The 57671-nt window shown below is 53.9% G+C and carries 39 protein-coding genes (2 of these 39 running past the window's edge); 27 read left to right on the top strand and 12 right to left on the bottom strand.

Going from position 1 to position 57671, the window contains the following annotated elements; all coding sequences use genetic code 11:
• Positions 1 to 1265 carry the 3' portion of a Gfo/Idh/MocA family protein gene (locus FH871_RS22730; RefSeq protein WP_114406913.1) on the top strand. 79 nt of this gene lie to the left of the window's left edge, so the window shows 1265 of its 1344 coding nt (coding positions 80–1344); its start codon lies off the left edge, out of view; its stop codon occupies positions 1263 to 1265.
• 8 nt (positions 1266 to 1273) lie between these two features.
• Here the strand turns inward: FH871_RS22730 and FH871_RS22725 are convergent, their stop codons facing one another.
• Both FH871_RS22725 and FH871_RS33490 read right to left on the bottom strand, forming a co-directional pair.
• The gene (locus tag FH871_RS22725; protein WP_138993725.1) at positions 1274 to 1864 is read right to left on the bottom strand and encodes a YdeI family protein; all 591 of its coding nucleotides are present in this window, start codon (positions 1862 to 1864) and stop codon (positions 1274 to 1276) included.
• 3 nt (positions 1865 to 1867) lie between these two features.
• Entirely contained in the window at positions 1868 to 1972 is a 105-nt protein-coding gene (locus FH871_RS33490; RefSeq protein WP_229317497.1) for a hypothetical protein, read from the bottom strand.
• Positions 1973 to 2239: 267 nt separating this feature from the next.
• Between FH871_RS33490 and FH871_RS22715 the strand changes: the two genes are divergently transcribed.
• The 4 genes from FH871_RS22715 (at position 2240) to FH871_RS22700 (ending at position 14043) form a co-directional block, all read left to right on the top strand.
• Complete coding sequence (locus tag FH871_RS22715; protein ID WP_138993724.1) at positions 2240 to 6268, top strand: hybrid sensor histidine kinase/response regulator transcription factor; 4029 nt, start codon at positions 2240 to 2242, stop codon at positions 6266 to 6268.
• A gap of 179 nt (positions 6269 to 6447) precedes the next feature.
• Positions 6448 to 12996 carry a putative Ig domain-containing protein gene (locus tag FH871_RS22710; protein ID WP_171062919.1) on the top strand — a complete coding sequence of 2183 codons (6549 nt, stop codon included), beginning with the start codon at positions 6448 to 6450 and terminating at the stop codon, positions 12994 to 12996.
• A gap of 252 nt (positions 12997 to 13248) precedes the next feature.
• Positions 13249 to 13488 (top strand): hypothetical protein, encoded by a 240-nt coding sequence (locus FH871_RS22705; protein ID WP_138993722.1) that lies wholly within the window; start codon positions 13249 to 13251, stop codon positions 13486 to 13488.
• Between the two features lie 138 nt (positions 13489 to 13626).
• Positions 13627 to 14043 carry a LytTR family DNA-binding domain-containing protein gene (locus tag FH871_RS22700; protein WP_229317495.1) on the top strand — a complete coding sequence of 139 codons (417 nt, stop codon included), beginning with the start codon at positions 13627 to 13629 and terminating at the stop codon, positions 14041 to 14043.
• 23 nt (positions 14044 to 14066) lie between these two features.
• Here the strand turns inward: FH871_RS22700 and FH871_RS22695 are convergent, their stop codons facing one another.
• Positions 14067 to 16790: a substrate-binding domain-containing protein gene (locus FH871_RS22695; protein WP_138993721.1), complete on the bottom strand. Its 2724-nt coding sequence runs from the start codon at positions 16788 to 16790 to the stop codon at positions 14067 to 14069.
• Between the two features lie 359 nt (positions 16791 to 17149).
• On the opposite strand from FH871_RS22695, the gene FH871_RS22690 reads away from it, so the two are divergent.
• Positions 17150 to 17605 carry a cold-shock protein gene (locus tag FH871_RS22690; RefSeq protein WP_114406920.1) on the top strand — a complete coding sequence of 152 codons (456 nt, stop codon included), beginning with the start codon at positions 17150 to 17152 and terminating at the stop codon, positions 17603 to 17605.
• Between the two features lie 473 nt (positions 17606 to 18078).
• Entirely contained in the window at positions 18079 to 18531 is a 453-nt protein-coding gene (tnpA, locus tag FH871_RS22685) for an IS200/IS605 family transposase (RefSeq protein ID WP_138993720.1), read from the top strand.
• Here tnpA and FH871_RS22680 read toward each other — a convergent pair whose 3' ends face one another.
• Positions 18532 to 18975 carry an SRPBCC domain-containing protein gene (locus FH871_RS22680; RefSeq protein ID WP_138993719.1) on the bottom strand — a complete coding sequence of 148 codons (444 nt, stop codon included), beginning with the start codon at positions 18973 to 18975 and terminating at the stop codon, positions 18532 to 18534.
• A 351-nt stretch (positions 18976 to 19326) separates the two neighbouring features.
• Between FH871_RS22680 and FH871_RS22675 the strand changes: the two genes are divergently transcribed.
• Both FH871_RS22675 and FH871_RS22670 read left to right on the top strand, forming a co-directional pair.
• Positions 19327 to 20244: a DUF5655 domain-containing protein gene (locus FH871_RS22675; RefSeq protein ID WP_138993718.1), complete on the top strand. Its 918-nt coding sequence runs from the start codon at positions 19327 to 19329 to the stop codon at positions 20242 to 20244.
• A gap of 15 nt (positions 20245 to 20259) precedes the next feature.
• Complete coding sequence (locus FH871_RS22670; protein ID WP_138993717.1) at positions 20260 to 20790, top strand: hypothetical protein; 531 nt, start codon at positions 20260 to 20262, stop codon at positions 20788 to 20790.
• A 29-nt stretch (positions 20791 to 20819) separates the two neighbouring features.
• Here FH871_RS22670 and FH871_RS22665 read toward each other — a convergent pair whose 3' ends face one another.
• The 6 genes from FH871_RS22665 to cobA all read right to left on the bottom strand — a co-directional run bounded on the left by FH871_RS22665 (position 20820) and on the right by cobA (position 30546).
• A complete protein-coding gene (locus FH871_RS22665) occupies positions 20820 to 21296 on the bottom strand; it encodes a nitrate reductase associated protein (RefSeq protein WP_138993716.1) in 477 nt (158 codons plus the stop codon).
• Positions 21293 to 22774: a rubredoxin gene (locus FH871_RS22660; RefSeq protein WP_138993715.1), complete on the bottom strand. Its 1482-nt coding sequence runs from the start codon at positions 22772 to 22774 to the stop codon at positions 21293 to 21295. The genes FH871_RS22665 and FH871_RS22660 overlap by 4 nt, the downstream gene beginning before the upstream one ends.
• 57 nt (positions 22775 to 22831) lie before the next feature.
• On the bottom strand, positions 22832 to 26449 hold the full coding sequence (locus tag FH871_RS22655) for a nitrate reductase (RefSeq protein WP_138993714.1): 3618 nt from the start codon (positions 26447 to 26449) through the stop codon (positions 22832 to 22834).
• 104 nt (positions 26450 to 26553) lie between these two features.
• The gene (locus FH871_RS22650) at positions 26554 to 27870 is read right to left on the bottom strand and encodes a NarK family nitrate/nitrite MFS transporter (protein WP_138993713.1); all 1317 of its coding nucleotides are present in this window, start codon (positions 27868 to 27870) and stop codon (positions 26554 to 26556) included.
• An 18-nt stretch (positions 27871 to 27888) separates the two neighbouring features.
• Positions 27889 to 29412 carry an alginate export family protein gene (locus FH871_RS22645; RefSeq protein WP_138993712.1) on the bottom strand — a complete coding sequence of 508 codons (1524 nt, stop codon included), beginning with the start codon at positions 29410 to 29412 and terminating at the stop codon, positions 27889 to 27891.
• A 351-nt stretch (positions 29413 to 29763) separates the two neighbouring features.
• Positions 29764 to 30546: a uroporphyrinogen-III C-methyltransferase gene (cobA, locus tag FH871_RS22640; RefSeq protein WP_138993711.1), complete on the bottom strand. Its 783-nt coding sequence runs from the start codon at positions 30544 to 30546 to the stop codon at positions 29764 to 29766.
• 278 nt (positions 30547 to 30824) lie between these two features.
• Between cobA and nirB the strand changes: the two genes are divergently transcribed.
• From nirB to FH871_RS22620, 4 genes are all read left to right on the top strand, one after another.
• Entirely contained in the window at positions 30825 to 33344 is a 2520-nt protein-coding gene (gene nirB / locus FH871_RS22635) for a nitrite reductase large subunit NirB (RefSeq protein ID WP_138993710.1), read from the top strand.
• A 192-nt stretch (positions 33345 to 33536) separates the two neighbouring features.
• Positions 33537 to 33893 (top strand): nitrite reductase small subunit NirD, encoded by a 357-nt coding sequence (gene nirD, locus FH871_RS22630; protein WP_138993709.1) that lies wholly within the window; start codon positions 33537 to 33539, stop codon positions 33891 to 33893.
• A 7-nt stretch (positions 33894 to 33900) separates the two neighbouring features.
• Positions 33901 to 35358, top strand: a complete 1458-nt coding sequence (locus tag FH871_RS22625; protein WP_138993708.1) for an ATP-binding protein — start codon at positions 33901 to 33903, stop codon at positions 35356 to 35358.
• Positions 35358 to 36044: a response regulator transcription factor gene (locus FH871_RS22620; RefSeq protein ID WP_138993767.1), complete on the top strand. Its 687-nt coding sequence runs from the start codon at positions 35358 to 35360 to the stop codon at positions 36042 to 36044. The genes FH871_RS22625 and FH871_RS22620 overlap by 1 nt, the downstream gene beginning before the upstream one ends.
• 22 nt (positions 36045 to 36066) lie before the next feature.
• Here FH871_RS22620 and FH871_RS22615 read toward each other — a convergent pair whose 3' ends face one another.
• Positions 36067 to 37824: an alpha-L-fucosidase gene (locus FH871_RS22615; protein ID WP_138993707.1), complete on the bottom strand. Its 1758-nt coding sequence runs from the start codon at positions 37822 to 37824 to the stop codon at positions 36067 to 36069.
• A gap of 229 nt (positions 37825 to 38053) precedes the next feature.
• Here FH871_RS22615 and FH871_RS22610 point away from each other — a divergent pair, with 229 nt between their 5' ends.
• Positions 38054 to 38395, top strand: coding sequence for a hypothetical protein (locus tag FH871_RS22610; RefSeq protein WP_138993706.1), 342 nt, complete (start codon positions 38054 to 38056; stop codon positions 38393 to 38395).
• A 100-nt stretch (positions 38396 to 38495) separates the two neighbouring features.
• On the opposite strand, the gene FH871_RS22605 is transcribed toward FH871_RS22610, so the two are convergent.
• Positions 38496 to 38843, bottom strand: a complete 348-nt coding sequence (locus FH871_RS22605; protein WP_138993705.1) for a hypothetical protein — start codon at positions 38841 to 38843, stop codon at positions 38496 to 38498.
• A gap of 572 nt (positions 38844 to 39415) precedes the next feature.
• Here FH871_RS22605 and FH871_RS22600 point away from each other — a divergent pair.
• From FH871_RS22600 to FH871_RS22540, 13 genes are all read left to right on the top strand, one after another.
• Positions 39416 to 40042: an RNA polymerase sigma factor gene (locus FH871_RS22600; protein WP_138993704.1), complete on the top strand. Its 627-nt coding sequence runs from the start codon at positions 39416 to 39418 to the stop codon at positions 40040 to 40042.
• 80 nt (positions 40043 to 40122) lie between these two features.
• Entirely contained in the window at positions 40123 to 41226 is a 1104-nt protein-coding gene (locus FH871_RS22595; RefSeq protein WP_138993703.1) for a FecR family protein, read from the top strand.
• A gap of 125 nt (positions 41227 to 41351) precedes the next feature.
• Entirely contained in the window at positions 41352 to 44849 is a 3498-nt protein-coding gene (locus FH871_RS22590; RefSeq protein WP_138993702.1) for a SusC/RagA family TonB-linked outer membrane protein, read from the top strand.
• Between the two features lie 124 nt (positions 44850 to 44973).
• The gene (locus tag FH871_RS22585; RefSeq protein WP_138993701.1) at positions 44974 to 46491 is read left to right on the top strand and encodes a SusD/RagB family nutrient-binding outer membrane lipoprotein; all 1518 of its coding nucleotides are present in this window, start codon (positions 44974 to 44976) and stop codon (positions 46489 to 46491) included.
• A gap of 28 nt (positions 46492 to 46519) precedes the next feature.
• Positions 46520 to 47284: an HpcH/HpaI aldolase/citrate lyase family protein gene (locus FH871_RS22580; protein WP_138993700.1), complete on the top strand. Its 765-nt coding sequence runs from the start codon at positions 46520 to 46522 to the stop codon at positions 47282 to 47284.
• 110 nt (positions 47285 to 47394) lie between these two features.
• Positions 47395 to 48828, top strand: coding sequence for a GntP family permease (locus FH871_RS22575; RefSeq protein ID WP_138993699.1), 1434 nt, complete (start codon positions 47395 to 47397; stop codon positions 48826 to 48828).
• A 118-nt stretch (positions 48829 to 48946) separates the two neighbouring features.
• Positions 48947 to 49807, top strand: a complete 861-nt coding sequence (locus FH871_RS22570; protein WP_138993698.1) for a 2-hydroxy-3-oxopropionate reductase — start codon at positions 48947 to 48949, stop codon at positions 49805 to 49807.
• Positions 49808 to 49837: 30 nt separating this feature from the next.
• Positions 49838 to 50956: a mannonate dehydratase gene (locus FH871_RS22565; protein ID WP_138993697.1), complete on the top strand. Its 1119-nt coding sequence runs from the start codon at positions 49838 to 49840 to the stop codon at positions 50954 to 50956.
• A 30-nt stretch (positions 50957 to 50986) separates the two neighbouring features.
• A complete protein-coding gene (locus FH871_RS22560) occupies positions 50987 to 52309 on the top strand; it encodes an enolase C-terminal domain-like protein (protein ID WP_138993696.1) in 1323 nt (440 codons plus the stop codon).
• A gap of 119 nt (positions 52310 to 52428) precedes the next feature.
• On the top strand, positions 52429 to 56580 hold the full coding sequence (locus tag FH871_RS22555) for a hybrid sensor histidine kinase/response regulator transcription factor (protein ID WP_138993695.1): 4152 nt from the start codon (positions 52429 to 52431) through the stop codon (positions 56578 to 56580).
• Positions 56581 to 56666: 86 nt separating this feature from the next.
• Positions 56667 to 56960, top strand: coding sequence for a type II toxin-antitoxin system HigB family toxin (locus FH871_RS22550; RefSeq protein WP_138993694.1), 294 nt, complete (start codon positions 56667 to 56669; stop codon positions 56958 to 56960).
• A gap of 11 nt (positions 56961 to 56971) precedes the next feature.
• The gene (locus FH871_RS22545) at positions 56972 to 57358 is read left to right on the top strand and encodes a helix-turn-helix domain-containing protein (protein WP_138993693.1); all 387 of its coding nucleotides are present in this window, start codon (positions 56972 to 56974) and stop codon (positions 57356 to 57358) included.
• A gap of 176 nt (positions 57359 to 57534) precedes the next feature.
• Positions 57535 to 57671 carry the beginning of a sodium:alanine symporter family protein gene (locus FH871_RS22540; RefSeq protein ID WP_138993692.1) on the top strand. It continues 1291 nt past the right edge of the window, so the window shows 137 of its 1428 coding nt (coding positions 1–137); the start codon lies at positions 57535 to 57537; its stop codon lies off the right edge, out of view.

The following is a 57671-nucleotide window of genomic DNA, read 5'->3' as shown; positions in this document are numbered from 1 at the left end:
GTCTGTCGGCCAAAAGTTACGCCAAAGTGATCGGGGCCAATGAGCGGCTGAACGTCGCCATTGCCGGGCTGGGTCGGCGGCTGGGGGCCTATTACGAGCCTATTTCGAAAAAAGACAGCAATGTCGAACTGGTGTATTTGTGTGACGTCATGCAAAAACAGCGGGAAGCGGGGCTTCAGAAATTTTCGAAGTTTATCGACTACAAACCGAAGCTGGAAAACGACATCCGGAAGGTGATTGCCGACAAAAATGTGGACGTGCTCATCAACGCGACGCCCGACCACTGGCACGCACCGGGTACCTGGCTGGCTGTTCTGGCGGGCAAACACGTGTACGTCGAAAAACCGTGTAGCCAAAACCCCCGGGAAGGTGAAATTCTGGTCGAAATCCAGAAAAAATACGGCAAGATCATTCAAATGGGCAACCAGCAACGCTCGGCGCTGGAGTCGATCGACGTGATCAGCCAGATTCACAACGGCGCCATCGGTACCCCTTTCAAAGCCGTTGCGTTTTATACCGCCAACCGGGGCGAAGTACCGCTGCCGAAGGCGGCCCCCGTTCCGACCGGGCTGGACTGGGATCTGTTTCAGGGCCCGGCCCCGCGCCGGCCGTATACGCACGACACCTGGGATTACAACTGGCACTGGTATGGCTGGCACTACGGAACCGCCGAAAGCGGCAACAACGCGACGCACGAACTGGACGTAGCCCGCTGGGCGTTGCAGGTAGAATTTCCGGAACACGTAGCGGTTGAAGCCGCCAAACGGCATTTTCTGGACGACGGCTGGACGATGTACGACACGATGGATGCCACCTTCCGGTTTCCAGGCAATAAGATCATCAAGTGGGACGGCAAAAGCCGGAATGGGTATAAAACCTACGGCAGCGACCGGGGCACCGTCATTTACGGCAGCAACGGCAGTGTGTACGTCGACCGCGACGGCTACCGGCTTTACAACCGCGAGGGCAAGATGGTGAAAGACAGCAAATCGAAGGGTTCGGAAGCCGGAACAGCACTGGGCGGTGGCGGTGACATGTCGACCCGGCACGTCGTGAACTTTTTCAACGCCATTCGCGGGAAAGAAAAACAGAATTCGACCATCGACGATGGTGCCAAGAGCACGCTGCTTTGCCATTTGGCCAACATTTCCTTCCGGACCAACAAGGCGTTGGAGATCGACTCGAAAAACGGCCACATCCGCGACAAGGAAGCCATGAAACTCTGGAGCCGGGAGTACGAAAAAGGCTGGGAACCACCGATCTAAGCAATTTGCTATTTTGGTTTCGGAAAATTGGCTTTGAGGTTGTCAGCGGCCAGTCGAACGGTTTCGTCGATTCTTTTTTGCCGGGTTTCCATTTTTTTTGCGTTTAGAATCCATTCTAAAATCCCGCGTTTGGCAGAACGGGCAAACTTGTTCCAGTTCTCGAACGCGGGATTGTTTTTTTCAAAGGCGGCTTGCAGGTCTTCGGGAATGGTGAGGTTCTCAACGTCGTCCAGGGCGGTCCAGGTACCGTTTTGTTTGGCGAGTTCGATGGCCTTCAAACCCGCTTCGGCGATCCGGTTTTGCGCGTTCAGCCGTTCGACTTTTTCTTTGTTTACCCGGCTCCAGTTGCTTTTCGGGCTGCGTCGGGCAAAAAACTGGTAGTAACTCTCGGCGTCCCGCGTATTGGCTTTGCTGTCGATCCAGCCAAAACACAGGGCTTCGTCCACGGCTTCCGAATAATACACGCTCGGCTTACCGGTTTCCTTTTTGAAGATGATGAGCCAAACCGATTTTTCGGTGGCGTGGTTTTGTTCCAGCCAGGTTCGCCAGTCGCGCTGGCTGGGGGCATAGAATGTTGGGATACCGTCTTTTAGCTCCATGATCTATCTCAACTGTAATTTCATACCTTCGTGGGAGTCGACAAAACCGAGTGATTCGTAAAACCGGATCGCATCCGGGCGTTTTTTGTCGGTGGTTAATTGAACCACGTGCGCCCCTTTGGAGCGGGCGCGTTCAATGGCGTAGTCGAGGTGCCCAGCTTGTCATCGGAGAGCATTTTTACAATCTCAATCAGGTCAGATTCGGTGGCCAAACGGTAGGTAATTTCCATATATTTGTAGAGACTTCGTTTGACACAAAAATCGACGATTGCCTGGATTTTTACTCATAAAATAGCGTTGTTTCGACATAACTTTGCATTTTGGAAGTCTTTTTGGCATGGTTTTGCGTATTACTAGTGACAAAATCAGTTTCGAATGCGTTTCCTGATCTTTTTCATTCTTTTCCCGATGGCCCTTTTTGCCCAGCCGAAAGGCTGGCAGGAGATTACGATTTCCGACGGCCTGTCGCAGAGCATGATTTTCGACATCGAGCAGGACCGGAAAGGATTCATCTGGGTGGCTACCAAAGACGGTCTGAATCGCTACGACGGCCACAACTTCAAGGTTTTTACGCACGATCCTTACAACGATTTCAGTCTTTCGGGTGATAATTGCTCAGCCTTGCTGATCGACAGCCGCCAGCGGCTTTGGGTGGGCACCTTTAACGAGGGTCTGAATTTGTTCGACGACCGGACGCAGCGGTTTTACCACATCAACATCAGTGACCAGACGAGTTCGAATGCGGGAAATTACGAGGTTCGCACCCTGGCCGAAGACCCCGAAGGCAACATTTGGGTGGGGACATATACCAATAAGATCTTCAAAATCAGTTTGCCGGCGTCGCTCCGGGATCAATTACCGGATCAGGCTGATCTGACACAATACGTCCGGATTCAGCCCATTGCAATAAAGGAGAAAAAGATCAATGCGTCATCCCTCTATTTCAATTTTCGACCGGACGGACAGGGGTTGCTGGGCGCAGCTTATGGCGTTTTTTCTTTTAACTGGCGAAATCCTTCGCAGGCCACCAAACTGAGTCTGTTTGGTGGAGACGTACTGGATTTGCATTCGGTGTATGAAGACACCCGCCAGGGCTTTCGGTTTGCTTCGACCAGTGATCACATCAAAGGCTGGTTCAAAGGGCAATTGAAAACCATTGCGTTGCCCAAAAAAAAATATTTCGGGGTGCAGCTATACGCGATGGATGCGCAGACCATCGCCATCGCCACCGCCGACCATATGTGGCTGATGTCGCCCGCTGAGCTTTTCCGGCAGGACAGTTTGACCGTCCAAAAGGCCTTCGTGACTTTTCCGCCCAACGTCTACAGCATTACGAGTGTTTTAAAAGACCGAACCGGAACGTTCTGGTTCGGAACCAGCGGCTACGGTTTGCGAAAATTCAACCCCAAAATCAAACAATTTCATTCGTATTTACCCAATACCACCCTCTCCAATCTGTATGTCGACCGGCAGGGTCGTACCTACGTGCGGTTTGAGTTTTCCTATTGGGAACTCGACCGGACCCACAACCGGCTCCTGCCGTTTCTGGATCAAAACCTGCCCGAAGCCGACCGGCGGCAACGGTATCTGATGCAGGACCGGGCGGGTACCTACTGGATTTCCAATGTCCATTTCGAAACCCACGAAAAACACTTGTTCAAGTTCTCATCGGACTGGCAACTCCTCAAAAAATACCCGTTGCCGGCCAATACCGCCTTCGGTTTTTTTGGTAACCACACCATTGAAGACCAGGCCGGTCATCTCTGGATTGGTGCGACCAATGGGAATTTGCTCCGGTTTAACCCGAAATCCGAGCGGTTCGAGGTGTTTAGCTACCAGTCCCTGATGCCTCAAAGCGGTTCCGACATCGAGACGTATGCCTTGTATATTGATGGGAGTGGCACGTTGTGGATCGGTACGCAGAAAGGACTCATCAAAGTGATGAACGCCCAAACGAAACCGGTTTTTTCGATCTATAAGAACAGCAAAACCGAACGGCAGAGCCTGAGTAACGATTTCGTATCGAGTGTGATCGACGATCCCAATGAACCGGAACGGTACCTCTGGGTTGGCACCAAGGGCGGGGGGCTGGAGCGGCTGGACAAACAGACCGGGTTGTTCGTGCATTTTACCGAAGCCCGGGGCTTGCCCAACAAAGTAGTGTACGGTATTCTGACCGATAGCTCTAAAAACCTCTGGCTGAGTACCAACCGGGGCCTGTCCCAGTTCAATCCGAAAACCTACCAGTTTCGCAACTATACCAAAGCCGACGGCTTGCAGGACGATGAATTCAATACCAGTTCCTATTTTAAAACCGCATCCGGCGAACTCCTCTTCGGGGGCATCAATGGGCTGACAACCTTTCGGACGGAAGAAGTTGGTACGACGAGTTCGGACAAACCGCTGGTGAACATCATCGGACTGAAAATCAACAACGAAACCGTTGAGGTAGGAAGCCCCGGCGGTATGCTGTCGCAGGCCATCGAACAGACACCAACGCTCGAACTGGCGCATGATCAGAACCTGGTTACGCTCGAATTCGGGGTGATGGATTACATCAATCCGGGCAAAAACCGCTACCGGTATCGCCTGCACGGCATTGACCGGGACTGGGTGGAGGCCGGTACCAATCGCTTTGCCAATTACGCCCATCTGCCCGACGGCAGCTACCGGTTTGAGATGATGGGGTCGGCCGACGGCGAGGTTTGGAGCAAACCCGTCGAACTCCAGATTCGGATTCATCCGCCGTTCTATCGCACCTGGTGGGCCTATTCCCTTTATCTGTTGGTGCTGGCCCTGATTGGGTGGCAGTTGTACCGGTTTCAGATTCAGCGATTGGTCCTTCGGCAACAGGTTATTTTTGAACAGAAAGAAGCCAGTCGACTGGCCGAACTGGACGCGCTTAAAACCCGGCTTTTTACGAATATTTCCCACGAATTCCGGACGCCCCTGACGCTGATTCTGGGACCCATCGAACAACTGGTTCAGGAATACGCCCATGACATCCGGTTTCCGCTCATTCAACGAAACGCCACCCGGCTGCTCAGCCTGATCAACCAGTTGCTGGACCTGAGCAAAATCGAAGCGGGACAACTCAGCCCCGAACTGCGCACCGGCGACATGGCCGCTTTTTTTCGGATGCTGGCCAGTTCGTTCAGGTCACTGGCGGAGAGTCAGAAGCTGGCGTTTAGTTTTGTCCAAAACGAGTCGACTTTTTGGGCGGATTTTGACCAGGACAAACTCGAAAAAATTGTTGCCAACCTGCTGTCGAATGCCTTTAAATTTACGCCGTCCGGGAAGGCGGTGCGCATGGCGGTGAATTATTCGGGTCTGTCCGGAAAAGAGGAAGTGACGGTCACGGTCGAAGACACCGGTATCGGGATTGCTCCGGTGCATCTGGGGCGCATCTTCGAACGGTTTTATCAGGTCGATCACCCATCCATCCGGACCTACGAAGGCACCGGCATCGGGCTGGCACTGGTCAGCGAACTGATCCGCGTCCTGAACGGAACCATCACCGCCACCAGTACGGAAGGCATCGGGACAACGTTTATCGTGACCTTGCCCCTGGTCAGGAAAGCGCTGGAAGCCGATGTCGCTTTGCCCCGGCTTCAGGGGGCGGCCCATCCGGTTTTGCAATCGGCCCGTCCGGAGAATATTTTGCTCATCGTCGATGATAACGTCGACATCCGGTTGTATGTACGGAGCATTTTTGAAACCGACTACCAGATTGTCGAAGCCACCGACGGGCAGGAAGGGCTGGAAAAAGCCACAGCCCTGCTGCCGAATCTCGTCATTTGCGACCTGATGATGCCCCGGCTCGATGGGTTCGGGTTTTGCCGGGCGTTGAAAACCCAGGAAGCCACCAGCCACATTCCGGTGGTAATGCTGACGGCCCGCGCCACCGTCGAAGACCGCATCGAAGGCTTTGAAATCGGGGCCGATGCCTATCTGACCAAGCCCTTCAATCAGGCTGAAATAGTGGTTCGGGTGCGGAATTTATTGGAGAAACAAACCCGGTTACGAACCTATTTCAGGGGCGGAATTCAGGTGGCTCTGCCAGTCGATGAACCGGGAAAAACGAAGGAAGAAGCTTTTTTGCTAAAAGCGAAAGCAATTATCGGGCAACACCTGGCCGAAAGTGATTTCAGTGTGGAGCAACTCAGCGAAGAACTAAACCTGAGCCAGCGGCAACTGGTGCGCAAACTGAAAGCCCTGACCGACCAAACCGCCGTGGAGTTTATTCGCAATCAGCGACTGGATCACGCGGCTGAACTACTGCGACTGGGCAATGCCACGGTGTCGGAAGTGGCCTATCGGGTAGGCTTCGAAAGTCTGTCGTATTTTACGAAAGTGTTTCAGGACAAATACGGCGTGTTGCCTTCCGCGTATACCCAAATCTGATTGGATCTGCTTCGTTAGAACTTCTCCCGCCCCGCCAGGGGCTTTTTTTATGCCTTACCGGATGATTTGGTAAAAATGAGCTAAGAATTGTCGGATTTGGGTTAACGGGAATGGGTCATATGATGTCAGCTTTGCATGTTGAAACGAAGCACATCCCTGCCCTCTTTTACAATACGACTATGAGAACTAAATCTTTACGCTTTCTATGGTTGCTTACTACGGCAATTGGACTGCTTGGCCAAACATCGGTTCAGGCCGGAACTTTTATCTTCTCCAACAAAAGCGATAACCTGACTCCTACTGTCGCTCTTCCGGGCATTACTACCCAGCCGGTTTCGCAGACGGTTTGCAGCACCAGTCCGGCCAGTTTCTCGGTAGCTGCCACCAATGCGACGAGTTATCGATGGCAAGTGTCCTACGACAATACCTTCAACTTCCCTTCGAATCTGGGCAATACCGGTGTTTACAGTGGTGCTGACACCCCGGTGCTGACGATCTCCTCGGTTTCGAATTTAAATGGGGCCTACTTCCGCTGTGTGGTGACCAACGGCGGTGAATCCACCAATTCGGAAGGGGTGTTGCTGACCGTGACGACCTTACCTACGGCTACGATTTCCTATACCAATTCGTTGTTATGTACCAACGGTAGTCAGCAGGGTGTGTCGCGTTCGGGCAATAACAGTAACGGAGGAGTCTACAGCAGCAGTCCCTCCAGTCTCTCGCTCACCAGCGATTTCGGCGCAGTAATGCCCGGGAGCAGTACGCCGGGTAGTTACACGGTTACCTACACTGTACCGGCGCGGGGAGGCTGTCCGGTGGTGACCGCCACGACTACGCTGACAATAACGGCCCCGCCCACCGTTACGGGCAATGCGGTTACCCAGCCTACCTGTTCTACCCCGACGGGTACGATTAGTGTAACGGCGACGGGCAGCGGCACCATCGAGTATTCGCGCAACGGGACCGACTGGCAATCCAGCGGAACCTTCAGTGGATTGAATCCGGGTAGTTACACGATTCGCGCGCGCTCGTCGGACAACCTCACCTGTACCCGAAACATCACGTTCATGGTGAATGCGGCTGCTGTCGTTACGGTGAGCAATCCGACCGTAACGACAGCGACAACGGGCTCGGGTTTGAGCCGGAACTTCACGGCTTCGGGCGGTACCGGACTCTATAGTTATTCGGTGGCCAGCGGCACTTTGCCCAACGGACTCAGTTTGGCTACAACGGGCGTTTTATCAGGAACGCCCACGGAGGGGGGCAGCTTCACGATCACGGTTCGGGCCACGGGCAACGATGGCTGCTCAGGCGTCGGCGCACCGTATATTCTGGATGTAACGGACATTCCGGTTGCCGTGATCACTACCGGGCCGGTTTCGCAGACGGTTTGCAGCACCAGTCCGGCTAGTTTCTCGGTAGCTGCCACCAATGCGACCAGCTATCTGTGGCAGCGCTCTGCCGACAATACCTTCAACTTTCCTTCCAACCTCTCCAATTCGGGTGTCTACAGTGGTACCGACACGCCGGTGCTGACCATCTCGTCGGTTTCGGGACTGACGGGCTACTTCTTCCGCTGCGTGGTGAGCAACGCCGGAGGTCCGGTGAACTCAAATGGCGCTTCCATCACGGTAACGACGCTTCCGACGGTCACTATTTCCTACATCAATCCGCTCTTGTGTACCACCGGTGGCACGCAGGGGTTGGTGACGCGCTCGGGGTTCAACAACAACGGTGGAACCTACAGCAGCAGTCCCTCGAGTTTGTCGCTCAGCAGCAGTTCAGGCAGCGTAACGACCGCAAGCAGTACACCGGGAAGTTACACGGTGACCTACACTGTACCGGCCAACGGGGGATGTCCGGTGGTGACGGCCACGACCACTTTGACAATAACGGCCCCGCCTACGACGACGGGTAACACGATTACCCAGCCCACCTGTGCCATCCCGACGGGAACAATCAGTGTAACGGCCACGGGCAGCGGCACCATTGAGTATTCGCGAAACGGTACCGACTGGCAGACAACGGGCTTGTTCAGCGGGCTTGAGCCCAATTCGTACGTCATTCGGGTGCGATCGTCGGACAACCCCACGTGTACACGGAACCTGGGCTTCACGATCAATACGGTTCCTTCAGGACCCACGGTGAGTAATCCCGACGTGACAACGGCGACAGTGGGTACGGCTTTCAGCCGGAACTTTACGGCCTCGGGCGGCACATCACCCTACAGTTACTCGGTGGCGAGTGGCACCTTGCCCAACGGACTCAGTTTGGCAACCACCGGGGTTTTATCGGGAACACCCACCGAGAGCGGCAGCTTTACCATCACGGTTCGGGCCACGGGCAACAATGGGTGTTCGGGCCTGGGTTCGGCGTATGTACTGATCGTAGGAGACGCCCCCTCCGCCGATTTATACATTACCAAAACCGACGGCGTCTCAAGTCTGGCTCCCGGCACCCCGACCACCTACACCATTACCGTCAGCAATGCCGGGCCGCTGGCGGTAACCGGGGCAACCGTGACCGATAATTTCCCGGCCTCCATCACCTCGGTAGCCTGGACCGCAACCTTTACCGGCGGAGCATCGGGGACGGGATCCGGAACCGGAAACATCAGCCAGCAGGTGAATTTGCCCGTGGGCGGTTCCGTGACCTATGTGGCGGTTTGTGAAACCAGTTCGACTTCAACCGGCAGTTTGTCCAATACCGCATCGGTCAGTACGCCCGGCGGTATAACGGACCCCAATACCGATAACAACAGTGCCACGGATGTGAATATCCTGACGCCTTCGGCCGATCTGGTGGTTGCTTTTTCCGACAGCCCCGATCCGGTTGGTGCGGGCAACAACCTTACCTATACCGGACAGGTCAGCAACCTGGGACCCAGCACCGCCAGCACGGTGCAGTTGTCGATTCCGCTTTCGGCCAGCACCACGTTCTTTTCGCTTATTGCACCGGGTGGCTGGAGTTGTACGACGCCCCCGGTGGGGACAACCGGGACGGTTTCCTGCAGTCGGGCCAGTTTTCCAACCGCAGGTACCGCCAGTTTTACGCTGGTTGTGGCAACAGTGCCGGGAGCGGAAGGTAACATCCTGACGACCACCGCAACGGTATCGTCTGGTATAACGGACCCCAATTCGGATAACAACACGGCTTCGGTCAATACGTCTGTGGTATCGGGTAGTGCTGACCTGTCGAGCCTCACCCTGAGCGTCGGGAGCTTTTCGACGGCGTTTTTTCCAAGTGTTACCAGTTACTCGGCTACCGTCGGCAATGCCACCAGTAGCCTGACGGTGACGCCTACTTCAGCAAGCAGCAACGCGAGCATTCAGGTCCGGGTCAACGGCGGGAGTTACGGTTCTGTAGCCAGTGGCGCGGCTTCCGATCCGCTGGCGCTCACGGTGGGGGCCAATTCCATCGAGGTGCGGGTGACGGCGGAGGACGGCCTAACAACTAAAACGTACCGGGTGACGGTCACCAGGGGCGTGGAGACGCCCACCATTGGCACCCAGCCGGTTTCGCAGACCGTGTGCTCCAGCAGTCCGGTGAGTTTCTCGGTCAGCGCCGGCAATGCTACCAGCTACCAGTGGCAGATTGCCTTCGATAACACGTTCAACTTCCCCACCAACCTTTTGAATTCGGGCGTCTACAGCGGAGCCGACACCCCGGTACTGACCATCTCGTCGGCTTCGGAACTGAACGGACGGTATTACCGCTGCGTGGTGAGCAACGGGGGTGGGGGAACCAACTCGGAGGTCGTATTGCTGACGGTGACGACCCTGCCGACGGTGTCCATTCACTATAACAACACGGTATTTTGCAACAATTCCAGTGAGCTGGGTCTGATTACGCGCTCGGGTATGGGGAGCAACGGCGGGACCTACAGCAGCAGTCCGTCGAGTCTTTCAATCAATAGCAGTTCGGGCATCGTGACGCCCAGCAGCAGCCCCGCGGGCAGTTATACCATTACGTACACCGTTCCCGCCAGTGGCGGCTGTCCGGTCGTGACCGCCACCGCTGCGCTGACGGTGATCGCTCCCCCGACGTATACCAACCATCTCCTTACCCAGCCCACCTGTGCCATCCCAACGGGAACAATCAGCATAACGGCGACGGGCAGTGGCACCATTGAGTATTCCCGCGACGGTACCGACTGGCAAACCAGTGGCGTCTTCGGTGGATTGGATCCGGGGCAGTATTACGTCATTCGAATCCGGTCGTCAGACAACCCCACGTGCACCCTGAACCGGGGTTTTACCATCAACCCGGTTCCCTCGGCCCCAACCGTGAGCAATCCGGCGGTGACGACAGCCACAGTGGGTACGGTTTTCAGTCAGACCTTCACGGCCTCGGGCGGCACATCACCCTACAGTTATTCGGTGGCGAGTGGCACCTTGCCCGACGGACTCAGTTTGGCAACCACCGGGGTTTTATCGGGAACACCCACCGAGAGCGGCAGCTTTACCATCACGGTTCGGGCCACGGGCAGCAATGGCTGTTCGGGCCTGGGTTCGGCGTATATCGTAACAGTCGGGCAAGCCGCGCCTTTCATCAGCGGTTTTGCGCCCAGTCTCACTGCGGTTTGCGTGGGTAGCCCGGTGACGTTTACCGCCACCATTGCCAACCTAACCGGCAGCTATTCCTATACGCTTACCTCCCTCTCCAACGAAGACATGCTGTATACCGGCACCAGCAGCAACCCGAACTTTAGCCAGACCATATCGGCTCCCGGATCGGGGCAAACCTTCAAGCTGGAAGTGATCAACAACGGAATGCTGGCCACCGCCACTCAATACCTGACGGTCAATGCGCTGCCTGTGGCCGGTTTGGTCAACAACGGACCTTTAACCTGCGGACGAACCTCGGTAACCCTCACCGCTTCGGGCGGCACCAGCTACACCTTTTCCAATGGCAGTGGCGTCGTGGGTACACCCGGTGAAACAAACACGGTGTTGGTCAGTAGTCCAGGTACCTATTCGGTCACGGTAGCCAATGCCAGCGGCTGTCTCAGTACCACGACAACGACGGTTAGCCAGGATGTGACAGCGGCTTCCGTCAGCATTAGTCCGGTTTCGGCCACGCTTACGTGTGCGAGTCCAACAGTAAGCTTATCAGCCGAAGGCAACGGAACGGTATTGTGGTCGACAGGAGCCACCACGGAGAATATTTCGGTGAGTTCGGCGGGGATGTATTCGGTCACCCTGACGGCGGGCAACAGCTGTACGGCCTCGGCCAGTGTCCAGGTTAGCAGCAATATCGTATCGCCATCGGCTCCCAACTTAACCAGCACCACCGTTACGCAGGGGGCGCCCCCGGTAACGCTGATCGCCGACAATTGTGCGGGTACGCTCACCTGGACCGGGCCAGGGGGGGCGACCGGAACCGGGTCCATTACCGTTACGACGGCATCACCCGGTACATTTATCTATGAGGCCACCTGTACCGTAAATGACTGTGTCGGTGATCCCGCCAGCGTAACGGTCGTCGTAGCGGCTCCCGCTGTTACCGGTTCGTTCGACGGGTTTATCTACGGGGCCGACTGCGCCACCTTCCGGGGCTGGGTCTGGGACCGCAACAAACCCAATACCGTCATCACCATCGATATTCTGGACGGGACTACGGTCATTGCGACCATTCCGGCGGGTGAATTCCGGCAGGATCTGCTCAATGCGGGCAAAGGCAACGGGCGTCATGCGTTCTTCTGGCCCATTCCCGATGCGTTGAAAGACGGTTTGCCCCACAGTCTCTCGGCCCGCGTAACGGGCAATAATTTCGTTCTGAAAGATTCGCCAAAGGTGTTGATTTGTGAACCCAATACCAGCCCGGGTGGCAATAAACCGCCCCAACCCCCAACGCCGACGGTGTTGATTGCTCCGCTGGTGGCCCAGGTGGGCGTGCCTTTCTCGGGTACCCTGGTGGCTTTCACGGACCCCGAAGGCGGTTCCCTGAGCTATAATCTAAGCGGTTTGCCAGCGGGGTTGAGCCTGGAGATGCCCAGCCGCATCATCAGCGGGACGCCTACTGAATCGGGTACGTTCGTACTAACCTACCAGGCCACTGACCCGCTGGGAGCCAGCAACAGCGTGAGTTTTCAGTTGACGGTCAACCCGGCCGAGACGACGACGGTGACGGGCAGTTTCGAGGGGTATCTGGACAAATTGGATTGTGGCGGCATCCGGGGCTGGGTGTGGGATCGTAATAAACCGAACACGCCGTTGACAGTGGAGTTTTACACCGAAAGCAGTCCGGGAGTGATCACGGTATTGGGCAGTACGCTGGCCAACATCTACCGGCAGGATCTGAAGGATGCGGGCAAGGGCAACGGTGCCCATGCCTACAACTTTACGCCCCCGTCCAGTGTGACCAACGGCACATCGGTGCTGGCCCGGGTGCTGGGCTCCAGCTTTGTGCTGAAAGGCTCGCCGAAGACCTATCAGTGTGCCCCGGCCCGGTTGTCGGCGGAACAGAAACCGGTTTTGGAGGTGGCGGTTTTGGGCAATCCGATCCATGATTACCTGGATATGGAGATTCGGGGGGCGGAGGGCCAGCCGCTGACGGTGCAGGTGACGGATTTGCAGGGTCGGATCGTTGCTGAGCAGCACATCAGCCGGGCGGGCGTGGTGGCGTATCAGCGGCTGTCGGTAGTGGGTCAGTCAGCGGGTCTTCTGGTGTTGCAGGTTCGGATGATGGCTCAGGTCAAAACCGTAACCGTTTTGAAGACGAATTAAAGCGGGAACGGGGCGGCAAACGTTGCCGCCCCGTTTTCTGGCAATTTTTTTAGCCGGGCGCGTCATCCGGCGAAAATGAGCAAAAGAATGTCGGATTTGGGTTAACACAAATTGGCCGCTGAAAGTCAGCTTTGTGGTAGAAAAACACGTTCATTTTTTTCACCACTTTTCGGTCATGCTATGCAAAACAACGCCGTTTTTTGCCGCTCTTTTCAAGCCTGTCGAATGAGGTTGGCGTCGATAGTCTCAGGTTTGAGTCTGCTTGTTTGGGGTCTGCTTTGTGGTCAGATCATCCTGTTGGCAATCGTTCAAACGATGAACCACAAAGCGGTTTGCCACACGGATCACGGTTTCTTGTGTGACGTGTATATGGGTGTTCCTTCCCACGAAAAAAGAGGAAAACCGATGGATTCGTCTCCGCCCCGCGGGGCATTGGCCACGGCGGAAAAGGGGGCACAGGGTACGTTTTTGAAGATCCTCAAAACAGCCTGAAGTGCTTTTTAGGGGAGAATGGGTCTAAAAAGGGGAGAATGTCCGAAATGAGGAAAAGGATGTCCGAAATGTGTTAACTGAAAAAGGGGGAATCGGGGCTTTTTTGCAGGGACGAACCGATCACTTATTCACGTGCATATGCCCCAACCTTTTTACACCGGCAACCCGACCTGTCAATCCGCCGATTTGACCTTTAACCCGTCCGAAAGCATGCTCACGATGCACTGTCGGAAAACGGGACCGATCAGCCTTCCTGTAGCCGATTTGATGTTTCTACAGGCCACCGGCAACTACTGCTGGCTGCACTGGAGAAATGGACAACGACTGCTGCTGCCCCGTACCTTAAAATACTACGAGCCCCAATTACCCGACACACTATTTGTTCGCCCACACCACAACTGCATTGTCAACATCCGCTACATTGAGCGCATGGAACGGATTTATCCTGATAAAGGAGGATTGATTCATTTGCGGTCGGGGGTGGCGCTACCCATCTCGCGTCGGCGGTGGCTGGCCATCCGGAAGCTTTATACCCGGCTAAAAACAGAGCACTAATGCCAGTGGCTTTGCGGGCAGACTCAAACGCCAACCGGCGCTTTGCGGTATTCCGAAGGCGTTTGTTTGGTGTGTTGCTTAAAGAATGTCGTGAAGTAGGCGGGTGAGCTAAAGCCGGTTTCACCGGCGATTTCCGACATGGCTTTGTTGGTCTCCACCAGCAGCACCTTGGCTTTTTTCAGGCGGATTTCGGTAAAATACTCATTGACATTTTTATCGAGCACAGCCTGTACTTTCCGGTAGAGCTGGACGCGCGAAACGCCCATTTCGCGGCTCAGTTGCTCGACGCCAAACGATGGATCGGCCAGATTCTGCTCAATGAGGGCGGTAAGTTCGTTCAGGAACTTTTTCTCCTGGCGGTTTTCGGTTTTTGTCAGGTAATCACCCATATACCGTTTCTGCCATTTTTCCCGGTTGTTCAACGCCGTCCGGATCGTTTCGAGCAAATAGGTAATCAGAAATGGTTTGGCGATGTAGGCATCGGCTCCGGCGCGGGTGCCTTCGATGCGGTTTTCCATCTGGCCCTTGGCGGTGAGCAGAATAACCGGGATGGTCGAGGTTCGGAAGTCACTTTTAATGCGCTGGGTCAGTTGCAAGCCATCCATGCCCGGCAGCATAACGTCGCTGATAATCAGGTCAGGTACGGTTTCCAGAATGGTCTCCCAGCCTTTTTCGGCAGATGTTTCGGCCACAACCTCAAATTCCTCACGGAGCCGGGTGGTCAGGTACTGCCGCAATTCGTCGTGGTCTTCGATGAGCACCAGCGTACCGGTTTTTCGGACAACCGGGGCTACAGGGCTGGCAGGGGCCGGCGTTCCTTCGTCGTCGTCCAGCAACAGGGGCAGTGTGCGGGTATCGGGGATTTCTTCCTGTTGGGTCGGGTCCAGATGCGCATTGCCCAAGGGCAGCAGAATGGTGAAGGTCGTACCCTGTTCTTTCTCCGAGCGGACGTCGATTTCGCCGTAATGCAGGTGGACAAATTCCCGCGAAAGGGCCAGGCCGACGCCGTTGCCAAGGTTAAAATGTTTGGGAGCCGTATAGAACAAATCAAAGGCGTGGGCCTGTTCTTCGGCGTTCATGCCCGCCCCGTTATCCTGCACCTGAATCCGCGCCCGGTTGTCGCACAGATCGACCCGAACATGAATGAGCCCGCCTTTCGAGGTGTATTTGAACGCATTCGACAGCAGATTGAACAGGACTTTATCCAGTTTTTCGCGGTCGAACCACACCATGAGCATCGATTGCGCGGGGATGAATTGCAGGTCGATGTGGTTTTTCTCGGCTTTTCGGCGAAAATCACTCACAATATCCCGGATAAACGCCACCAGATCCTGTTCGCCGGCCTGCAAAAGCAGTTTGCCGGCGTCGGTTTTCCGCAAATCCAGCATCTGATCGACCAGCCGCAACAGGCGGTACGCGTTTTTTCGGATGAGTGATAAATTCGCCTTGAGTTCGTAGGGGTTGACGGTTTTCTTTGCCAGCAGGTCTTCGGCCGGGGTCAGAATCAGGTTGAGGGGCGTGTTGAACTCGTGGGAGATGTATGAATAAAACCGCAGTTTTTCTTCCGTTGCCAGCCGGGCCTGGGCCGATACGGCTTCGATGCGATCTTTCTGTTCGCTGATTTCAACGTTTTGTTTGGCCAGAATCTGGTAAGCCGCCTGTTTTTGCCGAACCAGATACAGGGCCCAGGCCCCGAGCAGAATGACCACAAACAAACTGGCCAGGGTGACATACAGCGTGTTGCGTTGGGTCAGATACGTCTGTTTCAGTTCGTCGATTCGCTGGCTTTGCTTTTCAATATCCTGCTGCTGGCTGAGGAGTTTGTCGCTCTGGGCTTTGATGGCCCGGACGTTGGACGCGTCGATCTGGATCGAATTCAGGGTCGTTTCGCGCCGGACGGCTTTGCCAGCCAACACCTGCACGGCGGTTTCGATGGCTTCCTCCCCGCCGGTCGGGTACAGAAACGACGCCTTCAGGAGTCCGTCGGTCACGAGTTGCATGCCGCCTTGTGGACCAGGCAGGGCGTCGATTCCGACAAACTCAAGCTGATTCGTCAGGCCGTGTTGTTTGCAGACTTCGTAGACGCCAAGGGCCATGACGTCGTTGTGGGCGAAAACCAGGTCGGCTTTTTGAAGGGCTGTGAGGTTGGTCTCAGCCCGGTGGCGGGCGGTGTCGCGTTCCCATTCGCCGTCCAGTTCGGCCACCACGCGGATGCCCGGAAACCGGGCGAGTTGTTGTTGCAAACCCCGGTGTCGTTCCTGAGCGGGCGACGAACCGGCCAGCCCTTTCACCTCGATCACGGCACCTTTTCCCTTGAGGTGATTTCCGATGAACGCACCGGCCAGCCGCCCAATTTCGAAATTGTCGCCCCCGATGTAGGCGTTGTAGGATTCTGAATCGATCCGGCGGTCAAGGACAATAACCGGAATGCCTTTTTTAAAAACCGCATCGACGGCTTTGGTGATGGGCGCGGTTTCGTTGGGCGAAATGATCAATAAATCAATGCCGCGATTGGTAAGTGATTGAATTTGAGCGATCTGTTTGTCGGTGCTGTTGCCCGCATCCTCATACAGCAGGGTATAATCGGGGTGAAACGACAGCGCCCGTTGCATATCGCTGAGCATGGTTTGCCGCCATTGGTCGGCGCCCGTGCATTGTGAAAAGCCAATGGTAAATTTCTTGTCCTGCGGTTTTGAACAGGAACTCCCCAAAAAGAAGATGAAAAGAAAAAAGAGACTATATTTCATCTTTTTCTGTCATTAATGCTATTTGTCCAGCCTAATCAAAAGTAGGGGTATTCTGTGTGAAATCAAACTCTGCGTCGGCCCGGTTTTCAGGGACTTTGGGGCATTGACAGATTCGTTCTATTCGGAAAAAAATCCGTAGAAGCGGCTAAAAAGGTAACTCATCTTTTCTTTTGAAGGCAATGCGGGAGATAATGAACTTATTTGCCGGGAAGCGAATTAAAAATATAGTACCTTGCCTGCCAGAAAGCCGCTTCCCTGCCAGATCCCAGATCTTCTCCCATCGAAAAAGCCTCCGGATAGACGGGAAAGCCGTATACTGGCTGATCAAACTCATTTTCCACTAAAACAATCACCACATTATGGGTAGAACTCAAGAGACGTTTAATAAAAAGGAAAAAGAAAAAAACCGGCAAAAGAAGAATAAGGAAAAGGCGGAAAAGAAGGAAGAGCGGAAAGCCAATTCGGATAAAGGAAAAGGTCTGGACGAAATGATGGCGTATGTCGATGAAAACGGTAATATTTCGTCGTCGCCCCCGGATCTTCGGAAGAAGAAAACTATCAATACGGAAGATATACAGATTGGGGTTTCCAGACAAGAACCGGGTGTCCCGCAGGAAGTTATCAGAAAAGGTACGGTTACGTTTTTTAACGAGTCGAAAGGCTACGGTTTTATCAAGGATCAGGAAACACAGGATAGTGTTTTTGTGCACATCAGCGGTTTGGTCGATGCGGTGAAAGACGGCGACAAAGTAACGTTTGAAGTGGAAATGACCGCCAAAGGTCCCAACGCCCGTGATGTGAAGAAAGCCGTTTAAGGTAGTTACAACACGTTGAAAATCTTCGTTTAGCAGAAACCCGGCCTGAGTGTCGGGTTTTGTTTTTTGGTGGGGTTTCATCCCGGCGTTGATGTCATGCCGGTGTCGATGTCATGCCGGTGCCATGCCATAGCCACAGGGCGTTGCCCCGTACTAGTGATAATGCCCCGTTGGGGCGCGATGCAGCGAACAATTCCACATCCCGCCCTGAAAGGGCATCATCACTAGCACGGGGCAACGCCCTGTGGTATGGTCCCGCACATGGAATTGATCCCGACATGGTGTGGTCCCGACATGGCATGATCCCGACATGGTATGGTCCCGCACCTGGTATGGTCCCGCACATGGAATGAGGATAGGTTTATGGCAGGTGATGTACAATCGCCCCGGACTCGGTTTAAGTTCAGGCATTACTTTTTGCAGGGGTGATCGTCTAATGATTTAATCGTGCAAACCATTAAATCAGATATACCATGCCACAATCCTTAACCAGGGTGTATGTTCACCTGGTCTTTAGCACCAAATACCGTGAGCCGATCATCGGCGATGAGGTGAAAGACGAATTGTATGCCTATTTGGGCGGTATTTGCAGGCAACTGGAATGCAATCCTGTAAAAATTGGCGGCTACTACGACCATGTGCATATTCTGTGCGTTCTGTCAAAGAAAATCACCCTCATGAAGTTGCTGGAAGAGGTGAAGAAAAGCTCGTCCAAATGGATGAAGATGCAAGGCCACACCTACCGAAATTTTTATTGGCAGGACGGGTATGGCGCGTTCTCCGTAAATCCGTCGCAGGTCGATGCGGTAGTGCGGTACATCAGCAATCAATACCAGCACCACGGCAGCACCTCGTTCCAGGACGAATGCCGGGGGATTTTTCAGAAATACGGCATGGTCTACGATGAGCGGTATGTGTGGGATTGATTACGACCCTTCTTCCGCCAGTTCTTTTACTTTGTCCAGTGCTGTTGGCCAGGTTTTCAGGAAATATTCCTTATCCTGTTCCGTAACGTCCAGATTCACCGTTAATTCGGTTTTTCCATCGACGGTTTTGAGCGTATAATTTTCATGGGCACCCGCCCATTGTTTGGTGGCTTCACTGTCGTAGTCTTCAACCCCGTTTTTGATTGCGCCCAGGTGTTTGAACGACATCCGTTCGTTGGGCCGGTTGGCGGCAATCGATGAAATCATTCCTTCGTGTTCTCCGCCCAGGAACAACACTTTGCTGCCTTCTTTCCAATCCGTTTCTATTCTTGAACCTTCACTGAAAACCGCCGTCCATACCGGATACGTCGCATCGTTCCAGAGGATGTTCCACACGGTTTCCCGCGGGGCATCGATCAAAATAGTATATTCCAGCTTTTCCATGGTGTTGAATAGGGGTTTGGTATGGAACAAAGGTGACGGTTTTTTTCGGAATCAGGAGGGGTGAAAACGACAAGTTGAGGGGGCGATTCCGACCCGTTGGCCGACTGAAAATTAAAAAGAGAGGCCATCGCAACGAATCGTTTCGAGCCATTCGGAGATTGTGGAAAGGCTGAAAAATACCTGTTGGAATCGTTTGCCTTTTGGTATAAGTGCTTTGGAGTGGCTTTCATGCATTAATTACAAAGTGGTTTTCAGGTGTTTCATTTTTTTTTGCGTGCTTTGCTCTGTGATGCATCGTAGCAAGTAAGCGTTCCCTGCACAATAAAGCGTAACCATACCAGCCAAATCGCTATGCCATTGTTTAGAATAGAACATAAATTAGAACACATAAAAGAAGTTTCATTCAAACTGGAACGGGAGATTCAGCGTCTAACGGAGCAAAATCTGCAAATCTTATTACGAATTAATTTTATACGCTCTGAATTTTCGCTGAACAATTTTCGGATTGATACCCTGGCTTTCGATCCGGAGACTAAAGCGTTTGTTATTATTGAATATAAGCGAGATAAAACCTTTAGTGTAATTGATCAGGGCTATGCATATTTATCGCTAATGCTGAATAATAAGGCAGATTTTATCTTAGAGTATAATGAAAGTCAAAACCAGAGCTTGAAGCGGCTGGATGTTGACTGGACACAATCTAAGGTAATTTTTGTAGCTCCTTTCTTCACCACCTACCAGCGAGAAGCTATAAATTTCAAAGACTTGCCTATCGAGCTATGGGAGGTTAAAAAATTTGAAAATGATACACTATCTTTTGAACAATTGCAGAAAGCTTCTGCGAAAGAAAGTATTAAAACTATCTCCCGTTCAGATGATACGGTAGAAGCCGTTAGTAAAGAAGTAAAAGTTTATACGGAGCAGGATCACCTGCAAAAAGTAGATTTTGAAACCCGTGAGCTATTCGAGAACGTCAAGGATAGATTACTGAATATGGATGACAACATAACCGTTCAGCCTAAAAAACAGACCATTGGCTTTAAGGTAGATAATAATATATTCTGCGATGTTGTATTGCAAGGTAAAGGGCTTAAAATTTACCTGAATTTAAAAAGTGGCGACTTGCAAGATCAAAAAAAAGTCACTCGCGATGTTTCAAATGTTGGGCATTGGGGAAACGGAGCTTATGAAATTAAATTGACGGATCTTGAAGATATTGATTACATTTTAAGTCTTTTAAAACAATCCTTGCGAAAGAATAAAGCATAAAAGGTCCGCTGATTTATGAACTACCCCCATCCCTCCATCGAAGCCTTGCTACAGATCTTCAAACCCGTCATTGGGGCAGATTATGACAGATACCGCAACCACGTCTACCGGGTTTTTCTGAATTGTCTTTTGCTGGATCGGGATGCAACCAACGAAGAAAAATACGCCCTGGCCGTCGTTTTTCATGACATCGGCATCTGGACCAATCACACCATTGATTATTTAGACCCTTCCGTGGCGCAGGCCCGACACTACCTGACCGAAACCGGGAAACCAGAGTGGATCGAAGAAATTACGCTGATGATTTACTGGCACCACAAAATCAGTCCGTATCGTGGTAACTTCGAGAAAACCGTCGAAAACTTCCGGAAAGCGGATTGGATCGATGTGTCGCTGGGCCTGTTGACGTTCGGAGCCGACCAGCACCAGATCCGGAAAAACCGGGAGCGGCTGCCCAATCGGGGGTTTCACTGGTTTCTCACCAAAAAATTAGCGAAGAATTTCTTCGGACATCCGCTGAATCCGCTTCCCATGTTTACGAAATAATCCGTTTCCACGTACCGCAACGACCAGTTTTAAGCCGTAGCAATCCCGAATTCTCGCAAAGCGCGGGGGAAGTTTTTTCCTTCGTGACCCGACCGGCAGAGCTTGATCAGCGCAAACCGCTGGAGCACATCCAGCCGAATCCATTGCCGGAGGGTCAGGGGCGCACAGTTGAATTCCCGCGCTTTTTCCTGTACTTCGCCCGGAACCTCGCCCAGAATATCCCAGGTTGCCTCCACCGGTGGTAGTTCGCTGACGGTTTTCTGGCAACGCTCGGCCACCCGCTGAATCAGATACTGGCGGTATTGTTCGATTTCCGATTCGGTATAACACGGGCGGATCGCCAGTTCGCGTTTTTCATCGACCCGCAGTTTCACCCATTCCGGGAGTTTCAGCTTGATGCCGCACGTGTCGAGTTTGTAGCGGACAATCATCGGAATGCAGCGAAACGTGTCGACAAAGTCGTTCTCAAAAGCAAAATACACGGGATCAACAGCCTGTGGTTTCATCGAAAAGTCGGGTTTTGGTTGATTACTTCGAGCTGAATTTCCTGTAACTCGGTTTTGGGGGCATCGCAGGTAGAACAGGTATAGTCGCTGGGTAACTGGCTGAATGATACGTCCGCCGGAATGCCGCGCCGTTCGTCACCGTACTGCGGATCATACACGGTAAAGCAATGCGGACACTGGTACAATCGACTGGCCGCAACGGGAGCCGGTTCCGGATTTTCCGGTTCGAGCCGGACGGATTTGCTCGTTTCGAGCGAACGGCGGTTGCTGAATTTGCGGCACAAGCGGTCGATCTGGTATGGCAGAAACGGTTTGAACAATCCTTTCTCGAACCGGATATACGTCCGGCTGTTCGGGTTGAAATTTTCGGTATAATACAGGTCGTACACGCTGAAAAGCGCCAGGTGACCGATCCGGAGCAGCGGGCGTTTGCGCACCAGCACGGAGCCGAAGACTTCCGATTTCGGGCGGGTTTGTACGCCAAAACACAGCCCAAACGTCCGCATATCGTATTTTTCGAAATACCGGATGACGTAGTTTTTCAGTTGCAGACCGTCGTCGCTGTGGTCTTCCGTTTGCCAGGCCAGTTCGTTGGCGGCATGGCGCACGTTGATGTTGTGTTTGGCCAGCACATATGACCACGCTCGCCGGTCTTTCTCTTCAATTCCTTTGATAATCAAGGATTTCCAGGGTGTTACGCAGATCTCTCCGATGCGGGTTTTCAGACACAGCGCGCACATGTCCAGCAAAAAATCGATGGGAAACTGCTCATCCCGGCGGTATAATCCGAGCCACGACCGTTCACCGTAGCGGTTGAATCCTTCGTAATACGGCAACGAAAACTCCGGCAGTTCGACCTCCTGCGTCGCCGGTTGGGTAATAAAACCAGCGCGACTCGTGACGGTTTTGTGCAGCGTTTCTGCATCCCGGTAGTCCGATTCGCTGTCCAGCAGTGCCGTTTCAACGGCTTTGGCCAGGCGACCCAGATCGTTGGTATAGACGAGTTCCGGCCAGCGAAAAACCGTGTTGCTCTGCTTCGGGCGAACGTACAAATACCAGAAATGGGGCTCGGGGGACGCGATAAAATTGAGATTTCCCGTAAAAAAGGGCGTGAAACTCTGGTTGGAGTCCGACAGGTTTATCTTTAAACGGGGCTGCTCGTCAAACTGGTCCAGAACCGTGTGATATTCACTTTCCCGCAGCCACGCGCCCGTCCGAAACACGTCTTCCCCGCAGTACGAACTGATGATGTTGGGAAACTGATCGGTATTGATTTCGTAGGGAATCGGATGCTTTTTCAGCTCTTTTTCCAACGCGCGCAGGTCTTCGTAATGCACCGTCATGAGCAACTGCTGCCGGGCACCAAAACGAACGTTCCGAACATTGGCATTCCGGGCCAGCGCCAACAGATTCTGCAACGTTCCCGGCGAACTGATCCCGGCCGGAAGGTTGACTTTGAGGGTGTAATAATCTCTCATTGTAATGATGAATGATGAACGATGGACGATGAATGGGCTGATGCATACAGGCATCGTTCATCGTTCATCATTCATCGTTTGTAAAAGCACCCGCTCGTTCATCTTTTCCAAAATACTCCGCACTTCCGGGCGACACGAACCGCAGCCGGTTCCGGCGCCGGTTTTCTGGCACAATTGCTGAAAATCGGTGCAACCCGCCTGAATGGCACGCTCCAGGTTGCCCTGTCCGACGCTGTTGCAGGAACACACCAGTTTGCCCTCCATCGGATCGACGGCTTTGCTGGCCCGCAGCAGTTGCAGGCGTTTTTCCGACAATTCCGTTCCTTTGGCAATCAGGTCGCGGAACTCCGCAAATTCGTTCTTATCCCCAATCAAGATGGCCCCCACGAGCTTGTCGCCCTGAACGATGCATTTTTTATAATACCGTTTCGACTTGTCGATGAAAACAATTTCTTCGTAGCTGGAATCATTCGGGGGCGTTTCGGCCATGCCGATGCTGCACAAATGCAGTCCTTCCATTTTCAGGATGCTGATTGCCACGCTGCCCCGGTACGGCTTGGAAACGTCCCCGGCAATGAAACCGGCGGCTATTTCGGCCTGTTGCTCGGCGGCCAGCGTGATGCCCCACATCTGACCATTCCACTGCGCCAGTTCGCCCGCGGCAAAAATGTCCGGGTCCGATGTTTGCAGGTAATCATTCACCACCACACCCCGGTTGCAGTCGAGTCCGGCTTCCCGCGCCAGTTCGATATTCGGTTCCGTACCTATGGCGATCACCACGACCTGACACGGTATTTTATGGCCCGATTTTAACTGAATGCCTTCCACTTTGGTGGTTCCGGCAAACGTCTGGACTTCCTCGTTGAAAAACACATCGATGCCGCGTTCTTTCAGTTCCAGATACAACAACTCACTCGCCAGCGGATCGATCTGGCGTTCCATAAACCGCCCCGCCCGCTGAATCACCGTCACCCGTACGTTGATCTGACGCAGCGAAGCCGCCAGTTCCAGACCCAACAAACCGCCCCCCACAATGACCGTGTGTGGTTCGGCCCCGCCTTCCGGTTGCTTCAGGAAAGGCAGCAGCGAATCGGCATCGAGCCGTGACCGCATGTTGAAAATGCCCGGTAATGGCGGAACGCCCCGGGGCATAAAAGCCCGGCTTCCCGTACCGAGCAGCAGTTTGTCGTAGGTGTGTTCCACGCCATTGCTGTCGATCAGCACTTTGGCTTTCCGGTCGATGTGGACGATGCTAACGCCCTTATGAACCCGGATGTTGGCATCCCCAAACTGATCCTCGCGCAACTTGACAAGTTGCTCCCACGACTGCGCCCCGCTGATGTAATCGGGCAGCAAAACCCGGTTGTAGAACGGATAGATTTCTCTGGAAAAGACGTGAATCTCGTCGTCCGTATTTAAAGTTCGGTAAGCATTGATAAAGCCCAATCCCGCCGACCCGGCTCCGATAATGACAATTTTTTCAACCGGTTTTCGGTAGGGGACGACCTCGACCGCCGAAAACTTGAAATCCGGTTCTTTCGAACGGGGATCGATGAGGGCATTCGTCAGGTTGTTGGCGCGGTTCAGGTTGCTCTTCCTCGGACCGCCGACCGGCATTTTTCCCCAGTGCATGGGCAGAAAACACAAACCGGCCCGCACCTCGTCGGTAAGCTGGGCCTTGACGCGCACCTCGCCCCGCCGACCCCGCACTTCGACCAACTGGCCTTCCTGAATGCCCCGCGCTTTTGCGTCGTCGGGATGGATTTGCAGAAACGGTTGCGGACTATGCTGATTAAGTTTGGCCACCCGACCGGTTTTGGTCATCGTGTGCCACTGATCGCGGATGCGTCCCGTGGTCAGCACCAGCGGAAAGTCTTCATCCGTCGGTTCCGATGCGTTTTCGTCGGGAACTGCATGAATCTGCGCCCGACCATTGGCGGTATGAAACCGGTGATCGGTAAAAAGTCGTTTGGTGCCGGTTTCCGGTTTTCCACCTTCGATATTCGTTATTCGAAATTCAACATTCGTTATTAATTTTTCTTCCTTCTCTTTTCTGTCTTTCTCCGAAAACGGCCACTGAATCGTCCGGTATTTCTTCAGCAGTTTATAACTCACGCCCGTTACATCGACGTTCGTTCCGGCCGTGAGTTGGGTGTATTCGTCATAAACTTCCGAGCAATTCGCATAAGTAAACGAGTCGCCAAACCCCATTTTCTGCGCAAACCGCCAGAGAATTTCCGAATCCGGCAAGGCTTCGCCGGGCGGATCGATGACTTTGGGCAGGTACGCAATCCGGCGTTCGGCGTTGGTCATCGTGCCGTCTTTTTCAAGCCAGGCGGAAGCGGGCAGCACAACATCGGCAAAACCAACGGTATCCGCGCGGTTCGAAACATCCTGCACCACCACAAACCGGGCTTTTTTCAACGCCAGTTCAGCCGCATTGACATCCGGCATACTCACCAGCGGATTCGTGTTGATGATCCAGATGGCCTTTAATTTATCTTCCGCCAGCGCTTCGAACATCTCGGTAGCGGTCAGGCCGGGTTTGGGCGCAATCTTGACCGGACTTTTCCAGAACGCTTCCACCTCGGCGCGGTGGGCCGCATTCAGCACGTCGCGGTGGGCGGGGAGGCTGTTGGCCAGGCCGCCGGTTTCGCGGCCACCCATCGCGTTGGGTTGTCCCGTCAATGAAAAAGGCCCGTTGCCCGGTTTGCCAATCCGACCCGTAATCAGGTGTAAATTGATGAGCGACAGGTTTTTATTGACACCAATCACCGATTGGTTCAGGCCCATTGTCCAGAGCGACAGAAAGCCCTTCGAGCGGCCAATCCAGTCGGCCGCCTGCCGGATGCCTTCGGGCGAAATCCCGCACAGGTCGGCGGCTTCCTCAATCGTGCGCTGCATCACCTGATCGCGATAAGCCGCAAAACCGTCGGCGTGGTGGGTGATAAAGTCGATGTCGATGTCGCCATTCTCGATCAGCAACCGGCCGATGGCGTTGTTCAGCACAATGTCGGTGCCGGGGCGAAGGGGTAAATGCAGATCCGACGAACGGGCGGTATCGGTTTTTCGGGGATCGACGCAAATGATTTTGACGTGTGGATTGGCAGCTTTGTGCGCTTCAATCCGTCGCCAGAGAATGGGATGACACCAGGCCGGATTGGCACCCTGCACCAGAAAAACATCGGCTTCTTCAATGTCGTCGTAGCAAACCGGTACGGAATCTTCCCCAAGCGACAGTTTATAGCCCACCACTGCCGAACTCATGCAGAGCCGGGAGTTGGTATCGATGTTGTTGGAGCCAATAAAGCCCTTGATCAGCTTGTTGACCAGGTAATATTCTTCCGTCAGACATTGCCCTGACACATAAAACGCCACCGAATCCGGCCCGTACTTTTGAATGAAGGTCTTAAAAACCGCAGCCGTGCGTTCCAGCGCGGCATCCCAGCTCACCCGTTGCAGCGGCATCGACCGGTTGAGTCGCATCTGCGGATACAGCAACCGATCCGACTGATCCATTACCGTATAGTGCAGATTCATCCCTTTCGAACACAGCATGCCGCGGTTGGAGGGATGTTGCTTATCCCCTTCAACCGTCAGCCGTCCGTTCTGCTCCTGTTTGACGACGATTCCACAGCCAACCCCACAGTAGCAACAGGTAGTTTGATGAGACATGGTTTGAATGATGAATGATGAACGATGGACGATGAATGATGGACAATGCATGATATAGTGCGCTAGCAATTCATCGTTCATCGTCCATCATTCATCATTATTTTTTAAGCGGTTTGCAATTCGGTTTCGGCGGTTTTTACGACGGCGGTTTTGCCGAAGTTGACGAGGAACAGCAACAGGCCGGTCGCTGCGACAATGCCACCGATGTAGAGGAAGGCCTGTCCGTAGCTGATGGATTGCGATTTGAATAGGAAGCCCATCAGCATACCGCCAATGTTACCACCGGCACCGACAACCCCCGAAATGACCCCAACGGCTTTTGGATTGACGAACGGCACAATGGCGTAGGTGCTGCCATTGGCCATTTTCAGGAACAGTGCAAAGCTGATCATCGAAATAATCGCCATCGACAGGCTGCCCGACTGTGCGAAGAGCGCAATGCCGACGCCTTCCATCAGCAGCAAACCGGCCAGTAACAGCCCTTTGCCGCGCATACCGTATTGATTTCCCACTTTGTCGGCGACGATGCCGCCGAGGGCGCGGGCAAAAATGTTCATGAATCCGAACAGCATGGCCCAGAAACCGGCTTCGGTTTCTTTCATATCGAAATTGTCGAAAAAATAGAGCGACGCCACCCCGTCGAAGGTGATTTCCATCCCGAAGCAGCAGGCATACGCCAGCGACAGAGCCCAGACGCGGATGTCGGCGCAGGCTTTCCAGAAGCTTATTTTCTCGCCTTTTACCGTCGTACGCTGGATCTCGTCCGGTCCGGCGTCCCGGTAGTTGCCGTTCGGTGTGTCTTTCGTGTAGCGGAAATAAACAAACGCCATGATGAGCATCAGGACGCCCGGAAAAATCATCGCCAGCCGCCAGGCTTCAGGCTTGGTGTAGCCAAAACCGATAATCGTGGCCATAATCACCGGCATGGCGAGTTGCGTGATGCCCCCGCCCAGGTTTCCCCAGCCCCCGGCCACGGCATTGGCCGTTCCCTTGATTTTGGGGGCAAACATGACCGACGTATGAAACTGCGTGATGACAAACGAGGCACCGATGACGCCGATTGCCAGACGGAACAGCAAAAATGTGGTGTAGTCGTGGGCCAGTCCGACAAACATGACCGGAAAGGCACCCAGCACGAGCAAAGCCGTGTAGGTTTTACGCGGCCCCCAGGTGTCGCACAATTTTCCGACCACCAGGCGGGCAAAGATGGTGGCCGACACGGCGGCAATGATCGTGTTGCCCACTTCGGGCTTCGTCAGTCCCAGATCGGCGCGGATGGCAGGCATCAGCGGGGCCAGACCGAACCAGCCGAAAAAGCAGACAAAAAACGTCATCCAGGTGATGTGAAAAGTCTTCATCTGAATGCCTGAGAAACTGAATACGGGCAGCGTTTCGAGCGGTTTATTTACGGGTGCGTTCATGGCTTTTTCGGTTTATGATTAGAGGAAAGTGGGGCGGATGTTGATCATCAAATACGCCCAGGTTCCCAGTTTATCTTTCTGATTCATGGTGTTTTGCTTCGTATATTCCAGCGAATTCGTGCCGCGCATCAAGGCGTATCCGGCTTCCAGGCTCGTGAATTTGTTCAGGCTGTAGGTGGCCGTAAAGTCGAACTCCATGCCCAGTTTCGAATCGAGTGTTGCACCGGATGCCGCATCGGGCATCTTGTTGAACGTGGTTGCCGCCAGGGCGAAATAATGCACGTCGAGGCCCGTCGTCAGGCGTTTTCCGGCGTATTTGAACTTCAGAAACGCATCTTTCAAACCGCCGGCCGGTGCGCCGGTGCCCACGTAGAAATAATCCATGTAGCCCCAGTGTTTGTGCGGGGTGCCATAGAGCGGATCGAAGCGACCGGTTTCACCCGGTTTTACGGTTGCGGCATTGGTGCCGGAAAGAACTTCATACCCGGGAGTAACACTCAGCAAACCTTTCTGGAACGTGACGTTGGCACCGTAGTGATAGGCGTTCCGGATGCGCAAACCGTCGCGGTCTTTGCCGCTTTGTAAATAGCCGAAAGCCTGCCACAGAATCTGACCGGTTTTTGCGGCCGAAACCGTGGCCTGTCCTGTCAGCATCGCGCCGTAGGTCAGCCGGGAATGAACGCCCGGAACATCATAACGCCGACCATATACGTAGCCCGTAGCCGCACTGCCCAGCGAGTCGGTCCGGTATTTCGAGAAATCGTCTTTAAAGACCAACGCCGAGAATTTAGTCCCGTTAAATTTCCGCGTCAGATACGCCATTTGAAACGCCTTGAACTGCTGATTCTGGCCGTTGGTACTGACCGCATTGGCCACCACCGGCACCCCGCCTTTGCCGACGGTGGGCAAAAAACCGCCCGGAATCGCCAGCGAAACGTTTTTGTTGGAAAGTGCCGACGCTGGTGCATTGGCAGGTGTGTAATAGGTGCCGGTGTTTCCGAACGCATCGGAATTCTGGTTAAAGCCGACGCCCAGATCCAGCGCCCAGCCGTGGTGCTGGGCTTTCAGGATGGCGGCATCGAACCGGCGGGCCTGCTGGAGCCAGTCGAGATTGCCCAGCAAGCGGACGTCGTCATACACCAGTTCCTGACGTCCAATTTTCAGGGATAACCTGTCAATGGGCTTGAATTTCAGCGTACTATCGGCGGCATTGATGAGCGTCAGATCGGCCCAGGCTTCGTGGATCATCAGCCGGTTTCCGTCGGTGCTGTTGATGCTGGAAGCGTCCTGGCCCCACACCCGTACGTCCTGCACGGAAACGTTAAAGAGAACGCGATCCCATTTGTAACCGAACGTCAGCCGGGTGCGTTGCGACGTAAAAGCGGCCGCCCGGCTGTTTTTGGGTGCCAGATTGCCGAAACCGTCGCGCAGTTCCGTACGGGTACGAAGCTGGCCGGTCAGCGAAACCTGCGCCCGGAGTTGTAGGTGAAAAATAGTCAGCAGAAGGCATAGAAGCCCTAACCGCATGAAGTAGAGTTTCATGACATACGTGGGTTGAAAGAAAAGAAGCGGCCGGTGCAAAAAGTAAGCAGGATACCCGAAGCGGGTAAGAGAAAGGCAACCCTCTGAAAGGACAGGCCTTACGGGTGACGACGCGATTCGTCCGGTCGTCCGGACCCGATAAGGCGGAATGAAGCGATTTGCTTTACGTCGGTTTTTTCATTTTCTTTGAACCGTTTGTGTTTTACATAGACAAACCCAGTTTTGGCCGATCCAAAGGTGCCCCCACACCGGATCGGCTTTTTTTTCGGTTTACAGTATTCGGTTTACAGTTTACGGTGCGGTTCCCCACCGGGACTGACATAAGCTTGTTCTGGCGTTAGCCAACTTGCGTCAGCTACCGTAAACCGAATACTGTAAACTGTCAACCGATACGCTGCGCAGGCATTCGGCCAGGTAGGCCGGATGCAGGGCAACCACTTCGCCGATCACCAGCACAGCTGGCGCCCCCACGCCATGCTCTGCTACGAGATGAGGCATTTTCCAGACCTGACCCACCACACTCTGTTCGTTGATGCGGGTCCCGTTCTGAATAACCGCCATCGGGACATGGCCCCGACCGGCCTGGCAGTAGAGTGCGCAAATCTCCGCCAGTTTATTCACGCCCATCAGCACCACCACCGTCGCTTTTGACTGAACCGCCAGCCGCAGATCGTCGGACAGTTCGCCGTGGCGCGTGGTGCCGGTGATGACCCAGAAACTTTCACTGACCCCGCGGGAGGTAACCGGAATGCCCTGCGAAGCCGGAACCGCAATGCAACTGGAAACACCGGGAACGACATCGCACGGAATACCGTATTGCCGGACGTGTTCGTATTCCTCGTATCCGCGTCCGAATACGTACGAATCACCGCCTTTCAGCCGAACCACGTGGCCGTGTTCCTGCGCCATCCGCACAATCAAACCATTGATTTCCTCCTGCGTAAACGATGCCTTCCCCGCCCGTTTTCCCACGTAGGTTTTCAGCGCGTGTTTGGGTGCAAAATCCAGCAAGGAGTCATTGGCCAGATCGTCGTACAGCACAACGTCGGCTTTCTGAAGCGCCCTGATCCCTTTCAAGGTAATCAATTCGCCGTCGCCGGGACCCGCCCCCACGAGTGTAAGCTTTGGCTTCATCGCTTTGGTGTTTAGTAGTGGTGAATAGTTAAAATGTACTATTGTTAGTATTTGATAACTATCGAATTATTGGTTCAAAATTAGAGAGATAATTTGGAAAAGCAAGTGAATTCAATAAAAATAGGATTAAAATATAGGTGTGACAGAATAAAAATATAGGAAATTGGGAAAAATCAGTTTAATTTTGAATCGTGGTATTTCAGGTGTAATTGGGGAATTTTACTGAAATAGTACAAAAAATAAACGGGTTTGTTTTATAACTATAGTTACTAATAACTATGAACACAAGCAAAATGAGGCATGTCGTCGTCGTAGGCAATGGCATGGTGGGCTACAAATTCTGTGAAAAATTAGTAGCCAAACAAAAAAACGGGGTGCAGTTTACCCTGACGGTTTTTGGGGAAGAACCGCGGGCGGCCTACGATCGCGTCCATCTGAGTGCCTATTTCGATGGAAAAACGGCCGAAGATCTGACGATGGCGCCCGAATCGTGGTATGCCGAAAACGGTATCCAACTGTATCTGACCGACCCGGTGGTGGACATCGACCGGGAGCGGAAGGAAGTTCGTTCGCACCACGGCATGGTAGTGCCCTATGACTATCTGATTCTGGCTACCGGTTCCGGCGCGTTTGTGCCACCCGTGGCCGGCGTCGAAAAAGACGGGGTGTTCGTCTACCGCACCATCGAGGATCTGGACCTCATTCAATCGTATGCGCGCAGAGCCCGCAAAGGGGCCGTCATGGGGGGCGGTTTGCTGGGGCTGGAAGCCGCCAAAGCCCTGCTCGACCTGGGTCTGGAAACCGCCCACGTGATCGAATTTGCGCCCCGGCTGATGCCCCGGCAAATCGACGATGCCGGGTCCGGGATTCTGCAACGCCAACTCGAAGCGCTGGGCCTGAACATCCACCTCTCTAAAAGTACGCAGGAAATTACCGGCGAGGACACCATCAAAGGCATCCAGTTCGCGGATGGCAGCACGCTGGACGTCGACATGCTGATCATCTCCGCCGGGATTCGTCCGCGCGACGAACTGGCAAAAGCGACCGGTTTGGATACGCACCCGCGCGGGGGCATTGTGGTCGACAATTTCCTGCAAACCTCCGATCCGGCGGTTTTTGCCATTGGCGAATGTGCCGTCGTTCACCATATGATCTACGGCCTGGTGGCTCCGGGCTACGAAATGGCCGAGGTCGTGGCGGCCCGGTTGATGGGTGAGGAGAAGGAATTCAAACCGTTCGACATGTCGACCAAGCTGAAGCTGATCGGCACTGATGTCGCCAGTTTTGGGGACCCGTTCATTGCCGAACCGTCCTGCCGCACGATTTCGTACGAAAACAAAGCCAAAGGCATTTACAAGCGCATTAATATTTCGGGCGATGGCAGAACGCTGCTCGGCGGTATTCTGGTGGGCGACGCCGATCAGTATAACATGCTGCTGCAAACCTGCAAGAATAAAACCATCCTGCCGCCCGATCCGGAAGACCTGATCCTGGGTTCGCGCGGGGGTGAAGAAGCAGGTGCGGGCGTGATGGGCTTGCCCGACGAGGCACTGATCTGTTCCTGCGAAGCGATTACCAAGGCCATGCTCTGCCACGAAATTGGCGAAAATGGCCACACGACCATCGATTCCCTCAAGAAAGCCACCAAAGCCTGTACGGGTTGTGGCGGTTGTACGCCCCTGGTGAAAGATTTGATTCAGGGCGTCCAGAAACAACAGGGGCATTATGTCAGGAATGTGCTTTGCGAACACATCGATTACACCCGCCAGGAACTGCTGGATCTGGTGAAAATGAACAGCCTGAAAACGTTTGATGACGTGCTGGACACGTTCGGAAAAGGCGATGGCTGCGAGGTTTGCAAACCGGCGGTGGCGTCGATTCTGGCGAGTTTATGGAACGAAAATATTCTCGAAAAAGGGCGCGCGACCATTCAGGATTCCAACGACCGGTTTTTGGCGAACATCCAGAAAGGCGGCACCTATTCGGTGGTGCCGCGCATTCCGGGGGGGGAAATCACGCCCGATAAACTGATCGTGATTGGGCAGGTAGCCAAAAAATACGGTTTGTATACCAAAATAACCGGCGGACAGCGCATCGACCTCTTCGGTGCCCACGTCGGCGATCTGCCCCTGATCTGGGAAGAACTGATCAACGCCGGTTTCGAAAGCGGCCACGCCTACGGGAAATCCCTGCGGACGGTGAAAAGTTGCGTGGGCAGCACCTGGTGCCGGTTCGGTGTGCAGGATTCGGTGTCGTTTGCCATCGAAGTGGAAGACCGGTACAAGGGCGTTCGTTCTCCGCACAAAATCAAGTCGGGCGTGTCGGGCTGTATCCGCGAATGTGCCGAAGCGCAGAGCAAGGATTTTGGCATCATCGCCACTGAAAAAGGCTGGAATCTGTATGTAGGCGGCAATGGCGGCTCCAAACCGCAGCACGCGCAGTTGCTGGCTTCGGATGTCGATAAGGAAACCTGCATCCGCTACATCGACCGGTTCCTGATGTTTTACATCAAAACCGCCGACCCACTGACGCGCACCGCCACCTGGATGAACAAAATGGAAGGCGGCATGACCTATCTGAAAGCCGTGGTGGTGGACGACGTGCTGGGCATTGCCGACGAGCTGGAGCGCGAGATGCAGTTGCTGGTCGACACCTTCAAATGCGAATGGAAAGAAGTGGTTGACAACCCTGAACTCCGCAAGCGGTTTGCCCACTTCGTCAACGTTCCCGAACAAAAAGACCCAACGGTAGAATTCGAATCGTTGCGGGAAATGAAACGGGCGAAGGAATGGAAGTAATCCAGCCCACGGTTTCAACCGTGGGAACAGGCGAGGTTTTAGGCCGATTATAAACCGTTAAAACGGTTTGGCCAACTCCCAAAACCGTTTTAACGGTTCCCGGAATATGGGATACGGATTGGTGTACCCACAGTTCAAACCGTGGGCTATGAAAAAAATATGGTCGTTTTCTTTTCTCCAAACGCAAAAAATATGGAAACCTTACTAGCTGATAAAGAAGAAATTACGTGGTATCTGGCCTGCCGGGCCGAGGATGTTCCTGCCGATGGCGGGGCCTGTGTCCTGATCAACGGTCACCAGATTGCCATTTACAATTTTGCGCGCCGGGGCGAGTGGTATGCGACGGACAACGAATGCCCGCACCGCCAGCAGATGGCCCTGTCGCGGGGCATGATCGGCAGCCAGGGCGACGAGCCGAAAGTGGCCTGTCCGTTCCACAAAAAGACGTTTTCGCTCCAGACGGGGCAGTGCCTGAACGACGATGGCTACCAGATTATGACCTTTCCGGTGAAAGTGACCAACGGAATGGTGTATATTGGAGTAGAATAGAGACCGAATGAATCAACTCGATGAGCAGGTAGCCCGCCGGTTAACCCGGTTTTACGTTCTGGCGTTAACGTGCATTGCCGTGCTATCGCTGAGTGGGCTGCTGTTTATCCGCCAGACGCTGAGCGATCACTACGACGACAGCCGGGTGGTGAACGTGGCAGGTCGGCAACGCATGTTGAGCCAGCGACTGACGAAACTGGCGCTGCTCCGGATCATGGAGACACCTACGACCGATACGGCGTCGTTTTCCGCGCTGCTGCACACCTGGAGCCAGAGCCACATTCAGTTGCGGAACGGTGATTTGCGGATGGAAAAGGCGTATGTGGTGCGGAAAAGCCGCCAGCTCGACCGAATGTTCGCGGAGATCGAGCCGGTTTTTCAGTCCATGTACCAAAGCCTGGTGCGAATCGATGCCGCTTCGACATCGCCGGAGCAGAGGAAAACCGCCCTGAAGGTCATTCTGCGCGACGAGCCTTCGTTTCTGAATCAGATGAATGCCATCGTGTTTCAGTTCGATAAAGAAAGCTTCGAACGGGTTCGGTCGCTCGAACAGATCGAGTGGGTGCTGACGGTGGCGACCCTGCTGACGTTGCTGATCGAAGGGCTGTTGATTTTCCGGCCGGTGGTGACGCATACCAAAAATGTGATTCGGAAACTGACCGAATCGGACGATGCGTTGCGGGCGGTGAACGAAAGCCTGGCGGTGGCCAACACAGATCTGGAAGTGGCTAACCAGCAGTTGGTTAAAACCCAGCGCGAACTTCTGCGGGCTACCGAAGAAAAATACCGTTTGCAGATTGCCGAGGAAACCGTGCGGTCGGCGGGCCTGTTGGAAGGGCAGGAGGAAGAACGACGGCGGTTTGCCCGTGAACTCCACGACGGGATTGGGCAGATGCTGACCGGCCTGAAACTGCACGCGGAAAAACTGAAGGTCATTCCTTTTCCGGAACCCAAACACCGGCAACGGTTCGAGGAATTGTGCGAACTGATTTACGACGTTATTCAGACAACCCGCCAGACGTCGCACAACCTGATGCCGTCGGTGCTGGGCGACTTCGGTTTGGGTGCAACCTTGCAATTATTGGCGGAACAAACGGCCCGATCATCCGGAATTGAGGTTATCTTTGAAGGGGATCGTGACGAGAGCAGGCTGCCGCCAGCGGTGGAAATTGGCCTGTACCGGATTGCGCAGGAAGCCCTGAACAACGCCATCAAGCACGCGCAGGCTCAGAAAATCCGGATTAGCTGGCAACGAGCGCCCCGAATTGTATTGGCGGTGGAAGACAACGGAAAGGGCTTTTCCGTTAAATCGACTCCGAAATACGAAAGAGGAATTCAGCCCGTCAACGGCCTGGAAAACATGCGCACCCGGGCCCGTTTGATGAACGGCGACCTGACGATTACGTCGAAATTGAAAAAAGGAACGAAAGTTGCCGTCACTTTACCAGACACTACGAACGGATGATGCCGATACGAATTCTTGTTGCCGACGACCATTCTGTGGTACGAAAAGGGGTTCGGACCTTGCTGGAAGATGAAGTTGATATTGAGGTGGTTGGCGAAGCCCCCGACGGCGACGAAGCCATCGATCTGATTCCGGTGGTGAAACCGGATGTGCTGTTTCTGGACATCACCATGCCCCGCATGTCGGGCATCGAAGCCCTGCAAATCATAACCCGGCAGTATCCCAAAATCCGGATTCTGATGTTCAGTATGCACAACAACAAGGATTATATCCTGAAATCGGTGCAGTATGGAGCCGCCGGTTATTTGCAGAAAGACACCGACCGCGAAGAAATTCTGCGGGCAGTTCGGGCCGTGGTCGACGGCGAATTGTATTATCCACCGAGCGCTTCGACGGTTATTATCAGACATTGGGTGGTGCCCGAAACGGGCACCCTAAAAGAAGAGTACAGCCCGGGTTCCAAAAGTCGCTCATCCATCTGGAACAAAGTTAGCTCGCGGGAAGCCCAGATTCTGACCTGTTTGACGGAAGGGATGAACAGCCAGGAAATCGCCAAAAAATTTGACATCAGCACCAATACCGTGGCCAACCAGCGCGCCAGCATTCTGAAAAAAGTGGGCGTCAAAAATACCGTCGATCTGATCCGGCTGGCGCTGGAAGAAAAATCCGGTCGGATGAAAAACTAACGCGCCGGATGTAATTCGTTGACTAGTTGGGCGGTAACAACTGGAATTCACTAACCCCGATGCTGCCCGATGACTCGAGAATGACCAGCCGAAACCGCTGCGCCGTGACGGGCGGAATTTCCTGCCGCCATTCGTTGCCCATTTCCCGGCCCGTCGCCAGCGTTACCCATTCGTTGCCTTTCTGATACTGCACGCTAAACCGGCTGATTTTCGGGATCAGCTCCGGGTTGTTTTTTCGCTGAAATTCCTGAAGCACGATTTGCCCAACGGGTTGCGGTTTTCCTAAATCAACCTGCAGCCAGCCGGTGCTTTCGTAATTGGCTTGGGCTTCTTTCGTCTGGTAGTGAAGCGGTTTTCCATAATTGGCCTCAAAATTGGTGTCGCTTCGACGGCCGAGCTTCCAGTAGGTCGCCTTGTTATCGTCGAACGCGGCTCCTGCATCGTGCAGAAATGGCCCCACCGCGCTCGAAGCCGACGGTTTTTTGCCATAGGCCAGCGACCCGGTTTTCGAAAACGGCAGAATGGGAGCCAGTTGCGCAGCCGGACGGTCCAGGGTCAGGGTGATCATCGTCGCAATGGAGTCGCGCGCAGAAACCGGCACGATCAGCCGAACGTGTTCCTTATTTTGCGAAAAAGTCAGCTTCGCGCCATTGAGCAGGGCGGCCTGTTTAATCGTTGCGGGCAGGGGTGGTAACACCACTTCGCCGGTGGTTCCCGCCAGCAGGTGCAGAAAAATGCGGTTGTCTTTTTGCGTACAGACGTACTCCTGAGCGGGGGTGTAGGGGCCGCCTTTGGTGCCGTAAATGGCGACTTGCCGGGGCTTGATCCAGGCTCCGACTTCCTGCAAACGGCTGGCAAACAGGGGCGGAATCTGTCCCAGGCTATCGGGGCCGACATTGAGCAGTAAGTTACCATTGCCACCCACACACCGCAGCAACGTATGCACGACCTCTTTCGCAGCCCGGGGTTTGTCTTCAAACCGCCACGCCCACTGGTGGCCTAAATTCGTGCAGGTTTCCCAGGGGACGTTGCCGTATCCGGCCACGAAACCTTCAGGCGTAACATAATCGCCGTAGCGGCCCGGCTGGGCGTGCGACTCGTCCGGGTTGAAAGCTTCGAGCCGGTTGTCGAGGATAATACCGGGTTGCAGGCGATGCGCCAGCTCATGGACATTTTTCGGGTCGGTCGGGCAGGGCCAGCCGTCGTAATCAATCCACAACAGGCTGATTTTGCCGTAGTTGGTCAACAGTTCGGTGAGTTGCTGCAACATCCGGGTTTCAAACACGCCGTTTCGTTCCCGGTCAGGATTGCGGCAGTCGGGGTCTTTCCAGTCGCCGGGCGAAAAATACCAGCCCAACTCCAGCCCGGCTTCGTGAACGGCGTCGGCCAGTTCCTTGCAAACGTCCCGCCCAAACGGCGACGACATGATGTTGTAAGGAATGGTTTTGGTGTTCCACAAACAGAAACCGTCATGGTGTTTGGCGGTGAGCACGACGTATTTCAGGCCGCTGGCTTTCGCCAGACGCACCCATTCTTTCGGATTGAATTGGGTGGGATTAAACCGCAGATACAGCGAATCGTACCGGCTTTTGCCGTAACCCGCCCGCGACCAGCTAATCTCTTTGCCCGTCAGCGTCGCCGGTCCCCAATGGATAAACATACCGAAGCGGTCCTGCTGCCACCACTGGAGCCGCTGGGCCTGGGGCAAGGCTTTTTGTGAAACCGCCGGGAGTGTGGTCAGGAGAAAAAACAGCGGGAGCAGGAGCCGTTTTGCATTCATTTGTCGGAAAATTAGGCTGTAGGAATAATCCCAAATGTACCCTAAATCCTGTTAAAGCCTACGTTTGCAGCGGTTTTATCGTGTCGCTGTTTTCCCGAAGCCGGATCACGGGAAAATGGAAAATTGTACCTGTTTTTAATTCCCGGTAGCTAAGAGTTCTCGATCAATTCGGTACTAAAAACAATATTGTGTTACCGATTTGCGTAGAGTGGTAAACACCACCAGCACAATGATGACACCTCTGAAGCCCAATCGATACTATGTTGTTCAGAAAGAACCGGTTTTATTGACTGAAAAACACATCAAAGAGCTCCAGCCGCCGAATGAGCCCCAGCCAATCAAATTAACCAAACCGTGGCTGCTGGCCTTCGGATTTGAGCCCGACAAAGCCGCGAACGTGTGGAACTTCGAAAATGCCCGCCTGGTAGCCGGAATGAACTGCTGGCTGTGCGTCAAGTCGCGCCGGTATATTCAGTTCGTGCACGAACTTCAGGATCTGTTTGAGGAACATTTCCGGGAAACGACTTTGGTTCTCAAATCGCACAGTTTCTACATTTCCGGCACGGTTTAGCCCCCGGTTTTCCGGTCATACAAAACCCCGACACGAGCCGGGGTCTGTACGATTGTATCCTAGTATGTATGAAGTTTTGCGTTACATATCCATTGACTGACTAGTCATCGTCCTCATCCGTGCTTTCGTCCGCAGCATCCCGCATCACCTGATACAGACTGACCAGGTCATCCGTAGAAAGTTCGTCCAGTTCAATGTCGCTGTCGTCGCTGAAACTCAGCGTCAGCGGATCGCTTTCGTCGTCGTTCAGGGTGATGGCCGTTATTTCCAGATCGGATTCGGTGAGGGTTAGCGGCAGAAACCGCAGATCGAAATCGGACGCGTCGGCATCGTCGCCCAACTCCGTCACCACCTGCACAATGGCGTCTTTAAGGGTGTCACGGAAATCTTCGAGCCTGGACACGAGCTCGTCGGCCGTCGGCAAAGCAGAAAAATCGGAAGTAGCCATAAAATCGAAAGTTGAGGGAGATGTTGTCCGTTCGAATATCACGGGCCGAAGTTCCGGCGAATCCCCGAATTCCGGCTTTTTCCGAGGTTATGTTTTCGTGAAATTTTAACTGGCGACAAGAGAGGGTAGACCAGAGAATAGAGATGCGGATTAATCTCTATTCTCTGGTCTACCCTCTTTACGCTCTTTCAAAACAAACTCAGCAGATTTTTTACCATCGTTGGTGCATACTGCCGGTTCGTGATGTTCCGGTCGAAGGTGGTGCCAACAGGCAACGCCAGCGGATGGGAAGGATGTGAATGCATGGCTTCTTAGGAATAATGGACAATGAATACGCAACAAAGCGAATATGAGCTACTGTCTGTTGAAATATCGAATAACAAATATTGAATAACGAACACCGAAAGCGGGCCGGATTCTTCTTCTCTACTTCGATATTCGTTATTCAACATTCAGTATTCGATATTCATTCTTCATTATATCGGTATTCTCTAACTTTTTAAAAAAATAATCTTAAAACAGGGGTTAGGTTTCCCGGAAAAGAGGCTCTTGCAGGTATAGCACCTGAAACTATGAGTAGACGGCTACCTTCGGAAGAAGCACAACAACTGTGGCAGGAATACCGGGCGGGGGATATGTATGCGCTCGCGAAGATCATGCAGAGCTATTATGCCGATCTCTTTCACTGGGGAATGCGGCTGCATGCCGACCGGGAGTTCGTGAAAGACTGCATTCAGGAGTTGTTCCTCAATCTGTGGAAACGGCAGGATTCGGTTTGTTCGGTCGAAAACGTCCGGGCCTATCTGCTCGTCGTACTCAAAACCCGCGTCCTGCGGGAGCTTTCCCGGAAACACACCACACACCAATCCACGCTTTCGGAAGAATACGCTTTCTCGGTCGAGTTTGCGGCCGATGTGCAGTGGATCGAAGAGGAAAACGAAGTCTACCAGATTCGCAAACTGGAGCGCGTGATCAATCACCTGCCCGACCGCCAGAAGGAACTGATCTATCTGCGGTTTTACCAAAACCTGAGTTTCGAACAAATTGCGGATGTGATGCACCTGGGCCGCCAATCCGTCTATAATCTGCTCCAGAAATCCCTGACCAGCCTGCGGAAAAACTGGACCGTGCAATGCGTCGGGTTACTGTTAGCTCAGTTTACGGTATCCGGTTTTCAGTTTACGGTATTCGGCAGCTGACGCATTCAGGCTCACAGCTAGCAGGTGCCAGCAACCGAATACCGTAAACTGAAAACCGGATACCGAATACCGATACACTTATGAAAAACTACGAAACCTATACCGTGGAGGATTTTATTCGGGACGAAGATTTCCAGGACTGGGTGCGGGGTCGTGGTAGTCGGGACGGGTTCTGGCGCTCTTTTCTAAAAAATTACCCCGCAAAACAGACGGCCTTCCAGCAGGCCGAGCAGTTTATCCGGGCTGCCAACGTGGCTCCCGAGCGACTCAGCGAAGCCGAGATTCGCAAAGAAACGGAAGCGTTTATTGACAATGCCAGTGCGTATATACCCAAACGGTATGCGCTTCTGGAGCCGGAACCGGACAAAAGTCCAACCGATAATCCGGTTCGCTGGCTCCCGGCGATTGCCGCCGTTTTTGTGGCTGTGATGGGATTTGGCTGGTATTTTTTCGATAAGAAGCCGGAACAACGGAGCGCTCAGTCGTCGGTTAATTCCGCCATTCAGTTGGTGGAAACCACCAACGATTCCCACCAACTTTTGCGGGTGGTGCTCAACGACAGTTCAGAGGTGTTGCTGAGTCCCCAAAGCCGCCTTCGGTATCCGTCCCAGTTTTCCGGGAATTCCCGCATCGTGTATTTGCAGGGCGAAGGCAGTTTTTCAGTCAAGCGTCAGCGGCAGCCGTTCATGGTCTACACCGGCGAAATGATCACGCAGGTGCTCGGCACGCGTTTCGTCGTGAAAGCCTTCGATCTGGATCAGAAAATTACGGTGCAGGTGTTGTCGGGGAAAGTGTCGGTTTACAAAAAAAAACCGGAGAAGGTTCCGGATAACAAGGAAGTCAACGGGCTGATTTTGAACGCGAATCAGGCGGCTATTTTTGAGAAAAGCGACGGTAATCTGACCAAAACGCTGGTGGCTAAACCGCTGCTGATTGCGAAAAGAGCCAAAGAAAGTCCGTTTGTCTACGATGAAGTTCCTCTGCCGGTGATTCTGCACGAACTCGAAAAGAGCTACGGCATTCCGATCCAGTTTGACGAACAGCTATTTGAAAGCAGCAAAATTACCGCCATTCTGTCGAGTGAGTCGCTCTACGAAAAGCTGGATCTGCTTTGCAAGGCCTCGTCGGCGAGTTACGAAATAACCGATGGTCAAATTGTCATTAGCCGAAAGGGATACCGATAAAACCGTAAAAGAATTGGCAGTGACAACGCCACTGCCAACCGGTCTATTCACTGAGTGTCGCTCGCCAAAGTAACCGCTCAGAGAAAAATGTTCCGAAAACAGAACTAGTCAACCTTAACAAAACTATGAAAAAACACCTTGCCGGACAACTCTGGTTGAAGCTTATGCGGTTTTCATTAACACAAAGTTTGGTTATGTTATCGCTGGTGGGCGTGTCGTATGCCCACACGATTAACGCTCAGGAATACCTGAGCCGACGCCTGACGTTACACGCTGATAACCAGGATATAAAACGGGTGTTGGCGGATATTGAAAAAGCAACGGATGTGCAGTTTGTGTACAGCTCGCAGGTGATTGAGAAGCGGCAGAAGATCAGCATTCAGGCCAACAACTCGACGCTGGAGGAGGTGCTGGTCAAGTATTTCAAACCGCTGCCGGTCAACTACGAACTGGTCGGACGAAAGGTGGTTCTGTCGGCGAGTACCGCACCGGTCTACGAAACCGGCCTGGTCGATCTCATCGAAAAAGCTGCAACGCTGGCTCCCAAACGCATGGTGTCGGGCAAAGTGACCGACGAAACCGGCGCGGGCTTGCCGGGCGTCAATGTACTGATCAAAGGCACGCAGAAAGGCACCACCACCAACGCCAGTGGGGCGTTTCAACTGGATGTGCCGGATGGTTCGACGGTATTGGTTTTTAGTTATGTCGGCTACGTGAACAAAGAACTGGCCGTCGGCAATCAAACCACCATCCAGATTGCGCTGACGCCGGAAAGCAAAGCGTTGAACGAGGTGGTGGTGACGGCTTTAGGGATTAAAAAGCAGACCAAAAGCCTGGGTTACGCGACCGCAACGGTGGGTTCGGACGAAATGACGATCAACCGGACGGCGAACTTCATGAACGCCTTGCAGGGCAAAATGGCGGGGGTCAACATCACCTCACTGGGTTCGGGACCGGCTGGCACCAGCAAAATCCGGATTCGCGGGCAGTCGTCGTTTGGCGGCAACAACTCGCCCCTGATCGTGGTCAATGGCGTGCCGATCGACAACACGAACTACGGGGCGCGGGGCGATGTGTCGGATCGGGGCAGCAACCGGACGTCGGACAGCGGAGACGGCCTGAGCAGCATCAACCCCGACAACATCGAAACCATGACGGTTTTGAAGGGCGCGGCAGCCTCGGCCCTGTACGGGTCGCGCGCCAAAGACGGTGTAATCATGATCACGACCAAAACCCGGGGCAGCGGCAACGGCATTGGTCTGGAATACAACTCCAACTTCACGTCCGACACGCCCCTGGATTACACCGATTACCAGTACGAATACGGGCAGGGCGAAAACGGCGTCCGTCCGACAACGCCCTTTCCGACGTCGGGGCAGTGGAGTTTCGGGGAAAAATTCCAGCCGGGCATGACGCAGGTTTTGTTCGATAACATTACCGTTCCCTACCAGCCAGTGCGGAATCAGATCACCGATTTTTACCGGAAAGGCAGCACCTGGACGAACACACTGACGCTGTCGTCGGGGAACGAAAATGGCGGTTTTAGCCTCTCGCTTTCCAATCTGGACAATACCACCATCCTGCGCGGCTCGAACTACAACCGCAGAACCGTCAACCTGGGCTTCACCCAAACGCTGGCCAAAAAACTGACGGTTTCGGGGAATATCAACTACTCCAAAGAATTCCGGAAAAACCCGCCCAACATCGCCGAGCAGGATTACAGTCCGGTCATTATCTTCAACATGGCGAACTCCATGCCGTTGGATATTCTGGAAAAATACGCGTCGGATGCCAATGGAAACGAGACGGTCTGGTCGCGGTTTACGAACCGTACGAACCCGTATTTCGCCCTGAAACGTTTCGAAAACATCAGCACCGACCGGGTTTTTGGCAACCTGACGGCCAAATACAACTTCACGAACTGGCTGTTTCTGCAAGCCCGGATCGGGCAGGATTTCTACGCCCGCGAACAGGATTACAACCTGCCGACCGGTACGCAGCGGCAACCCGCAGCGCCCGCCGGTTTTGTCAATGGGCAGTATGTGCAGGACGTTCGGCACGTTCGCGAATTGAATGCCGACTTCCTGCTGAATGCCAACAAAACCTTCGGCGTTTTTGGCATCAATGTGAATCTGGGCGGTAACCAGATGTACCGCAAAATCAGCCGTCACAACGTGCTGGTACAGGATTTTTACGTCCGCAATTTGTATACCATCGGCAACGGCCGGCAACGCGATGCCATTTATGACTTTTCGGAACGGCAGGTGAACTCACTCTACGGTTCGGCCGAAGTCTCGTTTAAGGATTATCTGTTTCTGAACGGAACCGTCCGAAATGACTGGTTCTCCACCTTGTCGCCCGCAAACCGGAGCATTCTCTATCCGTCCATTACCGCCAGCTTTGTGTTTTCCCAGGCTTTTGCCAGCTCGCTACCCACCTGGCTGACGTTCGGGAAAATCCGGGCGGCCTATGCGGAAGTCGGCAGTGACACCGACGTGTCGCCCTACGCCAACAACCTGTTCTATGGCATCAACGCCCAGCAGTTTCCGTCGCCCAGCGGAACGGCCCAGCCCCTGGCCAGCATCAGCGGCACCACCGTTCCCAACGCCGACCTGCGCCCGATGCGGGTTTCTGAAAAAGAAGTCGGTCTGGAGTTGAGGCTGTTCAACAACAACCTGAGTCTGGATCTGACGTATTACGACAAAGTGTCGTCGGATCAGATTCTGCGCGCCCAAACCTCCGACGCGGGCGGCTATCAGACCCAGTTGATCAACGTGGGCAAAAGCAGCAACAAGGGGCTGGAAATGCTGGTGAACATTTCGCCGGTGAAACGGCCGAATTTTAGCTGGAACACCACCTTCAACGCGGCCTATAACGTCACGAAAGTACTGGATCTGGGTTCGAGCGTCAGCGATAACATGATTACCGTCGGAACCGGCGACTTCACCGGCGAACTCCGGCAGGTGGTTGGTCTGCCGATGGGTCAGCTTTTTGGCTTCGGGTATCTGCGGGATGCGCAGGGCCGGCAGGTTTTCGACGCCGGAAACGGACGTCCGCTGCGCACACCCACCCAGATCAGTTTTGGCAGCGCCCTGCCCAAGTGGGTAGGTGGGATTACCAACAGCTTCAGCTACAAAGGCATCAACCTGTCGTTCCTGATCGACTTCAAACTGGGACACAAGATGATTTCCGGAACCAACCACAACGCCTGGCGGCACGGGTTGCACAAGGCCACGCTGGTGGGTCGGGAGCAGAATTTTGTGATTGGCACGGGTGTCAATCCAAATGGCGAAGTCAACCAGACCAAGTCGGGCGTGCAGGCCTATTACGAAACCGTCCGTTCGCAGAACATTGCCGAAGAGTTTGTCTACAACGCCGGTTTGTGGCAGTTGCGGCAGATCACGCTGGGTTACGACTTTACCAAGTTTCTGCCCACCAACGCGAAGTTCATCAAGGGACTGCGGCTCAATGCGGTGGCTAACAACGTGGCCGTCATCAAAAAATGGGTGCCGAACATTCACCCCGAGCAGTTCGGATTTCCGTCTGATAACCTCGTCGGTCTCGAAGCCACCGGTTTGCCGGTTACGAGGAGCATTGGTTTTAACTTGAATGTGAGATTTTAAGGTGAGTTGTTACACAGGGTCTATCAGAGAGCATCAGAGATTATCAACGTTTTCTCCGTGTACCTCTGATGCTCTCTGATTAACCCTGTGTAACAACTTTTCTCTCCAAACCCGATACAAAAACATGAAAAAGATACACATCGCTTTTTTTCTGACTCTCCTCCTCAGTGCCTGCGACGACGGTTTCGACGAAATGAATGTTAACCCCATTGCCCTCACGGCGGTGGAGCCAGCTTTTCAACTGAATACGGCCATCGTGTCGAGTGCGCCGGGCTACGGCAACCTGAGCTACGAAACCACCATCGTAAAGCAGATGATCACGCCGTTCAGCGGTTCGGGCTCAGCGGCCAACTTTAACCAGGACAACCGCACCGTCTCAAACGGCAACTGGAACACCTACTACCGGACCATCATCCGGGAACTGGTCGATGTCATTGCCCAAACCAAAGATGATCCGGCGCGTGTCAATCTGTACAACATGACGCGGATCTGGAAAGCGTATTCGTTCATGGTGATCACCGACACCTACGGCGACGTCCCGTATGTGCAGGCCGGAAAGAGTTATCTGGAGGGCATTGTAAAACCGGTTTATGACACCCAGGAGTCGATTTATACCGATATTCTGACCGAACTCGATGCGGCTTCGGCAGCTCTGGATGCGTCAAAAACCAAAGTGGCCAGCGATGTTCTCTACGATGGCGACGTAGTCAAGTGGAAGCGGCTGGGGTATTCGCTGCTGCTGCGGGGCGCCATGCGGCTTTCCAAAGTGAACCCGGCCAAAGCCGCCGAATACGTGGCCAAAGCGGTGGCCGGTGGCGTAATGCAGTCCAACGCCGACAACGCGATCATCCGGCACACCGCCAGTTTCACCAACCCCGTGGGCAGTCAGTTGAACGGGGGACAGTCGGCCTTCTTTTACCTGGATCAGGAATTTGTGAATTTCCTCCAGAAAAACAACGACCCGCGCCTGGCCTCCATTGCGGTCCGGTATGTCGGTGCAACCAGCGGGGCGCAGCAGGTGGAGTCGCGGGCCAACCGGACACCGGCAGTTCAGGTTGGTGCTCCGCAGGGGTACGACAACACGACGATCGGTGCGGCTGTAACGGCCAGTAAATTAGCCAGTCTGTGGGATTACAGCCAGCTTGATAAAACCCGGATGGCTGGCCTGACCGCGCCCAGTTTTCTGGTAACACACGCCCAGACGCAGCTTCTGCTGGCCGAAGCGGCTTTTCGGAAATGGACGACGGGCAATGCCGCCACGCTCTATGCCAACGGGATTCGGGCGCACATGCAGCAACTGGCCACGTATGGCGCCAACACCGCCGTGGCTGAAAGTGCTATTACGGCGTATGTGGACGCCAATCCGCTGGCAGCAGGCAAAGAACTGGAACAAATCAACACGCAATACTGGGTGGCGTCGTTTTTGGTGGGCCCCGAAACCTGGGCCAATTTCCGCCGGAGCGGTTTCCCGGTTTTGACGCCCAATCCCTATCCCGGCAGCGATCTGAAAACGGAGGGCTTCATTCGCCGGTTGACCTACACCGATGCGGAGTTGAACGTGAACAAAGCCAATGTCGATCAGGCCATTAGCCGACAGGGTGCCAATCTGCTGGACACGCGCATCTGGTGGGATAAGAAGTAAAGTTGCCTTTTTTTCGCCTTTCCTGTACATGAAAAATCTAAAAAAACGACTGAAACAAGGCGAAACCCTCAACGGGTGCTGGTTAAATCTGGGAAGTTCGCTCACGGCGGAAATTGTCGGTCAGTCCGGTTTCGACTGGGTGCTGATCGATCTCGAACACGGGGCGGGTTCGGAAAAAGACGTTTTGTATCAGTTGCAGGCGCTGGAGCATACTGCTGCGGGGGCCATCGTTCGGGTCGAAAGTGCCGAAAGTCAGCGCATTCACCGGGTGCTGGATATGGGTGCGGAAGGCATCATGTGTCCGAAAGTTCACAATCCGGAAGAAGCCCGAAAAGTGGTCAATGGCCTGCATTATCCGCCCCACGGCGGCCGGGGTGTCGCCAAAATGGTGCGGGCAACCGGTTTTGCCGTTAATTTCCCGCAGTATTACGCCGAAGCTCAGGAGACGATTCTGGGCGTGGTGCAGATCGAAACCGTGGAAGTGCTGAATCACCTGGACGAAGTGGCGGCCATTGATGGCGTTGATGTGCTGTTCATCGGCCCCGCCGACCTGTCGATGGAACTCGGCATTTTCGGGCAATTCGATCACCCCCGGTTTAAGGAAGCCTTGCAGGAAACCGTCAACGCGGCCCAAAAAGCCGGGAAAGCCACCGGTATTCTCTTTTTCAATCCTGACGATTACAAACGCTACCACGACCTCGGCATTCGAATGATTGCCTGCGGGGCCGACGGAACCTTCGTCGCAGACGGTGCCCGCAGTCTGGCGAAAAAGCTGGATGCCTTTCGGAAATGAATTATTACACAAAGTTGATCAGAGGAGATCAGAGTATTTATTGAAAAACTTTTTCTCTGATCAACCCTGTGTAACAACACAAAAACTTCCTAAACCGTAAAACCGTACTAATGTCTGATCCCCTGTTAATCTTAGCCGTAGGTGTTTTTATTGTCGTCGGTGGCATCATCGGATTGAAATTGCATCCATTTCTGGCACTGTTGCTCGGTGCGTTCATCGTCGCCCTGATGACGCCCGCGTCGGCCATCGAGCAGTTTGCCCTGGCGAAAGGAACCGCCCCGGCAGCCGCGCAGGCCCTGGCCAAAAAAGGCATCGGCGAGCGGATTGCCACGGAGTTTGGGGCCACCTGCGGTAAAATTGGCATCCTGATTGCGATGGCCGCCATCATCGGCAAGTGTATGCTGGAAAGCGGGGCCGCCGAGCGAATCATCCGTTCCATGCTGAAACTGACGGGTATCGGCAAAGCACCCATCGCCTTCCTGGTCAGTAGCTTTTTTATTGGGATACCGGTTTTTTTTGACACCGTTCTTTTCCTGATGATGCCGCTCGCCAAGGCCATGACGTTGCGGATTGGTAAAAATTACCTGTTGCTGGTGTTGTGCATCATGGCCGGAGCCGCGATGGCCAACTCCCTGGTTCCGCCCGCGCCGGGGCCGCTGTTTCTGATCGGCGAAATGCACATTCCGATTGGACTGATGATGATTGCCGGTACCATCGTAGGACTTTTTACGATCACTGCCGGGTATTTCTTTGCGCTTTGGGCCAACCGGAAATGGCCGATTCCGTTGCGGGATTCGCTGGATGCCAAACTGGAAGACATCAAACTGATTGCCGCCAAAGAAGACATTCACCTGCCCGGTTTGGGGGTGTCGTTGCTGCCCGTGTTGATTCCATTGGTCTTTATCTGCGCCGATACCGTGCTTAGCACGCTGGCCACACCCGGAGACCCACTGACGCAATCGGCGGTTTGGAAGGTGGTGAAGTTTTTTGGTGACAAGAATATTGCCGTCGTCACCGGCGGCATTGCGGCTTTGCTGATTTTGGCCGCTCACAAAAAAAGCGGTAAAGAAGGCTTGACGCCCTTCGTGCAGGCGGCTTTGATGAGCGGGGGCGGCATCATTCTGATCACGGCAGCGGGGGGAGCTTTTGGGGGCATGTTGCAGCAAACCGGTATCAGCACGCGGATTGCCGAGATGACCAAAGATTACCAGATGGCCCTGATTCCGCTGGCGTTTCTGATTGCCGCCGTGGTCCGGACCGCGCAGGGGTCTGCGACGGTGGCATTGATCACGGCATCGGGAATTCTGTCGGGCATGGCGAGCAATGCGAACCTCGAATTTCATCCGGTGTACCTGGGTCTGGCCATCGGCTGCGGTTCCAAACTGGTGCCGTGGATGAACGACGCCGGTTTCTGGATCATCTGTAAACTCAGCAATTTAACCGAACAGGAGGCCCTGAAAACCATCTCGCCCCTGCTCGTAGTGATGGGCCTGACCGGTCTGGTCATCATCATGATCGGCGCCCAGTTGTTCCCGTTAATTTAACTAACGGTTTACGGTTTTTGGTTTTCAGTTTACGGTTGGCTGACGCACGAATACAGACGCGTCAAGTCACGCGTCAGCTACCGAAAACGGAAAACCGTAGACCGTAAACCGTCTACTTATGGAAAAAATAGGATTCATTGGCTTAGGAATCATGGGGAAACCCATGGCGTTGAATTTGATCAAAGCCGGTTATCCGGTATCGGTTCTGGAAAAAAGCAGCGCGGCTGGCGAACTGGTTGAAGCGGGTGCAACCGCATTTCCGGGCAATAAAGCCCTGGCGCAAAACACGGACATCGTCATCACGATGCTGCCGGATTCGCCCGATGTGGAGCAGGTTGTTTCCGGCCCGGATGGCGTTTTGGAGGGCATTCAGCCGGGCGCGTTGTTCATCGACATGTCTACGATTGCGCCTTCGACGGCCCGGACGATTCACCAGGTGATGCAGGAAAAAGGCGTAGAAGCGCTGGATGCGCCGGTTTCGGGCGGTCAGGTGGGGGCGGTTTCGGCCTCCCTATCGATCATGGTGGGCGGGAGCGACGCGGCCTTTCAACGGGCGCTGCCGGTTTTTCAGGCGATGGGCAAAAACATCGTTCACATTGGCGAACCGGGCGCGGGGCAAACCACCAAAGCCTGTAACCAGATGATTGTCGGCATCACCATTCAGGCCGTGGCCGAAGCGTTTACGCTGGCGAAAAAAGCCGGGGTCGATCTGGAGAAAATGCGGGAGGTTCTGCTGGGCGGTTTTGCCCAGAGCCGCATTCTCGACCTGCACGGCAAACGGATGATCGAGCGCAACTTTACGCCCGGTTTTAAAATCAAACTGCACAAAAAAGACCTGGGCATTGCGCTGCAATCGGGCGAGGAGTTTGCGGTGCCACTCAAAGCCACGGCATTGGTTGCGGGGCAAATGCAAGCCGCCATTGAGGCTGGAAACGCCGAACTGGATCACAGCGGGATTCTACTGGAATTGGAAGACTGATGCAAAATCTTACCTAAATCCTTTACCAACATGAAACGGAAAAGTTTTATCAAAGTTATTGCGACGGGTTCCGTTGGAGCGGCTGCGTTTGGTTCCGAACAGGCCCGGGCAGAAGTGAAAGCCGCGCCCAAAAAAGTGCTTATGAAAGTCGGCTGCCAGTCGGGCGGCACGTCCGTGGAAAACCTGGAGTTCAAGGCGCGGCACGGGGTATACAACCTGGACGGCGGCTCGCCCAAAACGATACCGGGTAAAGGCTGGGATCTTGAGGATTCGATGAAAAAGCGGGAAGCCTGCGAAAAATACGGTATCAGCCTCGACGCCTACCACTACCCCTTGACTTCCGCCGGGATCGATAAGGTGGAATACCCGAACATCATGCTCGGGAAAAGTCCGGAGCGGGACCGTGAAATTGAGATTCTCCAGCAGATGATTCAGGTGGCCGGCAAAACCGGGATCAAAGTCCTGAACTACAACACCACCATTCTGCCGGTTTTGCGCACCGGGCGGTATACGGACCCCAAGCGCGGCAATGCCTCCTACAGCGTCTGGAATTATGAGGAAGCCCTCAAGCAAAACCACCCCAAAACCGTGGCCGGCGATGTGTCGATCGAGCAGATGTTCGAGCGCATTACGTACATGCTGGACCGAATTCTGCCGGTGGCAAAAGAGTACAAAGTGAAGCTGGCCAACCACATCGCCGATCCACCGACGCCGGTTGGCTACCGTGGCATCACCCGCTGGAACAGTCCCGACGTGTTCAAAGGGATTCAGCGCTTTGCGAAACTGTACGACAGTGAATACCACGGTTTTAACTTTTGCATCGGCTCCATTGCGGAAGGATTGAAAGATCCGAAAACCGAGATTATGCCAATAATTAAGTGGGTAGGGGAGCGAAATCAGATTTTTAACGTTCATTTGCGGAACATCAAAGGCGGCTGGAACAATTTTCAGGAAGTGTATCCCGACAACGGTGACATGAACTTCCTGCACGTCGTCCGGGCACTGCGCGATGTCGGTTTTTCCGGGATGGTCATGCCCGACCATGTGCCGCACCACCACGATGCAGGCAGTACGCCCCAGGCTTTTTCGTTTGCTTATGGCTACATCAAAGGGCTGCTCCAGGCGGTTTCCGACGAAGTGAAGAGTTAGTAAAATGACAACAGAATCCCGCATTTCACGATGACTTTGACAACCCCTTTTACCGACAAGGCCGGGCCGAGAATTAAAGAGATTACCGTTACACCGATTGCCGTTGTCGATCCGCCCTTGCTGAATGCCGCCGGTCTGCACGCTCCGTATGCCCTCCGCACCATCGTAGAACTGGTGACGGACGACGGTATTTCAGGCATCAGTGAGATTCCGGGCAACAGCGACATCGATGCCGCTCTGGAAGCGTCAAAACCGTTGCTGGTCGGACGCGACGTGTTTCAACTCCATGAAATCCGGCAGGTTCTGGTCAATCATTTCGGCACCGACACGGCGGCCCAGCGGGGTGATGCGCCCTGGGATCAGCGGAAAATGGTCCATATTTTTAGTTCCATCGAAGTCGCTTGTCTGGACATTATCGGGAAAGTTGTGGGTCGTCCGGTGGTCGATCTTCTTGGCGGCAAAATGCGGGATCGGGTACCGTTTTCAGCCTACCTGTTTTATAAATACGAGGGGGCCGGGGGCAAGCTGGCGTTCGACACCGACCCGAATGCGGAAGGCTGGGCTGCGGCCCGGCAAGCCAGCGCCCTGAACCCGGCCGAGATTGTGGCGCAGGCCAAAGCCATGTGCGCCGAGTTCGGATTTCAGTCGATCAAACTCAAAGGCGGGGTTTTCGAGCCCCGGCAGGAAGTCGACGCGATGTTCGCGCTCTACGAAGCCTTTGGCCCGAATGTGCCGTTGCGGATTGATCCGAATGCGCTCTGGAAAGTCGAAACCGCCATTCAGTACGGCCGGGAAATGGAGCCGATTCTGGAGTATCTCGAAGATCCGGTTCGCGGACAGGCGGCCATGGCGGAGGTTCGGAAAGCCCTGAAAACGCCCCTTGCCACGAACATGTGTACGACCTCTTTTGAAGACATTCCGAACAGCATTGCCATTGGTTCGGAGGACATTATCCTGAGCGATCACCACTTCTGGGGCGGTTTACGGGCTTCAATGATGCTTTCCGGCATTTGCGAAACCTTCGGGCGCGGGTTGTCCATGCACTCCAACAGTCACCTCGGCATTTCGCTGGCGGCCATGGTTCACCTCGGCGCGGCTTTGCCGCAGGTTCCGTATGCGCTGGATACGCATTATCCGTGGCAGTCGGACGAGATCATCACGGCCGGGCGGTTTACCTTCGAGGAAGGGTCGGTTTTGGTGCCGCAGGAACCCGGCCTGGGCGTCGAACTGGACCGGGAAGCACTGGCCCGACTGCACCAGAATTACCTGGATTGCGGGTTGAAAAAACGGGACGACGAGCCGGAGATGCAGAAAAAACAGCCCGGCTGGAAATTTCAGGCTGTTCGCTGGTAACGTACCAACGGACTTTAGTCCGTCATACATGAGGAGGAACGCAACCTTTGCATCTTTATAAGATAATTCCATTCCGATATGCAATTTATCCAGCATTGGAATGGTTTAAGATTGCGAAGATGACTCATCACAAACTCCGCGTCCGGTTCTGGCTGGGCGTTCTCTATACATTTCTTCTGGTACCGGCTGCCATCGGGCAAACGTTCAGCCACCTCAGTGTGGAAGAAGGCTTGTCGCAAAGCAGTGTGTATGCTATTACGCAGGATCCCAGCGGATTCATGTGGTTTGGCACCCGCGACGGGCTGAACCGCTACGATTCCCGCCGGGTGGTGGTCTACAAAAACCAGAACGGCAATCCGCGCAGCCTGGCTTCCAATACGATCAACAGCCTGCTGGTGGATAAAAAAGGGCGGCTTTGGGTCGGCACCACGAAAGGCTTGTGTTTGTTCCGGCCCGATCGGGATGATTTTCAGCGGTTTTCGTTCAACGATTCCCAGGATTCCACGATCATCAGTCTGGCGGAAGACAGCCGTGGCAACCTCTGGGTTGCCACGTTTCACGGATTATACCGCTTGCAGGCCGACCAATCCCGGCAGTTTGAGCCGCTGGCAAACCTGACAGAAAACCGTCTGGAGCTGAAAAACCGGCAAGTTCGAACCCTCTTCGAAGACCGTAACCGCAACCTCTGGGTCGGCACATCGGGCGGTTTGGTGCAACTCCGCCCGATGCCTTCTGGAAAATTTCAACTGACGCATCATTTCCTGGAAACCACCGACGCGGTCTATCACAACGCCTTCAACAGCATCAACGCCATGGGCGAAGACCGGGCCGGACGGCTCTGGCTGGGCACCGAACGGCACGGTATTGCGCTGTTTGACAAGCCATCGAAACGCGTTGTTTCGTGGAATACGGCACCCGGACTGGACCTGAGCACCCAAACCATCCGAACGATTCAGGCTGACGGGAAAAACAATTTCTGGGTGGGAACCATGTCGGGACTGCACATTGTGGCGCAGGATGGCAGCCGGTTTCGAACCCTGACCAATCAACCCACCGACCCTGGTTCGCTGAGCGACAACTCGGTGCGCTCCATTTTCCGCGACCGGGATGGCTCGGTCTGGGTCGGGTCTTATTACGGGGGCGTCGATCTCTACAGTCCGCTGGCCCGGCAGTTTGGGTCCTACCGCCCGATCGGTCGCGAGGGTGGAATGCCGTTTAAAATTGCGGGGCCGATGTTGCCCGCCAGCGCATCGAATCAACTCTGGCTCGGCACCGAAGACCGGGGGCTGTTTCTGCTCAATGCCGATAAAACCGTTGCCCGGCAATACGTCCATAATCCGAAAAACAACCAATCCTTGTCCAACGACAAGGTCAAATGCCTGCTGGCCGATGGACCAAACGGCTTGTGGATCGGCACGTTGCAGGGGTTGAATTACCTGGATTTGCGCCGACAAACCATCACCCGGTATTTGCACGAACCCAACAACCCGCGTTCGTTACCGAACGATCGCATTTACGACCTGAAACGGGATGCCGAAGGAACGCTCTGGATTGTGACGAACCTGGGCGGTTTATGCCGGTTTGAGCCTGAAAATCAATCTTTTGTGCAGTTGGGGCATCGGGCCGATCAGCCTCATTCGCTCAGTTCCAACAACGCAATGAGTTTGCTCATCGATAGCCGTCAACAGGTGTGGGTCGGCACCACCAACGGCCTCAACCGGAAGGTGCCGGGTCGGGATGCTTTTGTTCAGTATGTGCATCGTGACACGGATTCGACCTCGATCAGCAGCAGCCACATTACCTGTTTTCTGGAAGACCGGCAACACCGGCTCTGGATCGGCACGCGCGACGGCGGTCTGAACCGGATGCTTCCCGACAACCGCTCATTCCGGCACTACACGATGGCGCAGGGATTACCCAGCAACACCGTTTTCGGGATTCGTGAGGATCAACAGGGGCGTTTGTGGATCAGCACCGACAATGGCCTGGCCCAACTTGATCCCGACCGGTCGAAAATCATTTCCTACAACAAACACGACGGGCTGGTGTGCAAGGAGTTTACCTCCAATTCAACGCATCTGGACGCGAACGGTTATTTTTATTTTGGGGGATACGACGGCATTGTCTATTTTCACCCCGACAGCATTCGTCGGAACACCGCCCCGCCCCGGCTGGCGTTCACCCAGTTGCGGCTGTTCAACGAGCCGGTTACGAGCCTTTCATCCGCTGGCATCGACTACGAACAGGGGCTTACGTTTACGCATCAACAGAATGTTTTTTCGCTGGATTTTGCGGCTTTCAATTACATCAATTCCTTCAAAAACCGGTATGCATACCGGTTGAAAGGTTTCGATAAAGGCTGGAATTATGTGAACGAACCCCGCGCGATGTACATGAATCTGGCTCCCGGTGCGTATGTGTTGCAGGTAAAAGGGGCCAACAACGACGGCATCTGGAACCCCCGGCCGCTGGAACTGACCATTACGGTTTTGCCGCCGATCTGGAAAACCGTCTGGGCGTATATCCTTTATGCGCTGATTTTTATGGGGTTGCTGGGGCTCTGGTCGCGGTTTAACCGAAACCGGCTTCGGCTGGCGCACGAACTGGAGGTAGAGCACATCGAAAAAGCCCGGCAGCAGGAGCTTCACCAGACCAAACTGAACTTCTTTACGGAAATTGCCCACGAAATCCGGACGCCGTTGACGCTGGTGATGGGACCGCTGGAGGTTCTGACCACCCACCGGACCGACGATGCTTTTCTGCAAAAACAACTGGCCATCATGCGGGGCAGCACCGACCGGCTGCTGCGGCTTTTGAACCAGCTTCTCGATTTCAGAAAGCACGAAACCGGGCACGTCCGGTTGCAAAAACGGCAGACGGATCTGGTGGTTTTTCTGGAAAAAATCACGGACTCGTTTCAGGAACACGCCCGCTCTCGTCAGGTTGTCCTGCTCAATGAATCGGAAGTGACCGCCCTGCCGGTTTGGATCGACGCCGGGGAAATGGAGAAGGTGATCTACAACCTGCTGCTGAATGCATTTAAATTTACCCCGGCGGGCGGCACCATTTCCGTGCGGTTGCAACAGGATTTTGGCGCGTCGGACGCGGCCAATCGGGCGGTTATTACCGTTGAAGACACGGGCAGCGGCATTCCGGCGGAAGAGCTGGACCCTATTTTTAACCCGTTTTACCAAGTCAACCGCTCCAAAACGCGGGATTCCGGTTTTGGGCTGGGGTTGGCGCTCAGCAAAAGCATTGTCGATCAGCACCAGGGCCAGATCGCGGTCGAGAGCCGGGAGCAGGTGTGGCAAACGGCTGGTTTTACGCGCTTTACGATCACCCTTCCCGTCGGCCTGCCGGGCCAATTCGAACCGGTGCCAACTGACGTGCCGCCAGAACCGGACTTTCAGGTACTTCGGCCAGCGGCTTTGATCGTGGCCCAGGAAAGTGCAATGGATTTGGAAGCAGTATCGCTTTCCGGCAAAAAACTTGTTCTGGTGGTGGAAGATCAGGACGACATCCGGGCTTACATCCGGGATTTGCTGGCCGACACTGCCCAGGTGATCGAAGCGGCTGACGGGCTGACGGCGTGGGAAAAAGCATCGCAGGTGTTGCCCGATCTGATCATTACCGACGTTGCCATGCCGGCGATGGACGGTTTTGCCCTGACGCACCGCATCAAATCCGATCCGCGCACCAGCCACATTCCGGTCATTATGCTGACGGCCAAAGGCACGACCGATGATCAGTTGGTGGGGCTGCAAACCGGTGCCGACGACTACGTGACCAAGCCCTTTCACCCGGTTTTGCTCCAGGCCCGGGTTCGCAACCTGCTGTTGCTGCGGGAGCAGTTGCGGGCCAAATACCACCGGATCGTGACGCTGCAACCGCAAGTGCAGCAACTGGATCACCCCGACGATAAATTCCTCAACCAACTGATGACGGTTCTGGACGCGCACCTCAGCGATGCCGATTTCAACGTGACCAGTCTGGTGGGCGAAATGGGCATGAGCCGCCCGGTTTTGTTCCGCAAAGTGAAAATGCTGACCGGTTTGTCGGTGATCGACCTGTTGCGAACCACGCGGCTGAAAAAAGCGGAGAACCTGCTGAAACAGAAGAAAGCCAGCGTGTCGGAAATCGCCTTTGCCGTCGGTTTCAGCGACCCCCGGTATTTCAGCCGGGCGTTCCGCGCCCAGTTTGGTGTCACGCCGACGGAGTATAGCCATCAGGTGGGTGAGTCGGCGTCTGAATTCACAAGATTGATCGTGTAAGTTGATAGTGTCTTACAAATTATGTAAATTTATGGCTGATTTTGTAATTTCTTACAACCGATTCCTGTTACCCGTCTAGAGGCATAATGGTCATTATTAGTAAGACAATTCTGAATGAGTTTGGCCAGAGGCATGCCGATTCGATAGGTGCTTTGAATGAGTGGTACACTGTAGTAAAAGCCTCCGATTGGAATAGCCTGGCCGATCTGAAGCAAACATTCAATTCAGTGGATTACGTAGATAATGATCGCTATGTATTTAATATTCGAGGTAACCGGTATCGTATTGTTGCCATGATTTTTTTCGACAAACGGACTGTATTTATCCGCTTTGTTGGCACTCATACTGAATACGACAGAATAGACTGTTCAACGATCTGAACGATAGCACTATGAACGCGCCCAAAAACGAAACGGATTACAGGGAGTTGATGAACCATATCGAAACTTTTTTGCAAAAAGCCACGATCGGTAAAGGCTTCGCCAGTCTAACGCCTGAAGAGGCTGACCAATTGGCTCAGTTATCCCAAATGGCGGAAGCCTACGAAGATCGTATTCCGCTGATGCCTATCAAAATGCCTCAATCGTTGGTTGAGATGATTGAGTTCAAGATGTACGAAAAAAAACTCAAACAACGGGATATGGCCCATTTGCTGGAAATACCGGAAACGCGTTTGTCAGAAATCATTCGAGGTAAACGCCGGATTTCACTGGATGTTGCGAAGCGTTTATACACGAAGTTTGATATTGACCCGGCGTTTATTCTCCACCATGCTTAATTACTTTACCGGGTTTTATAAATAAAAAAGGTTAAAATAAAAGATCATAAGTGGGTTTGGTTATTTCTTCAAAACTCCCTGTAATCGGAGCAAAATTTAGCTTTTTTGAGGCATTGTGGAAGAATGCCCCTTTCTTTGCAAGCTAACATCCTATTCCAACCCACCTCGTACCTTTCATGGAAAACCTTGTCAATGCCATTAATGACATTATCTGGAGTAATGCGCTGATCATCCTGTGCCTCGGCGTTGGTGTATATTTTTCAATCATCACCCGGTTTTTACAGGTACGCTACCTCAAAGACATGGTTCAGTT

Source organism: Larkinella sp. C7, from assembly GCF_006149005.1.
GTDB lineage: Bacteria > Bacteroidota > Bacteroidia > Cytophagales > Spirosomataceae > Larkinella.
This window is presented reverse-complemented; position numbering and strand designations above follow the sequence as displayed.

Bases quoted from the DNA above. Each gene is read 5' to 3' on its own strand.
- FH871_RS22725 (WP_138993725.1), bottom strand. From the start codon at position 1,864: ATGGAGCTAAAAGACGGTATCCCAACATTCTATGCCCCCAGCCAGCGC.
- FH871_RS22715 (WP_138993724.1), top strand. From the start codon at position 2,240: ATGCGTTTCCTGATCTTTTTCATTCTTTTCCCGATGGCCCTTTTTGCC.
- FH871_RS22710 (WP_171062919.1), top strand. From the start codon at position 6,448: ATGAGAACTAAATCTTTACGCTTTCTATGGTTGCTTACTACGGCAATT.
- FH871_RS22700 (WP_229317495.1), top strand. From the start codon at position 13,627: ATGCCCCAACCTTTTTACACCGGCAACCCGACCTGTCAATCCGCCGAT.
- FH871_RS22695 (WP_138993721.1), bottom strand. From the start codon at position 16,790: ATGAAATATAGTCTCTTTTTTCTTTTCATCTTCTTTTTGGGGAGTTCC.
- FH871_RS22690 (WP_114406920.1), top strand. From the start codon at position 17,150: ATGGGTAGAACTCAAGAGACGTTTAATAAAAAGGAAAAAGAAAAAAAC.
- tnpA (WP_138993720.1), top strand. From the start codon at position 18,079: ATGCCACAATCCTTAACCAGGGTGTATGTTCACCTGGTCTTTAGCACC.
- FH871_RS22680 (WP_138993719.1), bottom strand. From the start codon at position 18,975: ATGGAAAAGCTGGAATATACTATTTTGATCGATGCCCCGCGGGAAACC.
- FH871_RS22675 (WP_138993718.1), top strand. From the start codon at position 19,327: ATGCCATTGTTTAGAATAGAACATAAATTAGAACACATAAAAGAAGTT.
- FH871_RS22670 (WP_138993717.1), top strand. From the start codon at position 20,260: ATGAACTACCCCCATCCCTCCATCGAAGCCTTGCTACAGATCTTCAAA.
- FH871_RS22665 (WP_138993716.1), bottom strand. From the start codon at position 21,296: ATGAAACCACAGGCTGTTGATCCCGTGTATTTTGCTTTTGAGAACGAC.
- FH871_RS22660 (WP_138993715.1), bottom strand. From the start codon at position 22,774: ATGAGAGATTATTACACCCTCAAAGTCAACCTTCCGGCCGGGATCAGT.
- FH871_RS22655 (WP_138993714.1), bottom strand. From the start codon at position 26,449: ATGTCTCATCAAACTACCTGTTGCTACTGTGGGGTTGGCTGTGGAATC.
- FH871_RS22650 (WP_138993713.1), bottom strand. From the start codon at position 27,870: ATGAACGCACCCGTAAATAAACCGCTCGAAACGCTGCCCGTATTCAGT.
- FH871_RS22645 (WP_138993712.1), bottom strand. From the start codon at position 29,412: ATGAAACTCTACTTCATGCGGTTAGGGCTTCTATGCCTTCTGCTGACT.
- cobA (WP_138993711.1), bottom strand. From the start codon at position 30,546: ATGAAGCCAAAGCTTACACTCGTGGGGGCGGGTCCCGGCGACGGCGAA.
- nirB (WP_138993710.1), top strand. From the start codon at position 30,825: ATGAACACAAGCAAAATGAGGCATGTCGTCGTCGTAGGCAATGGCATG.
- nirD (WP_138993709.1), top strand. From the start codon at position 33,537: ATGGAAACCTTACTAGCTGATAAAGAAGAAATTACGTGGTATCTGGCC.
- FH871_RS22625 (WP_138993708.1), top strand. From the start codon at position 33,901: ATGAATCAACTCGATGAGCAGGTAGCCCGCCGGTTAACCCGGTTTTAC.
- FH871_RS22620 (WP_138993767.1), top strand. From the start codon at position 35,358: ATGCCGATACGAATTCTTGTTGCCGACGACCATTCTGTGGTACGAAAA.
- FH871_RS22615 (WP_138993707.1), bottom strand. From the start codon at position 37,824: ATGAATGCAAAACGGCTCCTGCTCCCGCTGTTTTTTCTCCTGACCACA.
- FH871_RS22610 (WP_138993706.1), top strand. From the start codon at position 38,054: ATGATGACACCTCTGAAGCCCAATCGATACTATGTTGTTCAGAAAGAA.
- FH871_RS22605 (WP_138993705.1), bottom strand. From the start codon at position 38,843: ATGGCTACTTCCGATTTTTCTGCTTTGCCGACGGCCGACGAGCTCGTG.
- FH871_RS22600 (WP_138993704.1), top strand. From the start codon at position 39,416: ATGAGTAGACGGCTACCTTCGGAAGAAGCACAACAACTGTGGCAGGAA.
- FH871_RS22595 (WP_138993703.1), top strand. From the start codon at position 40,123: ATGAAAAACTACGAAACCTATACCGTGGAGGATTTTATTCGGGACGAA.
- FH871_RS22590 (WP_138993702.1), top strand. From the start codon at position 41,352: ATGAAAAAACACCTTGCCGGACAACTCTGGTTGAAGCTTATGCGGTTT.
- FH871_RS22585 (WP_138993701.1), top strand. From the start codon at position 44,974: ATGAAAAAGATACACATCGCTTTTTTTCTGACTCTCCTCCTCAGTGCC.
- FH871_RS22580 (WP_138993700.1), top strand. From the start codon at position 46,520: ATGAAAAATCTAAAAAAACGACTGAAACAAGGCGAAACCCTCAACGGG.
- FH871_RS22575 (WP_138993699.1), top strand. From the start codon at position 47,395: ATGTCTGATCCCCTGTTAATCTTAGCCGTAGGTGTTTTTATTGTCGTC.
- FH871_RS22570 (WP_138993698.1), top strand. From the start codon at position 48,947: ATGGAAAAAATAGGATTCATTGGCTTAGGAATCATGGGGAAACCCATG.
- FH871_RS22565 (WP_138993697.1), top strand. From the start codon at position 49,838: ATGAAACGGAAAAGTTTTATCAAAGTTATTGCGACGGGTTCCGTTGGA.
- FH871_RS22560 (WP_138993696.1), top strand. From the start codon at position 50,987: ATGACTTTGACAACCCCTTTTACCGACAAGGCCGGGCCGAGAATTAAA.
- FH871_RS22555 (WP_138993695.1), top strand. From the start codon at position 52,429: ATGACTCATCACAAACTCCGCGTCCGGTTCTGGCTGGGCGTTCTCTAT.
- FH871_RS22550 (WP_138993694.1), top strand. From the start codon at position 56,667: ATGGTCATTATTAGTAAGACAATTCTGAATGAGTTTGGCCAGAGGCAT.
- FH871_RS22545 (WP_138993693.1), top strand. From the start codon at position 56,972: ATGAACGCGCCCAAAAACGAAACGGATTACAGGGAGTTGATGAACCAT.